The organism is Pseudomonas sp. GW821-FHT07F01 (assembly GCF_059418825.1).
Map to the genome: position 1 here is coordinate 610,207 of NZ_JBWKQO010000005.1, position 42,288 is coordinate 652,494.

Consider the following 42,288-nt stretch of genomic DNA (forward strand, 5'->3'; position numbering starts at 1 on the left):
GGTGTCGATGACCGGGTATCTTCACACCCGACAGGACTCACACCATGGCCAGCATCACTTCCATCGCGATCAACCAGACCCAGGTCAGCCCGAGCAAGACCCGCATCGCCGGCAGTTCGGACAGCGACACTTCAGCGACCTCCACCGCCAGTACCACTGCTGCCAGCGACGCGACCAAGGCGCCGGCCACGGGTGCTGGCGCGGCCGGCGGCAGTTCCAGCAGCGATGATTCCAGCAGCGACTCGGTCAAGCAGTTGCGCAAGCAGATCGCTGAACTGCAAAAGCAATTGCAGGAGCAACAGCAGCAGTTGCAGGCCGCGCAGAGCCAGCAGGAAAGTGCCGATGCCAAGGCCGCGCAAGTAGCGGCAGCCCAGGCTCAGGTGGCCAGCACCAGCGCTTCGTTGCAGACCGCCACCGCGGCCTTGTTCCAGGCCCTGCAGCAATCCCAGAGCAGTACTGCGGGCTCCCTGGTCAGCACCAGTGCCTGACTGATCCGCACGCCCCAACGCACAAGGCCGCGCTCCCGAAGCGGGGCGCGGCCTTGTAGGGGCGGGGGGTTACTTGTCTTGCTTGTTGCTCAGGACCTTGCCGGTCTTGGCATCCAGGTCCACGTCCCACTCGATGCCTTTGCTGTCGCGCAGTTCCACCTGGTAGACGTAGGCGCCAGTGGCGGTCTGCTCGAGCTCGGTGTCGGTGATGCTGGCGGCGGTGGTGCCCGGGTGCTGGGCGAGGGCGGCCTGGTTGAGTTTTTCCAGGTCCATGATGGCGCCGGACTTGAGCAGGCCGGGGATCAGGTCCGGGCGCACATCGGCTTGGGCCAGGCCAGCGGTCAGGGTCAGGGCGGCGGCTGCGAACAGGGCGGAGAACTTGGTCATGGGTTGATTCCTTGGGGTGATGGGTTTCGATGGGCACAGGTTAGCCAACGCAACTTAATTCACCCTTAATTCAGGTCACTCTTTGCGTCGTTTGTTCAAGCCGCGCCCCGGCATCGGGTCGCAAGCTGCGGTTTTCCCTACAGGAGCTGCAGCAAATGAAACGAATGCTTGCATGGTTGTACGCACCCTTGGTGTTTGCCGGGTTCATCGGCGCCGGGGTGTGGTGGATGAGTGCTGGGCCGGCGTCTGCCAGCGGGTTGTTGGGGGTGTTCGGGGCTGCGCTGGGGGTGTCGTTCCTGGCGGAATGGTGCTTGCCCTATGAGCCTGGCTGGAACCGTTCCCAAGGCGACCGGCTGCGCGACAGCCTGCATGCCCTGGTCAATGAAAGCCTCAATGCGCTGGGGCTGCTGGCGTTGCCCGGGCTGGTTGCGCTGCTGGCCCATGATGGGCTCTGGCCCCAGGGCTGGCCGCTCTGGGGGCAGTTGCTGCTGGCCATCGTGATCGCCGATTGCGGCATTACCCTGGCCCACTACGCCAGCCACCGCCTGGCCTGGCTCTGGCGTTTGCATGCGGTGCATCACAGTGTGCAGCGCATGTACGGTTTCAATGGCTTGCTCAAGCATCCCCTGCACCAGTTGATCGAAGCTTCGGCCGGGCTGCTGCCGCTGGTGTTGCTGGGCATCCCGCTGCCGGTGGCGCAGTTGCTGGCCCTGGCCATTGCCGTCCAGCTGCTGTTGCAGCATTCCAATGTCGACATGCGTCTGGGGCCTTTGCGCTGGATCTTCGCCTGGGCGCCGGTGCATCGCTTTCACCACATGAAGTACGGACGCGCCGGGGATGTGAACTTCGGGCTGTTCTTCAATCTCTGGGACTGGCTGCTGGGCACCGCGTTTTATCGCGATGACTATTGCATGCGCCAGGGCGACCTGGGGATTGGCAGCCGTGCCGACTACCCGGTGGATTACTGGCCGCAGTTGCTGGAGCCGTTCAAGGCACAGCGCTATGGGGCAGAACCCGTGGTGCCCGAGCAGTTGCGCCGGCGCGTCAGACCAGCAAGCGGGGCTTGAGGTGCTTGAGGGCCTGGCTGGCGGTGACGCCGAACAGGCTCTTCAGGGTGCGGGAGAAGTGCGCGCTGTCGGCGAACCCGGCGCCGTGTGCCGCGCCAGTGTGGGTCTGGCCCTCCAGCACCAGGGCCATGGCCAGGCGCAGGCGGCGCCAGAGCACCAGGCGCCTTACCGGCAGGCCGACGTCACGGGCGAACAGACGCTCCAGCTGGCTCAGGGATACATGGGCCCGGGCCGCCAGTTGCGCGGCGGCGACCTTGCCCTCCAGGGCGGCATCCACGGCGTGCAGTGCCCGCGCTACACGTGGGTCGGCAACGGGCTGGCGCGGGCAACGGCGCAGCGCCGCTTCCAGGCCGGGCAGTGAGGGGGCGGCGCCACTGACGCATGCTTGCAGGTCTTCGACGGCGATCAGCAGCGGCTCGGCGTACACCGTGAAGGCCTGCTCGGGAGCCTGAACGATGGCGTGGCGCTGCAAGGCCGGGATCAACAGGTAATGAGCGCTCTGCAGCCCGCCCGCGAGCGCCACCGTGACCGGTTGCCCGGGGGCGATGATCAGCTGATGGGCATAGTGGGCATGGGGCTCGGTTGGCCCCATCGCCCCGTGGATCAGGCCGAAATCCCGGCCCAGCCAGAGCTCGCCGTGCCAGTGCGAAACCGTCATTCAGTAACCGCTGGCGTCCAGCAATTGCGCCACGCTGGCACTGGCCGGCCGCTTGAAGTACTTGAGCAGTTCGGCACTGCGGTTGGTGAAGATGCCATCGACCCCGGCATCCATGACCTTCTTGAAGTCCACCGGCTCGTCGATGGTATAGACGTGCACCAGCAGGCCCTGGTCGTGGGTGTACTGGTTCATCCAGGGTTGCACCAGGTCCGAGTAGCTCTGCTCGCCACCGCCGGTCAGGGCCGCGGAAGGGCCGGTGCCGATGGCACCCTGGGCCTTGGCGAAATCCACCCAGCGCTTGAACTCGGCCTGGTCCTTGGGCTGCTGCCGGGCATAGAACGCGGCCTTGTCGGTTTCGCCGCTGCTGGCGAAGCTCTGGCCGGACGCGGGTTCGATACTACCGGGCGCGACCCAAAGCAACAGTACTTTCGGCACGTTGGGCATTGCCTGGTGCAGCAGTTCCAGGCTGTGCTTGTCGAAGGTCTGCAGTACCACCTTGCCCTTGCCCTGGCCCACCGCCAGTTCGCTTTTCGCCAGCTTGGAACCGGCCGGGCTCAGCCAGCCACGGTCCTGGAGTTTTTCCTTGAGGTCGTGCTCGATACCGGGGAACAGCTGGGGTTCCTTGGTCTCGATATACAGCCCGGGCTTGTGCTGCGCATTGCCCTGGGCGATGTCGATGATTTCATCCAGGGTGAGGATCTTCAGCCCGGCAAAGCCCGGCCGCGCCCGCTCCGGGTGGGCCTGGTTGAACCAGCTGCCGGCGTCGAGGGTTTTCAGTTCCGCCATGGTGAAGGCGTTGGCCGGGCTGTCCTTGCGTTCGGGGAATTTCTGCGCCACGTCGGTGGTGCGTTGCAGGTTGTTGTCGTGCAGGGCGAAGAGCACGCCATCCTTGCTGCGTTGCAGGTCCATTTCCAGGTAGTCGGCGCCCAGGTCCCGGGCCAGCGTGTAGGAAGCCGCGGTGGATTCGGGGGCATCGAAAGAGGCGCCGCGGTGGGCGATCACCGCTGGTTGTGGAATCCCCTGGCGAGCGGCCAGGGCGTCCGGGCCAGGCTGTTCAGAGGCCTGGGCCAGTCCGCAAGCGAGCATCAGGCCCAGCATCAGGGCACAAGGGGTGAAGGTCGCGGGCATGCTCGAAATCCTTTCGTGGGGGCGTGTTCAAGGGGATATCTTTTAACAACTCGATGACGCTTGTGCTATCTCCAGAGCGACATAAATCCCTCTCATTTGCATTTTTCAGCGCTTTTTTCCGGCGCTTTGCAGTACTCTTGGGCGCTGCAGTTTCCCCATCAGAGGGAGGCCCTGAAAACTCCGCTGTACCTTGCCTCGCGTGTAGACCATTGATCACCTGTCCTGCGGGACTCTAGTGAGGTTTACCATGAGCATCACCTCCGAACTCATCTGTCAGGCTGCCGACCAGCTCAAGGGCTTTGTCGGCTTCAATCGCAAGACCGGTCGCTATATCGTGCGCTTCAGCGAAGACTCCTTTGGCATGGACGTGGCCGACGACGCCATAGTGCCGGCCCACGAGTTTGTCTGGGCGCCGGTGTCGGACCAGGCCATGAGCCTCAAGCGCGAGCAGATCCAGCTGCTGCTGGATCAGAACATCGACGACCGGATCAATATCAGCGAGCCGCTGCGGGTATACATGCGCCGCAGCGACTTGCCGGAAATCCAGGCGGTGCGCAGCCTGCTGTCGACCACGCAGGGCTGATGCGTGCCCCCGAGCCGTCACCCGGGCGGCTCGGGAATCCGTGCCTGAAGCGGGCTCAGCCTGGAAAGCCGTAAGCCCGTTGGACCTTGCTCACCCGGGTGCTGAACTGGCGATACCACTGTGCCCGACCGCGCTCGCGGATCGCGCTGTGTTCGGGGTGCTGCTTCCAGGCCAGGATCGCCGCTTCGCTGCTCCAGTACGACACGGTGATGCCGAAGCCGTCCTCACCTCGTGCCGATTCGACCCCGAGAAACCCCGGCTGCTGGCGCGCCAGTTCGAGCATGCGTTCGGCTGCCTGTTCATAGGCGGGGTCGGCCTCACCGCGCTGGGAACTGAAAATCACGGCGTAGTAGGGCGGTGCGGGAGTCCGGTCAGTCATGCTTGGCACTCCCGGCAGGCCGTGAGCAAGGCCCTGACCAGAGGCGGTGTGCGGTCCTGGAGGGCCGCGCGCTCGGGTTGGAACAGGGTGGCGACGAAGAACGGATGCTCGTCCAGTTCCAGGCTGCGCAGGTCGCCGGCGCTGTCATGGCCAGTGGGGAGCAAGGTGCCGCTGAGCAGGGCGCCAGCGAAGTCCGGATTGACGCCATAGCGGCAGCGATAACCTTCCTCGATGCAGGTTGTGCCGTAGGCCCTGGCGATGCGGCTGTTGGCGCGCAACTGAATTGAGTCCCGGGCTTCCACCAGGGCGCAACTCAAGGGCGTGAGCAGCACGCGCTCGGCGTCGGGCGCGGTTTCGCCGTGTTCAGCATCGGCCCAGCCCAGCACATTGCGGGCGTATTCCAGGACCGCGTGCTGAAAGCCGCCACAGGTACCGAGAAATGGCCGCTGCTGTTCACGCGCCACGCGGATCGCCAGCAGGGCACCCTCGATGTTGCGGTAGGGGCTGCCGGGGACACACCAGATACCGTGGAAGCCCTCCAGGTCTTTCTCCTGGTGCAGATCGGCGGTTGCCAGCCACTGGTATTCCACTGGGCCGGCACCCTCCTGCGCTGCCCGTTCCAGGGCCAGGGGGATGGCCTGGTGCGCGGTGATCTGTGGGTCGTAATCCCCCACCAGGGCGATACGAATGGTCGGTGCTGGTACCTGTGGATGCATGGAACTCTCCGGTTGTGACCCTGACTTGTCGATGGCCTGGGCCCACTATAAATTGGCGCCTACGCAATCAATATTGGCGTTTACCCAAATGATCATTGCACCAGCGCACTATCAGTTGGACTATCCCGATCTCTCATTGATCCTGGCCCTGGTTCGCGGCGGCTCCCTGGCGCGTGCTGCGGCCCTGCTCAAGGTCGATGTCTCGACGGTGTTTCGCGCCGTGCGCCGGCTGGAGGCCGGGCTGGGCCAGCAGTTGTTCGACAAGAGCCGCGCCGGCTACTTGCCCACCAGCCTGGCCCAGGCCCTGGCGCAGCAGGCCGAACACGCGGAACAGGCCCTGGAAGCGGCGCGTATCGGCGTGGCCCGGGGCGGCGAAGTGGTCAGCGGCACGGTACGCCTGACTTGTACCGATTCGGTGTTGCAAGGCCTGTTGCTGCCGGCCCTGGCGCAGTTCATGGCGAACTACCCGGCACTGGTCATCGAGCTGTGCACGTCCAATGATTTCGCCAATCTCAACCGGCGTGATGCGGATATTGCCGTGCGCCTGACCGCCAGGCCTCCAGAGCACCTGGTGGGGCGCTGCCTGGGGGCGGTGTCCTACCGGGTATGCGCCAGCCCGGCCTATCGGCAACGGGTCGACTGCACTGATCTGTCGCGGCTGGCCTGGATCGCCCCGGACGATTTCCTGCCCGATCACCCCACCGTGGTCTGGCGTCGCCAGCAATGGCCCGGCGTACAGCCCAGTTACCGCTGCAACAGCATGCTTTCGGTTACCGAGCTGGTGCGCGCTGGCCTGGGCGTGGCCGCGCTGCCGGATTTCCTGGTGGGCAGCGCCGGGCTGGAGGCGTTGAGTGAACCCCTGGGCCAGGAAACCGCCCTGTGGCTGTTGACCCGCCCGGACTGTCGGGCCTTGCGTTCGGTGGTGACACTGTTCGACGAGTTGGCGCGACACCTGCGCTGGCCCTGAGGCCTTCAGGCCTTGGGTTGATCCTTGCGCACGAAATGCTCATGCATCTCACTGGTGAGATTCTCGATGCGCTCGGTCAGTTGCTTGGTCATTTCGGTCAGGCGGGTGTTCTGTTCCAGCAGCTCCATCAGTTGCGTGGTGGTCTGTGCGGCCTGGGCCTGGCGTTCGCTGTTGGCAACGGCCAGGGCTTCGCGGTGCTGCGCATCGGCATCCGCCTGGGCCTTGTCCCGCGCGGCCTGGCGGGTCTGTGCGAGGAGAATCAGCGGGGCGGCATAGGCCGATTGTAGGCTGAAGGCCAGGTTCAGCAGGATGAAGGGATAGACGTCGAAATGGGTGACGCCGGTCAGGTTCAGGGCCACCCAGACCAGCACCACCAGGGTTTGTGCGCCGAGGAAGGTCGGGGTGCCGAAGAACCGGGCGAAGGCTTCGGCCTTCAAGGCGAAGTTATCGGTGCCGAAGGTCGGCGCCAGGTGGGCATGGGCGCGATGAAAGCGCAGGTGGTCGATGACCGGAGTGGGTTTCTTCGGGGTGTCGCTGGAACTCATGATGGCCTCCGCCAGGCACTGGGACGTCAGGCCACTATAGCCTCCCGGGCCAGGCCCGACGTCGCTCTCGACGCCGGGAAAGCCTGCCCTCAGGGGGCGCCGCGTTCGTTGGCGAACATGCTCACGGCCTCTACCGCCTCGCTGGCACCGTCGCGAATCTGCAGGATCACCGTGCCCGCCTGATCCGCCAGTTGCACGCCCTTGGCCGCCCGCTCCCGGGTACCGTCCATGCTCTTGATGGCTTGCTGCGTTTCGTTCTGGATCATGTCGATCATGCTGGAGATTTCCGCCGTCGAGCCGCTGGTGCGCGCCGCCAATTGCCGGACTTCATCGGCCACCACGGCAAAACCACGGCCCTGGTCCCCGGCCCTGGCCGCTTCGATGGCGGCGTTCAGAGCCAGCAGGTTGGTCTGGTCGGCAATGGCGCGGATGGTGTTGACGATGGCGGTGATCTGCTCGGAGCGTTCGCCCAGGCGCGCGATCAGCGATGAAGATCCCTCGATGTTCTCGGCGATCTGGCGCATTTCGCTGGCGGCTTGCTGGATCACTCCGGTGCCTTGTTCGGCGACTTTTCGGGTCTGCACCGAGATGTGATAAGCCTGGCTCGCGCTCTGGGCATCCTGTTCGTGTTTTTCCACCTGCTGGGTGACGTCGGCGGCGTACTTGACCACTTTGCACAGGCGCCCGCTGGCGTCGTAGACCGGGTTGTAGTTGGCTTCCAGCCACAGCGTACGTCCGTGCCTGTCGATCCGCTCGAACTGACCGTTGAAGAACTCACCCCGGTTCAGGCGGTTCCAGAAGTCCTGGTAGGCGCTGCTGTTGATCAGCTCGGGTTTGCAGAACATGCGGTGATGCTTGCCCTTGATCTCGGCCAGGCTGTAGCCCATGCGGCTGAGGAAATTGCTGTTGGCACCGATGATGCTGCCGTCGAGGTTGAACTCGATCACCGCCATGGCCCGGTCGATGGCGTCCAGCTTGTTTCGCGCCTCCACCTCTTCCTGCACTCGGGCGGTGACATCCAGGGCGTACTTGACCACTTTGTACACTGCGCCGGATGCGTCGCGGATGGGGTTGTAGCTGGCTTCCAGCCACAGGCTCTGGCCGTTGCTGGCCACCCGTTCGAAGGTGCCGGATTCGAACTGGCCGCTTCTGAGGCGGTTCCACAATTGCTGGTAGTCGCTGCTGCGAACGTACTCCGGGGTGCAGAACAGGCGGTGCGGCTGGCCTGTCACCTGGTCTTCGCGATAGCCCAGGGTCTGGAGAAAGTTGGCATTGGCTCGCAGGACGTTGCCCTGCAGGTCGAATTCGATCACCGCCATGGAGCGATCGATGGCTTCCAGCAGTCGGGATTGTTCGGCAATGGTTTGCTGCAGGGAATCGATGGTCTTGTTGTGGCGGTTGAATAGCATGGTAGCTGGTGCTCTGTGGGAGAAACGTCGCGTCGATCCCTATTGAGTTCGCCGGTATGCCGAATGCTCCCCAGCGTTCGGCATTATCTGCTCAATGCCAGCGTTCCATGACTGACAGATAAATTCGCAGCGATGACGCGGGCGACGTTGCTGGCGTGCATCGTTGGCCGCATCAAGAGGAGACGTAGTGGCTGCGAATCGATTTAGTTGGATTGATGGGCTACGGCATTTGTCCCCGAATGGAGGTCCTGTGCGGTAGCGAAGTGGCGGCATTATGATGGCAATTGCCGGGATAAATCCAAATAAAGTTGTACAAAAATGTTTTTTACTTCCTTTTTGTATAAGTTTTTTGGGTTTTTATGCCATTTGTGTTTGCCGGGAATGAGCCTCGTCGTCATTGCTGGCAATTCGATTGCGGCCACTGTTTTTCGCCAGGTACAGGGCCTTGTCGGCGGCGTTGAGCCAACTTGAAGGGTCCTGGAATTCGCGGTCGAAGGCGGCCAGGCCGATGCTCAGGCTGACTTTCAGTTCAGCCACTTGCGGATGCCGGTACTGGCTGAAGACCTGGCGCAGGCGTTCCATGACCTCCAGTGCCTGCTGGCGGTCCATGCGCGGCAGGATCACGCAGAACTCGTCACCGCCGTAGCGGCCGGCGAGGTCGTCGTGACGCAGGTTGCGCCGCAGTTCGTTGCTCAGATGGCGCAGCACCGTATCGCCGATGATGTGTCCGTAGGTGTCGTTGATCGCCTTGAAGTGGTCGATGTCGATCAGGGCGATGCTGGCATCGATCTGTTGCTGCTGGCATTTGTGGAACTTGATATGCAGCAGGTCTTTCCAGGAGCCGTGGTTGAGCAGACCGGTGAGGCTGTCGGTGCGGCTCAGGGCGCTCAGGGCGCGCTTGTGCTCGGACAGCTTGATCGCCAGCCGGTAGCAGACCATGCCCACGGCCAGCGGATAGAGCGTGAGCATCGGCAGGCAGGTATAGATCTGCAGCGGGCTGATCCGGGTATTGAAGCTGGCGCCGAACAGCGACCAGGACAACAGGACCCCGATGCCCTGGGCCAGAGCGCCACGGATGAACAGACGCACCCCCCCGGCGGCCACATTGTTCATGGCCATCATCGACAGGATGGTGACGGCGGGCAGGGGATTGAACTGCATGGTGGCAGCCCAGAAACCGCCCAGCATCGAGTCGTACAGCAGGTTGCGACGTTCTGCCTGGTAGGGAAAGGCAGAGCGGGTGGAGAGTTGATAGGCCAGGTGAGGCCAGAGCAGGCCGTGGAACAGGAGCAGGGCCCAGATCCAACCGGGCAGTGCAAGGGGGTAGAGGGTGGTGAATACACTGATACCGCCGATACCCAGACCGATGATCCTTGGCCGATAGATGCGCCGGGCAAATGACAGCCCCTTGCCGCGTTGGTTTTCCATAAATTCCTGCACCAGGTTCTGTACTGAAACACCTTGTGGTGTTTTTTCGGCTTAGCCGTTTATCGGATCAGTCTGGTGAATATTGTCATTTATTCCAGTGAGAATAATCAGTGTCCTTCCAAGCCATTTCACAGTGGTGGCGACCGCCGGCTGCGGTTCGGCGCGCACAGGTGCCCCGGGAATTCAGGCCTGGTAGTGGCCCAGGAACATGTCCAGCGCCGATTCGACGACCTGATTTTGCATGCCTGTTGCCAGTGGCGCCTGGCCCATGGTGATCTGCGGCCAGAAGGCGAAGCTCTTGAGCAGGCCGTGCATCTGGGTCGCGGCGAATTCCGGGTCTACCGGCTTGAGGCGACCGTCGGCCAGGGCGCCGCGAATCCACAGGGTCAGGCCTTCTTCCCGTTCGCCAAGCCGCGCCACCATGTTCTGCGCCCGTTCCGGCGAGTGAATGGCTGCGGCGATGGCCACTCGGGCCAGATCGAGAAAGTTGTCGTCCGCCAGCAGTTGCAGCTTGGCCCGCACGACCTTTTCCAACTGCTCGCGCAGGGGCAGGTCGCTGCGGTAGATGATTTCCGATTGCGCGCTGATGCTGGCCCAGAGCTGGTGCAGGATCTCGGCGAACAGTTCCTCCTTGCTGGGGAAGTGGTTGTACACCGTGCGCTTGGACACCCCAGCCGTAGCGGCAATCTTGTCCATGCTGGTGATCTCGAAACCGCTGGTGCGAAATTCACTGATCGCCGCCTGGACGATGGCACTGCGTTTGAGGTCGGTGAGGCGCTTCGGGGCTGTCATAAGTTGGGTTCGGTCAGGGTGGTCGGTAAAAACACTCGGCAGTCTACTTCGTCTGTTTCCTGTTGCAATGTAGAAACTACACTGTGTAGTGTAGTTCATCTTTGAAACGATGATTGGCGGCTGATGCTTGCGTGCCTTGGCCAGTAGATCGTCCCGCAATACCACGTCGCAACCTTGCTGCGTTCCATGGAGTCATTTCAATCATGGCCACTGTCTCGTCAAGCATCACCCGTGCTCCCCGCGAGGAAACCTCGCGCCAGGAGCAGGGGGCTTTTCGCAACCATGCGCCGGTGCGTCGTGCCGGCTTTGGCAAGACCCTGCAGATCTTCTGGAACATGTTGTTCCACAAGCCGCGCAATACCCGCCCGGCCGGAGCCATTCCGGTGCAGCCGCTGACCCGCGAGCAGTTGCTGGCGGCGCCCGATCACAGCGTTTACCGCCTGGGGCATTCCACCGTGCTGCTGAAGATGCGCGGCAAGTTCTGGATCACCGATCCGGTGTTTGCCGAGCGCGCGTCACCCGTGCAATGGGCCGGGCCGAAGCGCTTTCACCAGCCGCCGATCAGCCTGGAGCAATTGCCCGATATCGAGGCGGTGATCCTGTCTCATGATCATTACGATCACCTTGATCACAAGACCGTGCTGGTCCTGGCGGACAAGACTCGGCATTTCCTCACCCCGCTGGGGGTGGGCGATACCCTGATCAAGTGGGGCGTGCCTGCGGCCAAGGTCCGGCAACTGGATTGGTGGCAGGGCTGTGAGGTCGCTGGCGTCCGTTTCGTTGCCACCCCATCGCAGCACTTTTCCGGGCGTGGTCTGTTCGATGGCAACCGGACCTTGTGGGCCTCCTGGGTGATGATCGATGGCCCCACGCGGATCTTCTTCAGCGGCGATACCGGTTATTTCGACGGTTTCAAGCGTATCGGCCAGCAGTACGGCCCATTCGACCTGACACTGATGGAAACAGGGGCCTACAACGTCGAATGGCCCCATGTGCACATGCAGCCCGAGCAGACTCTGCAGGCCCACATCGACCTGCAAGGTCGTTGGCTGCTACCGATCCACAACGGCACCTTCGACCTGGCGATGCACGCCTGGCACGAACCCTTCGACCGCATCCTGGCCCTGGCCTGGGAGCGCAGTACCAACATCACCACGCCGCAAATGGGCGAAGCCTTCAACCTGGCGCAGCCGCAGCGGGGAGCCGCCTGGTGGCTGGAGGTGGAAGGTGCACTGGAGCAGGCGGGCGTCGAATCCGCCTGACCCAGGCCTTCTTCGCCCGGGCGGCGGGTTATGAGGATGGTGACCATGGCATCCGCCGTTTGCGGCGCCATGAGGCCCGGATCAAAACCCTGGGCTGCCCGCCGGTTCGTCCGGGCTCGACCCCTCTGCCAGTACCGGCCTTGTGCGAGCACTTGCCCAGGCGGCTGGATCATTCGATCAGGGCGTAGTCGGGCCGCTCCATCGGGTTGGGAGTGGCTCCCTTGATGTTCATGCCGCGGCCCGGGGTGAAGCCCGGGAAGAACACCAGGCCCTGGGCCTCAAGGCAGAACGCCAGGGCCAGGCGGGTCACGTCACGGACCTCGTAGCCCGCTTCGAAGCGCTGGATGGCTTGCACCGAGACCGCGGACTCGCGGGACAGCTGATCCATGTCCCAGCCCAGCATGTCCCGGGCCTGGGCACAGTGTTGTGGGGTGAATTGATAGAGAGCGATACGTTCCAGGGTGATTTTCATCGCGAGAGAGGCCATGGTTTTCTCCGGGAGGTTAGGCAGTGCGTTGGCTTTGTACTGGATATTTGTACAGTTGTTTTGCGTCCGGATCAAACTCAATTTCTGCCACTGCGCCAGCCTTTGGTCACAAGGCTTTTCCAGGGGCTGGATGCTCTTGATTCAGGTAGGTGCTGGGGGATTGCCCCAGCACCCGACGGAACATGGTGGAGAACGCGCCAGGGCTGTCATAACCCAGGTCCAGGGCGATTCGGGTTACCGGCTCCGCGGCCGCCAGCCGGGCCAGGGCCTGGATCACGCAGGCCCGTTGCCGCCACTGCACGAAGCTCATATCGGTCTCCTGGCGAAACCAGCGATTGAAGGTACGCAGGCTGACATGCAGTCGGTCTGCCCAGTGCAGGGGGGATTGATGGACATCGGGCCGGGCGAGAAAAGCCCGGCACAGCTCCAGCAGTGGGCCGCCGGCCGGCAAGGGAATGTGCAGCGGCAGGCCAGGGCAACGCTGGATTTCGTGCAGCAGCAGGTTGATCAGCAGCCCGTCGCGCCCGTCCAGGTCGTATTCCAGGGGCATGTCCACTGCTTCCAGCAGTAGCTGGCGCAGCAGTGGCGAGATGCCGATGACCCGGCAGCCGCTGCTGTCCAGTGGCGCCGCGGCCGGCTCGATATACAGGCTGCGAGTGCTGACCCCAAGCATCAGCACCTCATGTTCCACCCCCGGTGGAATCCACACCGCCCGCTGCGGTGGCACCACCCAGTTGCCCTGATCGGTACTGACCTGCATCACTCCGGTGGCGCCATAGAGCAGTTGCGCCCGCCGATGCCGATGGCGCGGCAGGCGTTGCCCGTCTGGGTAGTCGGTGCCAATGGCGAGCACGGGACGTGGGGTCTGATCCAGTTGGTCGATGGAGATATTGCGCATGCCGACAGAGTCCTGTATTTGGCGTAAACGCAAACATTATTGGCCAGTTTACTGAAGCCGGCCAAGCGCTGGGGTTCTATCTTCCAGGGCGTCTACCTGAATGGAAACGCCTTGATGTTCTATCTACTGTTGGCACTTTTTGGTTGCATGACGGGCATCAGCGCCGTGCTGTTCGGCTTTGGTGGCGGGTTTGTGGTGGTACCGCTGCTGTACTGGATGTTGCTCGGCAGCCAGGGCGCCGATTCGGCGGTGGGGCAGGCGGCGATGCATGTCGCGGTAGCCACTTCGACCTGCGTGATGATCGTCAACGCCCTGGTTGCCACCGGCAGGCACCAGCGCGCAGGCAATCTTGTCCGCCGCTATCTGTGGCCCCTGGGTGGCTATATCGGGCTGGGGGCGATAGGTGGCGCGGCGGGGGCCATGTGGGTGAGTGGCGAAGTGATCCGCTATGCCTTTATTGCCTACCTGGGCCTGACCATTGCCGACTGCCTGCTGCGCCGGGGGTTTCTTGAACAGTCGGTAGGGCAGAAAACCCGTGACCTGGGATCAGGCGAAACGCTCTTTGGCGGTGTAGGAATAGGCGTCATTGCTACCTTCCTCGGAGTGGGCGGCAGTGTCATGACTGTTCCCCTGCTACGTCGCTGCGGCCTGAGCATGACCCAGGCCACCTCCATGGCCAATCCGCTGAGTGTCCCCGTGGCGCTGGCGGGTACTGCGACCTATATGGCGCTGGCAGGCTATAGCCGCTTCGATCTGGGCCCCTGGTTTGTCGGTTATGTCGACCTGCTGGCGTTTTTTGTCCTCACCCTGGGTTCGTTGCTGGGTATTCGTCTGGCCGCGCCCTGGATCGGCAGGATCCCTGACCGGGTACATGCGAGGGTTTACATCGGTCTGTTGTTTCTGGTGCTGCTGAGCATGTGCCTGAAGTGATAGAAGCGTCACGCTTGGCCGCTCGATTGTCCTGGGGCGCCGGTCCATAATTGCTCGTCGCTTACCACAGGCCCAGGCGCTGCTGACGACGCTGGCGGCCTTTTCATGCAAGGGAGTTTCCATGTTCAACGGATTGATGCGCCAGATCCTCGGTGCCCTGTTGCTGTGTATCTACCTTCAGGGTCTGCAGGCCTCGCCCTCTCGACAGGTTCTCAGCGGCACTCTGGGCAAGATGCCGATTGTGCTGGAAATCAATACCGGCGATCCCAAGGACGTCACAGGGCGATATTTCTATCAGAAGTATCACCATGATCTGGCACTCAACGGCACGCTTGTCGGGCAGGCGCTGGAGCTGCGGGAGGGAGGAGGCCGCCCTGACGATGAGCAGGCGGCCCTGCCCACCTTCAAGTTGCAACAAACTGCCGATGGCTGGCAGGGGCAGTGGCAGGACTCCAAGGGCAAGACTCTCGATGTGCAGTTGTCCACGGCCAAGGCTGAGGCGCCCAAGCCGGATGCGTTGCCCTATCTGGCGCAGCTTTATCCGAATGACCTGTACGAATACCTGCGCCTGCAGGGCCTGGCCCTCAAGCAGGGCAAGCAGCAGAGCTTCATGGGTTACACCCTGCAATGGTGGAGCGAGCCAGGGTCGAAGCTGTCGATGTTCAAGGTGGTCGGCGGTTACCCGGAAGCTCAGCAACAGCGTCTCAATCAGTTGTTGATGGAGCGTCTGTGGCGCGAGGTGAGCGCCTACCACGAGTGCCTGCTGGGAGCCGGCTCCCAGGGGGGCGAATTCATGCAGACGGTAAAACCACAGTTCTTCTCACCGGCGGTACTGAGCGTGAATATCTCCACCAGCTATTCCTGCGGCGGTGCTCACCCGGACTTTGGCGACTCCCCCATGAATATCGACGTGAACAGTGGCCACCCGTTGTCACTGTCCGATGTGCTCTGGGTGGGGCAAGGCAAACCGCTATTGCACAGCGACCGCAATGGCAAAGGGGACACTCGTCTCACCGAAGCTGAGCGCACAGGCCTCTACGAATACACCCAGGAAAAACTGGCACCCTGGCTGGTCCAGCAGTTTCGCGCCTTGTACCCCGGCAAGATGCGCGAGCCGACCGACCCCGACGAGGGCTGCAACTACAGCGACGAGAGCGTCTGGGGCGATAACAGTTGGTACTTCACTCCCAAGGGGCTGTTCCTCAAGGCCTACTTTCCTCGGGTAGCGCGGGCCTGTGACGGGCCTGAGTGGTCGGTGCTGCCGTATGCGGTGGTCAGGAAGCACCCCGGGGCCGTCGCTCTGGAGCTGCCCAAGCATTGAAACCGAAGGAGGTTATTTTGCCTCCAGCCCCGGCGCCTCGCGGATCACGAAGTGATCCAGGTTCTCGATATTGGCGCTGAAGACCCCGAAGGTCGACTCGGGGTCTTTCTTGCTCGGCACCTGCTTGAGTGCCGGCGTCACGCCATAGAAGAAACAGTACAGCTCCCGCTGGCTGTCGGCGGCGCCCTTGATCTCCTCGAGGAAGGCTTTGCGCTTGCGGTAGCTGTCGATCAGCTTCTTGCTCAGGTAGACATTGACCGAGTAGGGCTTCTTCTTGGTTTCGCCCTCGGCCTTGAACCAGACTTTCTGCTCGAAATCGATGCGAAAGCTTTGGGTGTAATCCTTGATCTCCTTGATCTTGCCCCAGTAGATCAGCCCCTTGTTGTCCAGCAGGTACTCGATCTTCTTGAAGAATGAGGCGTAGCTGGCCGTGTGTTCGCCGACCTTCAGCGGCATGCGCTTGAGCAGTTCCTTGTCGTCGATGTTCGACACAAAGCACTCCACTGGGTGGGCGAAGACGCTGGTCTTGTCCGGGGTAGTGTCGCGCCCGGCATGGGGCTTGTGCGAACTGGCCTTAGCGGCTGGCGGAGTGTCCTGTGGGGCATCCACTGCCGCTTGCGGGCTGGCCGGCTTGCGCACGTATTCACGGCGGCTTAAGAGCAGCTCCGAGGGGAAATGCTCCTCGCGTTCCTCTTCGGTCGCGGTGCCTTCCACGCTACCGGCGCTTTTGCTGACCCCATAAGGGCATCCTTCTATATGAAGCGTGGCGGGCAGGTTCTTGAAATGCGGCGTGCGGATGTAGTTGACGTTCTTGGCGTTGAAAGTGCCCAGTTGATTAGTGCTATCGAACGCTGCGCGGCATTCATCGTTGGGGCACTGGAAACTTTCCCTGGCCGAATCGAAGACCAGGGTTTCATCGAAATTCAGATCACGCACGTCATAGATCGACAACTTGTCGTCGAGGCTGATGCAGTACGCGGTATCGAATTTCATGGGCGCTTTGATCCTTAAGCGGAAGAGGGTTCTTTATAGCGGCAGGTCATGCAGCCTGCACGTACTTTGATGAACCAGTCCCTGTGTAGATTGGTGCGGCCAATAAAAAAGCCCTGACCAAGTCAGGGCTTCTTGTTTGTGTCATTGATCCGGAAATCAATCCCAGCTCAAGGCGCCGCCAGTCTGATACTCGATCACGCGGGTCTCGAAGAAGTTCTTCTCTTTCTTCAAGTCCATGATCTCGCTCATCCATGGGAACGGGTTGGTGGTACCTGGGTACTCTTCCTTCAGGCCGATCTGCGACAGGCGACGGTTGGCGATGAACTTGAGGTAGTCCTCCATCATCGCGGCGTTCATGCCCAGTACACCGCGCGGCATGGTGTCGCGAGCGTATTCGATCTCCAGTTGGGTGCCCTGGAGGATCATCTGGGTCGCTTCTTCCTTCATCTCGGCATCCCACAGGTGCGGGTTTTCGATCTTGATCTGGTTGATCACGTCGATGCCGAAGTTCAGGTGCATGGATTCGTCGCGCAGGATGTACTGGAACTGCTCGGCGACACCGGTCATTTTGTTGCGACGGCCCATGGACAGGATCTGGGTGAAGCCGCAATAGAAGAAGATGCCTTCCAGAACGCAGTAGTAGGCGATCAGGTTGCGCAGCAGTTCCTTGTCGGTGTCGACGGTGCCGGTTTCGAACTTCGGATCGGAGATCGAACGGGTGTACTTCAGGCCCCAGGCGGCTTTCTTCGCGACCGATGGAATCTCGTGGTACATGTTGAAGATCTCGCCTTCATCCATGGCCAGCGATTCGATGCAGTACTGGTAGGCGTGGGTGTGGATCGCCTCTTCGAACGCCTGGCGCAGGATGTACTGGCGGCATTCCGGGTTGGTGATCAGGCGGTACACGGCCAGTACCAGGTTGTTGGCAACCAGGGAGTCGGCGGTGGAGAAGAAGCCCAGGTTGCGCATGACGATGCGACGCTCGTCGTCGGTCAGGCCTTCCGGGTTTTTCCACAGGGCGATGTCGGCGGTCATGTTGACCTCTTGCGGCATCCAGTGGTTGGCGCAGCCGTCGAGGTACTTCTGCCAGGCCCAGTCATACTTGAACGGCACCAGTTGGTTGAGGTCGGCGCGGCAGTTGATCATGCGCTTCTCGTCAACCGCGACACGGGCGGAAGAGCCTTCCAGCTCGGCCAGGCCTTCGGCGATGTCGAGCTGATCCAGAGACGCCTTGGCGCGGGCTACGGCAGCGGAGTCGCTGGCAGTCACGGCACGGGCTTCGAGAGCGGCGGCGCCACCGGCGCTGTCGAGGCGGTCCATGTTGGCTTCAGTAGCGTGGCCGGCGTTGGCGCCTTTGACCGCAACTTCACCTTCTTCTTTGTCGAATTCGTCCCAGCTCAGCATGACGTGTCGTCTCCTGCTCGAGGGCCAGATGCCCGTGTGAAAACAAAAGGGGTGGTTTTTCACACGGCACGCTGGCCGCGTTAAATCATTGGAAATCGTTTGTTGCAGCAGTGAACGCAGGCAATAAACAGAAATACGTGTCCGGGTGCCTGGTGACCGCTGTCGGGCGGAGCTTGGCGTGCCAGCTCCTGCGCAGGATTCAGCAGGTCGTTTTCATCCGGTAAGGGAATGTTGCAGGCCCGTTTTGAGGACGCATTATAAGGATATTTTCGGGGGCGTGGGGCGACCGATGGGCGCAGGCGAGCCCGAGAAGGGGGGGGACTTGGAGCAGAGCGCGGGTTTACAAGGCTTTGGCGGTTGAAGATTTTTTTTCACGCTTGAAAAAAATAGCTGGAAATGGCCAAAAAATAGCCAATTTTACTAGATGTTGTGTTTTTGCAAGCCTTTTTGAGGTTTTGAACACAACTCGAATCGCTCGGTCTTGCCTTGGGAAATCTCCTGGAGCAGGTCTTCAGGGGGTGGCCGGATTTCCTCCGTCGAAGCCGTCGCTGGAGTTGCTCGCAAGGTCGTGGCGGTGCCATGAGGAGGCCATCAACCTCAGGAGGAAAGGTGCGTGCGATTGCCGGGCTCGCACGTCGTCAGGCTGAGGCCTTTTACTGCCCATGGGTGGGTAGTCACCAGGCATCTGTGCCGCAAGAGGGATTTCTTGCGGCCGGCAGTCATCAAGGTATGTGCAATGAACTTTGCTATTAGCCGTTAGAGCAACCGTTGCCCATTACGCGATATTGAAGAATATGCCGCTGGCCGTGGGAGTCTTCATATTCCATGCGGGCTGGTACAACTTCGCATACTTCTGGAACTTCGCTCATGGAGATAACTTTGGCGATATCCAGATCAGTCGAGTAAGTGTATTCCTCTACCGGTACTTGCTGGTTGGCGACATCAGTCGGGATCTCATCAGCCATCGCGGTTACGCACAGACTGCTGAGGGCCAGAACTAATAAAGCTTTCATTTGCGTTTTACCTTTCTAAGGTCGTGTGAGGTCACGCAGCCTTTATGGGGCTGCGTGTGGAACTTGAGTAGAAGTTTGATTAACTGCCTTCGTGGGGGCTGCAACTTGGTTAATCAGATTGCCTGTTGGGCGAGGCAGATTTTAGGCGCGGGGGCCGCAGTCATATAGGCGTACTTTTGATAAACACCTTTGACAGTTTTTGTAACAATCGCCGAAAAAGGGCTGTTTGGCAGCTGGCTGGAACTTTTTTGGGTAGGGTGGATATCGCTGTAAGGCGCATTCTTGAAGGGGTTTGGCAAATGAAGGGGTATTTCGCAGGGGGTTGTTACTACCATCGTCGAATGGTTCTATAGACGCCCCCCGGCTACAACGGGGTCATACAAAAACAACTATGTCACCGAGGTAAGAAAGATGAGTGCGGCTTCTCTGTATCCCGTTCGTCCCGAGGTTTTGGCCAATACGCTGACTGACGAGGCGACCTACAAGGCCATGTACCAGCAGTCGGTCGTGAACCCGGACGGTTTCTGGCGCGAACAGGCCAAGCGTCTCGACTGGATCAAGCCTTTTACCACGGTGAAGCAGACCTCCTTCGACGATCACCATGTCGATATCAAGTGGTTCGCCGACGGCACCCTGAACGTCTCCTACAACTGCCTGGATCGCCATCTCGCCGAGCGCGGTGATCAGATCGCGATCATCTGGGAAGGCGACGATCCTTCCGAAAGCCGCAACATCACCTACCGCGAACTGCATGAGGAAGTCTGCAAGTTCGCCAACGCCCTGCGTGGCCAGGACGTGCACCGCGGCGACGTGGTGACTATCTATATGCCGATGATTCCCGAGGCGGTGGTGGCCATGCTGGCCTGTACCCGCATTGGCGCGATCCACTCGGTGGTGTTCGGCGGCTTCTCCCCTGAAGCCTTGGCCGGACGCATCATCGACTGCCGCTCCAAGGTGGTGATCACTGCCGACGAAGGTATCCGTGCCGGCAAGAAAGTGCCGCTCAAGGCCAATGTCGACGATGCCCTGACCAATCCGGAAACCAGCAGCATTCAGAAGGTCATCGTGTGCAAGCGCACCGGTGGCAACATCAAGTGGAACCAGCACCGCGACATCTGGTACGAAGACTTGATGAAAGTCGCCGGCAGCGTCTGCGCGCCGAAAGAGATGGGCGCCGAAGAAGCGCTGTTCATCCTCTATACCTCCGGTTCCACCGGCAAGCCCAAGGGCGTGCAGCACACCACCGGCGGCTACCTGCTGTATGCGTCGCTGACCCATGAGCGGGTGTTCGACTACCGCCCGGGCGAAGTCTACTGGTGCACCGCCGACGTCGGCTGGGTCACCGGCCACACCTATATTGTCTACGGCCCGCTGGCCAACGGCGCCACCACCGTGCTGTTCGAGGGGGTGCCGAACTACCCGGATGTCACTCGGGTGGCGAAGATCGTCGACAAGCACAAGGTCAACATCCTCTACACCGCACCGACCGCAATCCGCGCCATGATGGCTTCGGGCACCGCTGCCTGCGAAGGCGCCGATGGCAGCAGCCTGCGCCTGCTGGGCTCGGTGGGCGAGCCGATCAACCCGGAAGCCTGGGACTGGTACTACAAGAACGTCGGTCAGTCCCGCTGCCCGATCGTCGACACCTGGTGGCAGACCGAAACCGGCGCCACCCTCATGAGCCCGCTGCCGGGGGCGCATGCCTTGAAGCCGGGTTCCGCAGCGCGTCCGTTCTTCGGCGTGGTGCCGGCCCTGGTGGATAACCTGGGCAACATCATCGAGGGCGCGGCCGAGGGCAACCTGGTGATTCTCGATTCGTGGCCAGGCCAGGCACGGACCCTGTACCGCGACCACGATCGTTTCGTCGATACCTACTTCAAGACGTTCCGTGGCATGTACTTCACCGGTGACGGCGCCCGTCGCGACGAAGATGGCTACTACTGGATCACCGGTCGGGTGGACGATGTGCTCAACGTCTCCGGGCACCGCATGGGTACCGCTGAAATCGAAAGTGCCATGGTTGCGCACCCGAAGGTCGCCGAAGCGGCGGTGGTGGGTGTGCCTCACGACATCAAGGGGCAGGGCATCTACGTCTATGTGACCCTCAATGGTGGCGAAGAGCCGAACGAAGCCCTGCGCCTGGAATTGAAGAACTGGGTGCGCAAGGAAATCGGGCCGATCGCCTCGCCGGACGTCATCCAATGGGCGCCGGGCCTGCCGAAAACTCGTTCCGGGAAGATCATGCGGCGGATTCTGCGCAAGATCGCCACGGCGGAGTACGACGGTCTGGGCGATATCTCGACCCTGGCTGACCCGAGTGTGGTGCAGCACCTGATCGATACCCACAAGACCATGAACGTCGCCTGAGGCGGTTTTCGAGTCACCCAGCCCCGCCCGGCCCTGTGCCGGGCGGGGCTTTTTTGTGCGGTGGCGATGGGCCGCAAAGCCCTCTGCGTGGCTGTTGCAGGTGCCGGCTTGCCCGCGAGGAAGGGGCGAATAAATATCGGATTTATCCCTTCGGTGTATCCGAATGTTACCGGTACGGCCGAAGATGTAACCTCGCGCCTACTTTCGGGGCAATGGGAAACGCCGGGCCCCATTTCAGGGCCTTTTATACCCTTATAAAAAATAAGTCATCACGCTGCGCTTGCCGGAATAGAAGGCTTTGCCAATAATAGGCCCGCAATTTGCAGCATAGATCGGTTCCTCGTCTTTCGCTCTTGCATAGAATTGAAGAGCTGTCAATGCGCTGGCCAGGCATTCTCGATGCTTCTGTAATTTGTTGTCGCATTGAGGAAATATCGGCTTCCAGCCTGTCGTTAGAATGCCGGTCACTCGCTCGTCGTTGCCTGTGTGTGAGCCCCTTGCGGGCTGCCCGGGCCGCAGCGCCGCTATTTGCTGTTTCACCCATTCGCATATTGGGCTGTCGCTCACTCTGCCGTTTTCGCCCTTTACCGATGGAGTTCTAAGATGAAGAAACTCGTGCTTCTTGGCGCCCTGGCACTGTCCGTGCTCTCCCTGCCGACTTTTGCCGATGAAAAGCCCCTGAAAATTGGTATCGAAGCGGCTTACCCTCCGTTTGCCTCCAAGGCGCCGGACGGCAGCATCGTCGGTTTCGACTACGACATCGGCAACGCCCTGTGCGAAGAGATGAAGGTCAAGTGTGTCTGGGTCGAGCAAGAGTTCGACGGCCTGATCCCGGCACTGAAGGTTCGCAAGATCGACGCCATCCTCTCATCCATGTCGATCACTGACGATCGCAAGAAATCCGTGGACTTCACCAACAAGTACTACAACACCCCGGCGCGTCTGGTGATGAAGGCCGGTACCCAGATCAGCGACGGCCTGGCCGAGCTCAAGGGCAAGAACATCGGCGTGCAGCGCGGTTCGATCCACGAGCGTTTCGCCCGTGAAGTGCTGGCTCCCCTGGGTGCGCAGATCAAGCCTTACGGCTCGCAGAACGAAATCTACCTGGATGTGGCCGCCGGTCGCCTCGACGGCACCGTGGCGGACGCTACCCTGTTGAATGACGGCTTCCTGAAGACCGACGCTGGCAAGGGCTTCGCCTTCGTCGGTCCGGCCTTCACCGACGTCAAATACTTCGGCGACGGCGTAGGCATCGCCGTGCGCAAGGGCGACAAGGCCGATCTGGACAAGATCAACGCCGCCATCGCTGCCATTCGTGAGAACGGCAAGTACAAGCAAATCCAGGACAAGTACTTCGACTTCGACATCTACGGCAAGTAAGACCGTCGAATCAGTCAGTCCGAGATGGCGCAAGCAGCAGAATCTCTGAAGTTTGCGCCATTTTTTCATCCCAATTTTCGAGGACCTGAATCATGTTGAAAGGCTACGGGGCTGTCATCCTCGATGGCGCTTGGCTGACGCTTCAGCTCGCCTTGTCGTCCATGGCCCTGGCCATTGTTCTGGGTCTGATCGGGGTTGCGCTGCGCCTCTCGCCGGTGCGCTGGCTGGCCTGGCTGGGCGACCTGTACTCCACGGTAATCCGCGGTATTCCCGACCTGGTGCTGATCCTGCTGATCTTCTACGGCGGCCAGGATCTGCTCAACCGGGTGGCGCCGCTGCTGGGTTATGACGATTACATCGACCTCAATCCGCTGGCGGCCGGTATCGGCACCCTGGGCTTCATCTTCGGTGCCTACCTCTCCGAAACCTTCCGTGGCGCCTTCATGGCGATCCCCAAGGGGCAGGCGGAAGCCGGCATGGCCTACGGCATGAGCAGCTTCCAGGTGTTCTTCCGGGTGATGGTGCCGCAGATGATTCGCCTGGCGATTCCCGGCTTCACCAACAACTGGCTGGTACTGACCAAGGCGACCGCGCTGATTTCCGTGGTGGGCCTGCAAGACATGATGTTCAAGGCCAAGCAGGCGGCGGATGCCACTCGCGAGCCATTCACCTTCTTCCTTGCAGTGGCGGCGATGTACCTGGTGATCACCAGTGTCTCGTTGCTGGCACTGCGTTACCTTGAGAAGCGCTACTCGGTAGGCGTAAGGGCGGCTGATCTATGATCTTCGACTACAACGTCATCTATGAGGCCCTGCCGCTGTACTTCGGCGGCCTGCTGACCACCCTGAAACTGCTGGCGCTGTCGCTGTTCTTCGGTTTGCTGGTGGCGCTGCCCCTGGGGCTGATGCGGGTGTCCAAGCAGCCGCTGGTGAACATGACAGCCTGGCTCTACACCTATGTGATCCGCGGCACGCCGATGCTGGTGCAGCTGTTCCTGATCTACTACGGCCTGGCTCAGTTCGAAGCGGTGCGCGAGAGTTTCCTCTGGCCCTGGCTGTCCAGCGCGACCTTCTGCGCCTGCCTGGCCTTTGCCATCAACACCAGCGCCTACACCGCGGAAATCATCGCCGGCAGCCTCAAGGCCACGCCCAATGGCGAGATCGAGGCGGCCAAGGCGATGGGCATGTCGCGCTACAAGATGTACCGCCGCATTCTCTTGCCGTCGGCTCTGCGCCGGGCGCTGCCGCAGTACAGCAACGAAGTGATCATGATGCTGCAGACCACCAGTCTGGCGTCCATCGTGACCCTGATCGACATCACCGGCGCGGCGCGGACGGTCAACGCGCAGTACTACCTGCCGTTCGAGGCCTACATCACCGCCGGCGTGTTCTACCTGTGCCTGACCTTTATCCTGGTGCGCCTGTTCAAGCTGGCCGAAGGCCGCTGGCTGCGCTACCTGGCGCCGCGGAAGCACTGATATGGAACGCATCGATCATCCATTGCCCTGGAATCACCTGGGTAGCGAGCGGCATATCTCGGTGTTCCGTTTCGGCAGCGGCGAGCGCAAGGCCTATATCCAGGCCAGCCTGCATGCTGACGAGTTGCCGGGCATGCGTACTGCCTGGGAGCTGAAGAAGCGCCTCGGCGAACTGGAAGCCCAGGGGGCTCTCAACGGCGTCATCGAGCTGGTGCCGGTGGCCAACCCGCTGGGCCTGGGCCAGTTGCTGCAAGGCAATCACCAGGGGCGTTTCGAGGCCGGCAGCGGCAAGAACTTCAACCGTGATTTCGTCGAGTTGAGCGAGCCGGTCGGCCAGCGCCTGCAAGGGCGCCTGGGGGATGATCCGCACGCCAATGTGCGCCTGATTCGCCAGGCCATGGCCGAGGTGCTGGCTGAGCTACCGCCGGCGTCCAGCCAGTTGCAGGGCATGCAGCGGGTGCTCCTGAGCCATGCCAGCTGCGCTGATGTGGTGCTGGACCTGCATTGCGATGCCGAGGCGGCGCTGCACATGTATGCATTGCCGCAGCATTGGCCGCAGTGGCGCTCCCTGGCCGCGCACCTGGATGTGAAGGTCGGCCTGCTGGCGGAAGATTCCGGTGGCAGTTCGTTCGACGAAGCCTGCTCGTTGCCCTGGTTGCGCCTGTCGCGGCAGTTCCCTGAAGCGCAGATCCCCTTGGCTTGCCTGGCAACCACCCTCGAGCTGGGCGGCCAGGCCGACACCGGGCGGCCTCAGGCCCAAGCGCACGCCGAAGGCATCCTGGCGTTTCTTGCCGAGCAGGGGTTGATTGCCGGTGATTGGCCGGCCCCCGGGCGCGAAGCCTGCGAGGCCATGCCTTTCGAAGGCACCCAGCTGCTGTATGCGCCGCACCCCGGCGTGGTGAGCTTTCTGCGTCCGGCCGGTAGCTGGGTGGAGGCGGGCGAGCCGGTTTTTGAAGTGATTGATCCCCTATCCGATCGGGTCAGCACGGTGTGTGCTGGCACCAGCGGCGTGCTGTTCGCCGTTGAGCGGCTGCGTTATGCCCAACCCGGTTTCTGGCTGGCCAAGGTGGCGGGGCGCGAAGCGCTGCGTCACGGGCGCTTGCTCAACGACTGACTGTTTTTGTGAGAACCGACCGCATGTACAAACTTGAAGTCCAAGACCTGCATAAGCGCTATGGCAGTCACGAAGTGCTCAAGGGCGTGTCCCTGAAGGCCGCAGCTGGCGATGTAATCAGCATCATCGGCTCCAGTGGCTCGGGCAAGAGTACATTCCTGCGCTGCATCAACCTGCTGGAGCAGCCCCATGCGGGCAAGATCCTGCTGAACAACGAAGAGCTGAAGCTGGTAGCCAACAAGGACGGCGCCTTGAAGGCCGCCGATCCCAAGCAGCTGCAGCGCATGCGCTCGCGCCTGTCGATGGTGTTCCAGCATTTCAACCTGTGGTCGCACATGACCGCGATTGAAAACATCATGGAAGCGCCGGTGCATGTGCTGGGTGTGTCCAAGGCCGAGGCTCGCGAGAAGGCCGAGCACTACCTGGCCAAGGTCGGTGTGGCGCACCGCAAGGATGCCTATCCGGGGCACATGTCCGGTGGCGAGCAGCAACGGGTGGCGATTGCCCGGGCCCTGGCGATGGAACCGGAAGTCATGCTGTTCGACGAGCCGACCTCGGCCCTGGACCCGGAACTGGTGGGCGACGTCCTGAAGGTCATGCAGGCCCTGGCCCAGGAAGGTCGGACCATGGTGGTGGTGACCCACGAAATGGGCTTTGCCCGTGAGGTGTCCAACCAGCTGGTGTTCCTGCACAAGGGTGTGGTGGAAGAGAGCGGCAACCCGCGTGAAGTGCTGGTGAACCCGCAATCAGAACGTTTGCAACAATTCCTCTCGGGCAGCCTCAAGTAATAGCTGCCGTTGTGCACCAAATTAGGTCATGCTGCGCACCGCGCGCCAGATGGTCTAACTTGGTGCTGCCGCCCTTGGCTTCTCACCTTGTTTTCGTTTCGGATTGCCCGCCATGACTGCCCATCGAATTGGTTTCCTGATTTGGCCCAGCACTAAAGCCTTGACGCTGGCGCTGGCTGAGGAGGCCTTGCGTGTTGCCCAGCGGGTGCACCCGGAAGTGGTCTATGAGCTGGCTTTCCTGCAGGCTGAGGCCCCGGCCGAAGGCGCCTGGCAACTGCCGGGCGAGCCTTGGGCGGGCAAGCTGGAAGGTTGTCAGAAACTGTTCCTGCTGGCGGACGAGCCGCCGGCGCCGATGAGTTCCGGCTTGAGCAGTGCCCTCAAGCAGCTGGTGCGTGCAGGCTGTGTGATTGGTGGGCTGTCAGCCGGGGTTTACCCCTTGGCACAACTGGGGTTGCTCGATGGTTATCGGGCAGCGGTGCACTGGCGCTGGCAGGATGATTTCGCCGAGCGTTTTCCCAAGGTCATCGCCACCAGCCATCTGTTCGACTGGGACCGTGATCGCCTGACCGCGTGCGGTGGCATGTCGGTGCTGGACCTGCTGCTGGCGGTGCTGGCCCGGGATCATGGCGCCGAGCTGGCCGGTGCGGTGTCCGAGGAACTGGTGGTGGAGCGCATTCGTGAAGGCGGCGAGCGCCAGCGTATCCCGCTGCAAAATCGCCTGGGCTCCAGCCATCCGAAGCTGACCCAGGCAGTGCTGCTGATGGAGGCCAATATCGAGGAGCCGCTGACCACCGACGAGATTGCCCAGCACGTCTGTGTTTCCCGTCGTCAGTTGGAGCGGATCTTCAAGCAGTACCTGAACCGCGTGCCCAGCCAGTATTACCTGGAGCTGCGCCTGAACAAGGCCCGGCAGATGCTGATGCAGACCAGCAAGTCGATCATTCAGATCGGCCTGTCCTGTGGTTTTTCTTCCGGCCCGCACTTCTCCAGCGCTTATCGCAACTTCTTTGGCGCCACCCCGCGTGAAGATCGCAATCAGCGGCGCAGCAGCAGCCCGTTCGAACTCTCCTCCGTGCCTTCCGAGCGCGGTTGACCCCGTATTGTAGGAGCCGGCTTGCCGGCGAATCCCACAGGCCACCCGCTCGCCCGCAAAATCCCGTTCGACGTCCTCTTGTCGTAACGTCGATAACCTTTTCGAGATTTGGGGCTGCCCGCCACATAACTACCTGGGTAATTACCTTGGGCAAATTGCCCGGCAAATCTGCCGCTGAGGCTGTGCGCAGTTTAAACTGCGCCTTTGCGACGCTATTTGTCGCATTGCCATAAACCCGCTTAAAACCTGGGTTGGCGCTATAAGAAGTTGTCGCTTGGCGACAAGGCCGGGCACAAAACTGTCCTTACAATCCCTCCATCGCTCGCCAGTTTCAGGCGGGTGTTCCTCTTCAGGAGACTCCGATGTCCGTTGAGCAAGCTCCGGTGCAACGCGCCGATTTCGACCAGGTGATGGTTCCCAACTACGCACCTGCGGCCTTCATTCCTGTGCGTGGCGCGGGGTCCCGAGTATGGGATCAGTCGGGTCGGGAACTGATCGACTTCGCCGGCGGCATCGCGGTCAACGTACTGGGCCACGCCCATCCGGCCCTGGTAGGCGCACTGACCGAGCAAGCGGGCAAGCTGTGGCATGTGTCCAACGTCTTCACCAACGAGCCGGCCCTGCGCCTGGCCCACAAGCTGATCGACGCCACCTTCGCCGAGCGCGTGTTCTTCTGCAACTCCGGCGCAGAAGCCAACGAGGCCGCCTTCAAGCTGGCCCGTCGCGTGGCTCACGATCGTTTCGGCGCAGAGAAGTACGAAATCATCGCCGCCCTGAACAGCTTCCACGGCCGTACCCTGTTCACCGTGAACGTGGGTGGCCAGTCCAAGTACTCCGATGGCTTCGGTCCGAAGATCACCGGCATCACCCATGTGCCGTACAACGATCTGGCCGCCCTGAAAGCCGCGGTTTCCGACAAGACCTGCGCCGTGGTGCTGGAGCCGATCCAGGGCGAGGGCGGCGTGCTGCCGGCCGAGCTGGCCTACCTGCAAGGCGCCCGCGAGCTGTGCGACCAGCACAACGCGCTGCTGGTGTTCGACGAAGTGCAGACCGGCATGGGCCGCAGCGGCGAGCTGTTCGCCTATCAGCATTACGGCGTGACCCCGGACATCCTCACCAGCGCCAAGAGCCTGGGCGGCGGTTTCCCGATCGCGGCGATGCTGACCACCGAAGCGCTGGCCAAGCACCTGGTAGTCGGCACCCACGGCACCACCTACGGCGGCAATCCGCTGGCGTGTGCGGTGGCCGAGGCGGTGATCGACGTGATCAACACCCCACAGGTGCTCAATGGTGTGAAAGCCAAGCACGACCGCTTCAAGACCCGTCTGTTGCAGATCGGCGAGAAGTACGGCCTGTTCACTGAAGTCCGCGGCCTGGGCCTGTTGCTCGGCTGCGTGCTCAGCGAGGCCTGGAAGGGCAAGGCCAAGGACGTGTTCAACGCGGCCGAGAAAGAAGGCTTGATGATCCTGCAAGCCGGCCCTGACGTGGTGCGCTTCGCGCCGAGCCTGGTGGTCGAGGATGCCGATATCGACCAGGGCCTGGACCGCTTCGAGCGCGCCGTGGCGAAATTGACTCAAGCCTGATCCAGGGCGGCGGTGCTTCTCGGCGCCGGCCTTTGCGGCCGGCGTCGAGCCTAATTCCTGTGCCGGGCTATCCCGGCATTTTTTTCCCTGAGTCGGACGGTTTCCGACCTGTTTTAGAGTAAGGAGTGACACCATGCTGGTGATGCGCCCCGCGCAAATGGCTGATCTGGGCGAGGTACAGCGTCTGGCTGCAGACAGCCCGATTGGTGTCACCTCCTTGCCGGATGATGTGGATCGCCTGAGCGACAAGATCGCCGCAAGCGAGGCTTCGTTCGCCGCTGAAGTGAGCTTCAACGGTGAAGAGAGCTACTTTTTCGTCCTGGAAGACACCGACAGCGGCAAGCTGGTGGGCTGCTCGGCGATTGTCGCCTCGGCCGGCTACTCCGAGCCGTTCTACAGCTTTCGCAACGAAACCTTCGTCCACGCCTCCCGCGAGCTGAAGATCCACAACAAGATCCACGTCCTGTCCCAGTGCCACGACCTCACCGGCAACAGCCTGCTGACCAGTTTCTACGTGGTCCCGGAGCTGGTGGGCTCGGCCTGGTCGGAGCTCAACTCCCGCGGCCGCCTGTTGTTCGTCGCCAGCCACCCGGAGCGCTTCGCCGATTCGGTGGTGACCGAGATCGTCGGCTACAGCGATGAGCATGGCGACTCGCCGTTCTGGGATGCCATCGGGCGCAACTTCTTCGACCTCAACTACGCCGAGGCCGAGCGCCTGTGCGGCCTGAAAAGCCGGACCTTCCTCGCCGAGCTGATGCCCCATTACCCGATCTACGTGCCGCTGCTGCCGGATGCGGCCCAGGAAGCCATGGGCCAGGTGCACCCGCGGGCACAGATCACCTTCGACATCCTGATGCGCGAAGGTTTTGAAACCGATCACTACATCGACATCTTCGACGGTGGCCCGACCTTGCATGCGCGGGTCTCGGGTATCCGCTCGATTGCCCAGAGCCGCGTGGTGCCGGTGAAGATCGGTGAAGCAGCCAAGGGCGGCGGCCGCCAGTACTTGGTCTCCAACGGCCAGTTGCAGGATTACCGCGCGGTGTTGCTGGAGCTGGATTACGCCCCGGGCAAACCGGTGACCCTGGACCTGCAAGCCGCCGAAGCCCTGGGCGTCGGCGAAGGCGCCAGCGTGCGCCTGGTGGCGGTTTAACGCCTGCTTTCACTACCTGGAAAGCAAGCCTAGAAGCAGCGAGTTTCGCGCAGGCCGCCAGCGGCCTGCGTCTGAGGAGATAGCATGATCGTTCGTCCCGTACGCAGCAGCGATTTACCCGCGCTGATCGACCTGGCCCGCAGCACCGGCACTGGCCTCACCACCTTGCCGGCCAACGAAGAGCGCCTGACCCACCGGGTCGGCTGGGCGGAAAAGACCTTTCGCGGTGAAGCCGAGCGCGGCGATGCGGACTACCTGTTCGTGCTGGAAGACGACAACGGCCGGGTGGTGGGCATTTCCGCCATCGCCGGCGCCGTCGGCCTGCGCGAGCCCTGGTACAACTTCCGGGTCGGCCTGACGGTCAGCGCCTCCCAGGAGCTGAACATCTACCGCGAGATCCCCACGCTGTTCCTGGCCAATGACCTGACCGGCAACTCCGAGCTGTGCTCGCTGTTCCTGCATGCCGACTACCGCACCGGCCTCAACGGCCGCATGCTGGCCAAGGCGCGGATGCTGTTCATCGCCGAGTTCCCGCAGCTGTTCGGCAACAAGATCATTGCCGAGATGAGGGGTATGTCCGACGAGAATGGCCGCTCGCCGTTCTGGGAAAGCCTGGGCCGGCACTTCTTCAAGATGGAGTTCAGCCAGGCCGACTACCTGACCGGTGTCGGCAACAAGGCCTTCATCGCCGAGCTGATGCCCAAGTTCCCGCTCTATACCTGTTTCCTGTCCGAAGATGCGCGCAACGTCATCGCCAAGGTCCACACCGACACCGAGCCGGCGCTGGCCATGCTCAAGAGCGAAGGCTTCAGCTACCAGGGCTATGTCGACATCTTCGACGCCGGCCCGGCGGTGGAGTGCGAGACCAGCAAGATCCGCGCAGTGCGTGACAGTCAGGCGCTGGTGCTGGCCATCGGCACCCCGGGCGACGACGCCACGCCGTTCCTGATCCACAACCGCAAGCGCGAGGACTGCCGCATCACCGCGGCACCGGCGCGCTTTGCCGCCGGCACCCTGGTGGTCGATCCCCTGACCGCCAAGCGCCTGCAACTCAACGCCGGCGACCAGGTCCGCGCGGTTCCGCTGTCTGCTTCTCGGGAGTCGAAACAATGAGCACGCTGTACATTGCCGGCCAATGGCTGGCCGGTCAGGGCGAGGCCTTCACCTCGGTCAATCCGGTGACCCAGGCGGTCATCTGGTCGGGTAATGGTGCCACTGCCGCACAAGTGGAGAGCGCCGTGCAGGCTGCCCGCCAGGCGTTTCCGGCCTGGGCAAAGCGTTCCCTGGAAGAGCGCATCAGCGTGCTCGAAGCCTTTGCCGCCAGCCTGAAGAGCCGTGCCGACGAACTGGCCCGCTGCATTGGCGAGGAAACCGGCAAGCCGCTGTGGGAAGCTGCCACCGAAGTCACCAGCATGGTCAACAAGATCGCCATCTCGGTGCAGAGCTACCGCGAGCGTACCGGCGAGAAGAGCGGCCCGCTGGGCGACGCCACCGCCGTGCTGCGGCACAAGCCCCACGGTGTGGTGGCGGTGTTCGGCCCCTACAACTTCCCTGGCCACCTGCCTAACGGGCACATCGTTCCCGCTTTGCTGGCCGGTAACAGCGTGCTGTTCAAACCCAGCGAGCTGACGCCGAAAGTCGCCGAGCTGACGGTGCAGTGCTGGATCGAAGCCGGCCTGCCGGCCGGTGTGCTGAACCTGCTGCAAGGCGCTCGGGAAACCGGCATCGCCCTGGCGGCCAATCCGGGTATCGATGGGTTGTTCTTCACCGGTTCCAGCCGTACCGGCAATCACCTGCACCAGCAGTTCGCCGGGCGCCCGGACAAGATCCTGGCCCTGGAAATGGGCGGCAACAACCCCCTGGTGGTGGAGCAGGTCGCCGACCTGGACGCTGCGGTGTACACCATCATCCAGTCGGCCTTTATCTCGGCTGGCCAGCGTTGCACCTGCGCGCGGCGCTTGCTGGTGCCGCAAGGCGCCTGGGGTGACACGTTGCTGGCGCGCCTGGTGGCGGTCAGCGCAACCATCGAGGTCGGCGCGTTTGACCAGCAGCCTGCGCCGTTCATGGGCTCGGTGATCTCCCTGGGCGCCGCCCGCGCACTGATGGATGCGCAGCAGCAGCTGTTGGCCAACGGCGCCGTAGCCTTGCTGGAAATGACCCAGCCCCAGGCCCAGGCTGCCTTGCTGACCCCGGGCATCCTGGACGTTAGCGCCGTGGCCGAGCGCCCTGATGAGGAGCTGTTCGGGCCGTTGCTGCAAGTGATCCGCTACGCTGATTTCGATGACGCGATCGCCGAGGCCAACAACACTCAGTACGGCCTGGCGGCCGGTCTGTTGTCGGACTCCGCCGAGCGCTACCAGCAGTTCTGGCTGGAAAGTCGAGCAGGTATCGTCAACTGGAACAAGCAGTTGACCGGCGCCGCCAGCAGCGCGCCATTCGGTGGCGTGGGGGCCTCGGGCAACCATCGGGCCAGTGCCTATTACGCGGCGGACTACTGCGCGTACCCGGTGGCTTCCCTGGAAACCCCGAGCCTGGTGCTGCCGAGCGCGTTGACGCCGGGTGTGCGCCTGTCCTGATTGGCGTGGCCTTTTCGCCGGCAAGCCGGCTCCTGCAGATCTGTGCAGGAGCCGACTTGCCGGCGAACGAGCGCACCGCGTTCGCCATGTGTAGATATCGATTGCCTATAACAAACAGATTCGTGGAGCCTCGCTGATGAAATCCTATGAAGTCAATTTTGACGGGCTAGTGGGGCCGACCCATAACTACGGCGGCCTGTCCTACGGCAACGTTGCCTCCCAGAGCAACAGCCAGCAGGGCTCCAATCCCAGGGAAGCGGCGCTGCAAGGCCTGGCGAAAATGAAAGCGCTGATGGAAATGGGCTTTCAGCAAGGCGTGCTCGCCCCGCAAGAGCGCCCGGACGTGGCCGCCCTGCGCAACCTGGGTTTTGCCGGAACAGACGCCCAAGTCATCCAGCAGGCCGCCAAGCAGGCGATGCCATTGCTGGTCGCCAGTTGCTCGGCATCGAGCATGTGGGTGGCCAACGCCGCCACGGTCAGCCCCAGTGCCGACACCGCCGATGGCCGTGTGCACTTCACTGCCGCCAACCTCAACTGCAAATACCACCGCAGCATCGAGCACCCCACCACCAGCCGCGTGCTGGGGGCCATGTTCGCCGACCAGAAGCATTTCGCTCATCACGCGGCCCTGCCGGCGGTAGCGCAGTTCGGCGACGAAGGCGCCGCCAACCACACGCGCTTCTGCCGTGACTATGGGCAGGCCGGCGTGGAGTTCTTCGTCTTCGGTCGCAGTGCTTTCGATACTCGCTACCCGGCACCGCAGAAGTACCCGGCGCGCCAGACCCTGGAAGCTTCCCAGGCCGTCGCCAGGTTGCATGGCCTGAGCGAGGAAGGGGTGGTCTATGCCCAGCAGAACCCTTCGGTGATCGACCAGGGCGTGTTCCACAACGACGTGATCGCGGTGGGCAATGGCGAGGTGTTGTTCTATCACGAGGACGCCTTCCTCGAGACCGATAAGATGCTCGCCGAGTTGCAGGGCAAGCTGGGCAAGCGCGGCGGCAACTTCCAGTCGATCTGCGTGCCGCGTTCGCAGGTGACGGTGGAAGATGCCGTGCGCTCCTACCTGTTCAACAGCCAGTTGCTGTCACGCGCCGACGGCTCGATGCTGCTGATCGTGCCCGAGGAATGCCGCGGCAACGAGCGAGTCTGGCAGTACCTGCAAAGCCTCACCAGCTCTGGCGGGCTGATTCGTGAAGTGAAGGTCTTCGACCTCAAGCAGAGCATGCAGAACGGCGGTGGCCCGGCGTGCCTGCGCTTGCGCGTAGCGCTCAAGGAAACCGAGCTGGCGGCGGTCAATCCTGGGGTTATCATGACCGCGCCGTTGTACGACACCCTGACCCAATGGGTCGGCAAGCACTATCGCGACCGCCTGAGCGAAAGCGACCTGGCGGACCCGCAACTGCTGCTTGAGTGCCGGACGGCACTGGATGAACTGACGCAAATCCTTAAACTGGGCGCGGTTTATCCCTTCCAGATCAATTGAAAGCCAGTACCCGGCGATCCCGGGCGCGCAGCTTTACCCCAGATGAGAACTGACCCATGAGCGATACCCTGCAGCTGATCCTTGAAGACACCGACGGCACTCAGCTGGAAACGTCCTGCACCCGTTTCGCCGTGCTGTGGCAGGGCAAGGAAGTGTGGATCCAGCAGGACGGCCGCGGCCAGCTGCTGATCGGCGTGGATGTGGAAGAAGGCGATGCGGAATACGCCAGCCTGCTGCTGCGCCCACTGGCGACCAACCTGGTCAGCCTGCAACTGGAAATGGAGCCGGCCGACGCCGGTGACGATGATCACGTGCACGGCCCTGACTGCGGCCACGCTCACTAAGGAAGTCCGCTCTATGCTCGCCCTCGGCAAACTGCTTGAACTGACCCTCGCCGGCCGTGAACCGGCGGAGAAGACTCAACTGACTGTCGACGGCGTGCGCATGCGCTGGCTGAGCGAGGGGGCTCTGGAAGTGCGGCCGCCCGAGGCTCGCGATAACGGCCTGGACCTGCTGCTGTCAGCGGGAATCCATGGCAACGAGACGGCTCCCATCGAGCTGCTCGACCGCCTGTTGCATGACATCGCCCGGGGCGATCTGAAGCCCCGCGCACGTATCCTGTTCCTGTTCGGCAACCCCGAGGCCATGCGCCGCGGCGAGCGTTTTGTCGAACAGGACGTCAACCGGCTGTTCAATGGCCGGCATGAATCGAGCAGTGGTTTCGAAGCCCTGCGCGCTTGTGAACTGGAGCGACTGGCGGCGAGCTTCTTCAGCCAGCCCGATCGCCAGCGCCTGCACTACGACCTGCACACGGCAATCCGCGGCTCGAAGATCGAGCAGTTTGCCCTGTACCCATGGAAGGACGGGCGTCAGCATTCACGCCGTGAGCTGGCACGCCTGCGGGCTGCCGGTATGGAAGCGGTGCTGTTGCAGAATAAGTCTTCCATCGTCTTCAGTGCCTACACCTACGATCAGCTGGGGGCCGAGTCCTTCACCCTGGAGTTGGGCAAGGCACGGCCATTCGGGCAGAACCAGGGGATCAATGTCGAACGCCTGGAAACCCGGCTCAAGCAGATCATCGACGGTAGCGAACCACCTGCGGAGCAGGACAGCCTCGACGGGTTGCAGTTGTTCAGCGTGGCTCGGGAAGTCATCAAGCACAGCGACAGCTTCCACCTGCATCTGCCGGCAGACATCGAGAACTTTTCCGAACTGGAAGTGGGTTACCTGCTGGCCGAGGATATCGCCCAGACCCGCTGGGTCATCGAGGAGACGGGGGCACGGATCATTTTTCCCAATCCCAAGGTGAAGAACGGCTTGCGCGCAGGGATTCTGATTGTGCCGGCCACGGCCGACGGCCTGGCCTGAGGTTCGCCGGCGAGCCGGGCCCCCGCAGGAGCCGGCTTGCCGGCGATACCGCTACCGCTTAAACCGCTACCGCACGCTGCTCGTTACGGCGCAGGGCGCGGACCTTCTGCAGGGTGTCGGCACAGGTTCTCGCCGCTTCCTGGCCTTTGTGCACGAAGTGCTCGAAGAAGAACTTCTGATGCTCTTCACCCGCATGGAAATGATGCGGGGTCAGCACCACCGAAAAGATAGGCACTTCGGTTTCCAGTTGCACTTGCATCAGGCCGCTGATGACCGACTGGGCGACGAACTCGTGACGGTAGATGCCACCGTCCACCACCAGGCCGGCAGCAACGATCCCGGTATAACGACCAGATTTGGCCAGCAGTTTGGCGTGCAGCGGGATTTCGAAGGCGCCGCCGACTTCGAAGAAGTCGATATCGGATTCCTGATAGCCCTGGGCGAGCATTTCAGTGACGAAGCCCTGACGGCTCTGATCGACGATTTCCTTGTGCCAGCAGGCCTGGATAAAGGCGACGCGCTCGTTGGGGTGGTGTTTGCTTTTGCTATCGATTGCAGTGGGTTGCATCTGTTCTGACTCCTGTTTGTGTGAAAAACAGGGCATATATGAATCGAATGGGATTTAAGGGTGCGCGCAGAACGGTCGTGGATTTCCCACGAACTGCCCGGCAACGGCCCTTTGGCGCCAATCCCGTTCTCTCTTCATCCGGACTATGACCGTCGGCCCCGGAATCACACCGGGTCTGCTGACCTTGTCGTCACCTGTGGCCAAGCCACCGGTCTCGCCAAGCGCTCGCGGGCTATGCGCATTGCACGCAATTACCGCCGGTGGGGAATTGCACCCCGCCCTGAGAACGTTTGCCCGCAATTTTTCGCGGGCGGTGAGTTTTTAACACAGATCCTCTCGAGACGCATCGCACCTTTTGGATAATTCTCATCGGATTTTTCAACGCCAGACTCAGGCTTTTCTACAGTTGTTGCTTGATTATTGCCGGCCATGGCCGCAGTTTCGTTTCGAAAGGGAGTTCCCCCTGTTCAAGAGCGGACCTTGCAGGTCCCACAGCCGAGGCCAGATGTGATGAGCGTGATCGATCTTCGTAGTGACACCGTGACCCAGCCGACCCCTGGCATGCTCGATGCCATGGCCAGTGCGCCCACCGGGGATGATGTGTACGGCGAAGATCCGACAGTCAATCGGTTGGAAGGTGAATTGGCGCGGCGCCTGGGTTTTGCTGCGGCGCTGTTCGTGCCCTCGGGCACCATGAGCAACCTGCTGGCCTTGATGGCTCACTGTGAGCGGGGCGACGAGTACATCGTCGGGCAACAGGCCCATACCTATAAATATGAAGGCGGGGGCGCGGCGGTACTCGGCTCTATCCAGCCCCAGCCACTGGAATTGCAGGCTGACGGTTCGCTGGACCTTGTCCAGGTGGCTGCGGCCATCAAGCCCGATGACTTTCATTTTGCCCGCACCCGCCTGCTGGCCCTGGAAAACACCATGCAGGGCAAGGTGCTGCCCTTGGCCTACCTGGCCCAGGCGCGGGCCTTTACCCGGGAACACGGGCTGGCCCTGCATCTGGATGGCGCGCGGCTGTACAACGCAGCGGTCAAGCTCGGGGTGGATGCACGGGTGATTGCCGAGCATTTCGATTCGGTGTCGGTGTGCCTGTCCAAAGGTCTAGGTGCGCCGGTGGGCTCGGTGCTGTGTGGCTCGGTGGAACTGATCGCCAAGGCCCGGCGCCTGCGCAAGATGGTCGGTGGCGGCATGCGCCAGGCAGGCGGTTTGGCGGCAGCGGGGCTGTATGCCCTGGACCATCAGGTACAGCGTCTGGCCGACGACCACGCCCATGCACAATTGCTGGCCGATGGCTTGCGGCGGGTGGGCTACAGTGTCGAGCCGGTGCAGACCAACATGGTGTATGTAGAGATGGGGGATCGGGCCGAGGCGCTCAAGGCGTTCGCCGCCGAGCGCGGGATCAAGCTCAGCGCCGCATCACGGTTGCGTCTGGTCACTCATCTGGACGTCAGCGCCGGGCAAATCGAGCACGTGCTGAGCACTTTTGCCGAGTTTTCCCGTAACTGACAGTGTTCTCCGTCCAATTGACTGTTTGTATCGTACAAACACGCTGTACCTAGTGATTAACGCCGATATAATGCGGCCCTTTGCCGTCGTTTCGTCTGTTGACGTTGCGCACAGGCCTTTGGCCGCAGTCTCCGTGGAAGAACCTAATGAAAAGCGCAGAAATCCGTGAAGCCTTCCTCCGCTTCTTCGAAGAGCAAGGCCACACCCGTGTAGCCTCCAGCTCCTTGATCCCAGGCAACGACCCCACCCTGCTGTTCACCAACGCGGGGATGAACCAGTTCAAGGATTGCTTCCTGGGGCAGGAAAAGCGCGCCTATACCCGCGCTGTCAGCAGCCAGAAGTGCGTCCGCGCCGGCGGCAAGCACAACGACCTGGAAAACGTCGGTTACACCGCTCGTCACCACACCTTCTTCGAAATGCTGGGCAACTTCAGCTTCGGTGACTACTTCAAGCGTGATGCGATCACCTTCGCCTGGACCTTCCTGACCTCCGACAAGTGGCTCAACCTGCCCAAGGAAAAGCTCTGGGTCACGGTGTATGCCACCGACGACGAGGCCTACGACATCTGGACCAAGGAAGTCGGCGTACCCGCCGAGCGCATGGTGCGTATCGGCGACAACAAGGGTGCGCCTTACGCGTCCGACAACTTCTGGACCATGGGCGATACCGGCCCGTGCGGCCCTTGCACCGAGATTTTCTACGATCACGGCGCCGATATCTGGGGCGGCCCGCCCGGCTCGCCGGAAGAGGACGGCGACCGTTACATCGAAATCTGGAACAACGTGTTCATGCAGTTCAACCGCACCGCCGATGGCGTGTTGCACCCGCTGCCCGCGCCGTCGGTGGACACCGGCATGGGCCTGGAGCGGATCAGCGCGGTGCTGCAGCACGTGCACTCGAACTATGAGATCGACCTGTTCCAGAGCTTGCTGGATGCGGCAGCCAAGGCCATCGGCTGCACCAACGATGCCCAGGCTTCGCTGAAAGTGGTGGCGGACCATATTCGTTCCTGCGGCTTCCTGATTGCCGACGGCGTACTGCCGTCCAACGAAGGCCGTGGCTATGTGCTGCGCCGTATCATTCGCCGCGCTTGCCGTCACGGCAACAAACTGGGCGCCAAGGGCAGTTTCTTCTATCAGATCGTTGCCGCCCTGGTTGCCGAGATGGGCGAAGCCTTCCCGGAGCTGAAGTCCCAGCAGGCGCACATCGAGCGTGTGCTCAAAGCCGAAGAAGAGCAGTTCGCCAAGACCCTGGAGCAGGGCTTGAAGATCCTCGAGCAGGACCTGGCCGAGCTCAAGGGCTCGGTGGTGCCGGGCGACGTGGTGTTCAAGCTGTACGACACCTACGGTTTCCCGATGGACCTGACTGGCGATATCGCCCGCGAGCGCAACCTGACTCTCGACGAGGAAGGCTTCGAGCGCGAAATGGAAGCCCAGCGTGTGCGTGCCCGCTCCGCCAGTTCTTTCGGCATGGACTACAACAGCCTGGTCAAGGTCGACGTGGCCACCGAGTTCACCGGTTACCACGCCACCAGCGGTTCGGCGAAAGTGGTTGCTCTTTATAAGGAAGGGCAATCGGTCGACGTGCTGAGCGAAGGCGAAGACGGTGTGGTGGTTCTTGACCAGACCCCGTTCTATGCCGAATCCGGCGGCCAGATCGGTGACTGCGGTTATCTTCAGGCTGGCAACGCGCGTTTCGACGTGCGCGACACCACCAAGACCGGCGGTGCCTTCCTGCACCATGGCGTGCTGGCCAAGGGTAGCCTGACTGTTGGTGCGCCGGTTGAAACCCAGGTCGACGCGCAAGTGCGCCACGCGACCTCGCTGAACCACTCGGCCACCCACTTGCTGCACGCTGCGCTGCGCCAGGTATTGGGCGAACACGTACAGCAGAAGGGCTCGCTGGTGGACAGCCAGCGCCTGCGTTTCGACTTCAGCCACTTCGAGGCGATCAAGCCCGAGCAGATCAAGGCGCTGGAAGACATCGTCAACGCCGAGATTCGCAAGAACACCCCGGTGGAAACCGAAGAAACTGATATCGATACCGCCAAGAAGAAGGGCGCCATGGCGCTGTTCGGCGAGAAGTACGGCGACAGCGTGCGCGTACTGAGCATGGGCGGCGACTTCTCGGTAGAGCTGTGTGGCGGTATCCACGCCAACCGTACCGGCGATATCGGCTTGCTGAAAATCACCAGCGAAGGCGGTGTGGCTTCCGGCGTGCGTCGTATCGAGGCAGTGACTGGTGCTGCGGCCCTGGCGTACCTGAATGCGGCGGAAGAACAACTCAAGGAAGCGGCGACCCTGGTCAAGGGCAGCCGCGACAACCTGATCGACAAGCTGTCGGCAGTGCTGGAACGCAACCGCTTGCTGGAGAAGCAACTCGAGCAGTTGCAGGCCAAGGCTGCAAGCGCCGCGGGCGATGATCTGTCCGCTCAGGCGGCAGACGTCAAGGGCGTGAAAGTGCTGGCTGCGCGTCTCGACGGCCAGGATGGCAAGGCGCTGCTGGCGCTGGTGGATCAGTTGAAAAACAAACTCGGCCGCGCAGTGATCCTGCTCGGCAGTGTCCATGAGGAAAAGGTCGTACTGGTTGCCGGTGTAACCAAGGACCTGACTGGCCAACTCAAAGCCGGTGATTTGATGAAGCAAGCCGCTGCGGCAGTGGGCGGGAAGGGCGGTGGTCGTCCAGACATGGCGCAGGGCGGCGGTGTTGATGCCGCTGCACTGGATGCCGCGCTGGCCCTGACCGTGCCATTTGTCGAGCAGGGTATTTAAGGCGCCGAGCCGGGCCCGTCGTCTAGTGGCGGGTCCTTGCGCTGTGCAGTTTGATTGTTTAACGGGCGCCCCTTTACGGGCTGAGGCGGCTTAGAAAATGGCTTTGATCGTACAGAAATTTGGAGGCACTTCGGTCGGCTCTGTCGAGCGGATCGAGCAGGTCGCCGACAAGGTGAAGAAGTTCCGCGAAGCCGGCGATGACCTGGTGATCGTGCTGTCGGCGATGAGTGGCGAAACCAACCGCCTGATCGATCTGGCCAAGCAGATCAGTGGCGAAGCCAAACCGGTTCCCCGTGAGCTGGATGTGATCGTCTCCACCGGCGAGCAAGTGACTATCGCGTTGCTGGCCATGGCGTTGATCAAGCGCGGTGTTCCGGCGGTGTCCTATACCGGTAACCAGGTGCGCATCCTCACCGACAGCGCTCACAATAAAGCGCGAATCCTGCAGATTGATGATCAGAAGATTCGTGGCGATCTGAAAGCCGGTCGTGTGGTAGTGGTTGCCGGTTTCCAGGGCGTTGACGAGCACGGCAACATCACCACCCTGGGTCGTGGTGGTTCCGACACCACCGGTGTGGCGCTGGCGGCAGCTCTGAAGGCCGATGAGTGCCAGATCTATACCGATGTGGACGGCGTCTACACCACCGATCCGCGGGTTGTGCCCAAGGCTCAGCGCCTGGACAAGATCACCTTCGAAGAGATGCTGGAAATGGCCAGTCTCGGTTCCAAGGTGCTGCAGATCCGTGCGGTCGAGTTTGCTGGCAAGTACAACGTTCCGCTGCGCGTTCTGCACAGCTTTCAGGAGGGTCCGGGCACCCTCATTACTATTGATGAAGAGGAATCCATGGAACAGCCGATCATTTCCGGCATCGCTTTCAACCGCGATGAAGCCAAGCTGACTATCCGTGGCGTGCCAGACAATCCTGGCGTGGCCTTCAAGATCCTTGGCCCGATCAGCGCGGCGAACATTGAAGTCGACATGATCGTGCAGAACGTTTCGCACGATAACACCACCGACTTCACCTTCACCGTGCACCGCAATGACTACCTGGCGGCCCAGACCGTGCTGGAAAACACCGCACGTGAAATCGGTGCCCGCGAAGTGGTAGGCGACACAGACATTGCCAAGGTATCGATCGTTGGTGTCGGCATGCGCTCCCACGCGGGCGTTGCCAGCCGCATGTTCGAGGCCCTGGCTAAAGAGAGCATCAACATCCAGATGATCTCCACTTCTGAAATCAAGGTTTCGGTGGTGATCGAGGAGAAGTACCTGGAGTTGGCGGTACGTGCGCTGCACACCGCTTTCGAGCTCGACGCTCCGGCCCGACAGGGCGAGTGATGCGTGTTTGAAAGGGCGCGGTCTGACCGCGCCCTTTGTGTTTTTGATCGGCACGGGAGAAAACTGTTCTTTTGCCCGTGCTAGTCAATACTTAGGCGTGTAGGACTGCAGCCGACCCGGTTGTAGGCCAACACCCTTTTTTTTGCAGACTGTAGTCCCTGAAAATGTAATGCGTGAGGAGAAAGGTATGCTGATTCTGACTCGTCGGTGCGCAGAAAGCCTGATCATTGGTGATGGCGAGATCACTGTGACCGTGCTCGGCGTCAAAGGTAATCAAGTGCGTATTGGTGTCAACGCCCCCAAAGAAGTGGCGGTTCACCGTGAGGAAATTTACCTGCGGATTAAGAAAGAGAAGGACGAAGAACCAAGCCATTAATTTTTATCGTTTTTTTTGTTTGCAAACGGGGAGAAAGCTGGTTAATATACGCCCCGTGTTGCGGAGAGCTGGCCGAGTGGCCGAAGGCGCTCCCCTGCTAAGGGAGTACACCTCAAAAGGGTGTCGGGGGTTCGAATCCCCCGTTCTCCGCCATTATTTGCTTAGTACGTTGTAATCTGGCTTCTTCTGTAAGTTGTTGAAATTACTAGAAAAAGTGCTTTACAAAAAGATTTAACGGCCTATAATGCGCGGCAACAAATGCACTCGTAGCTCAGCTGGATAGAGTACTCGGCTACGAACCGAGCGGTCACAGGTTCGAATCCTGTCGAGTGCACCATTTAAGAGTTAGTTACAGTTATGTAGTTAACTTGGCTTCAACCAGTTGTGGTCTGGTCTAAAAACACAAAATGCACTCGTAGCTCAGCTGGATAGAGTACTCGGCTACGAACCGAGCGGTCACAGGTTCGAATCCTGTCGAGTGC

41 protein-coding genes, 3 tRNA genes, 1 pseudogene and 1 riboswitch are annotated in these 42,288 nt (G+C 61.7%); of the genes and pseudogenes, 28 read left to right on the plus strand and 17 right to left on the minus strand.

Annotated features, from left to right (window positions below; genetic code table 11):
* The first annotated feature begins 44 nt into the window (after nt 1-44).
* The gene (locus AC07R1_RS21205; RefSeq protein WP_072450729.1) at nt 45-488 is read left to right on the plus strand and encodes a hypothetical protein; all 444 of its coding nucleotides are present in this window, start codon (nt 45-47) and stop codon (nt 486-488) included.
* Between the two features lie 69 nt (nt 489-557).
* Here the strand turns inward: AC07R1_RS21205 and AC07R1_RS21210 are convergent, their stop codons facing one another.
* The gene (locus AC07R1_RS21210; RefSeq protein ID WP_011062798.1) at nt 558-875 is read right to left on the minus strand and encodes a PepSY domain-containing protein; all 318 of its coding nucleotides are present in this window, start codon (nt 873-875) and stop codon (nt 558-560) included.
* 155 nt (nt 876-1,030) lie between these two features.
* On the opposite strand from AC07R1_RS21210, the gene AC07R1_RS21215 reads away from it, so the two are divergent.
* Nucleotides 1,031-1,942 (plus strand): sterol desaturase family protein, encoded by a 912-nt coding sequence (locus tag AC07R1_RS21215; RefSeq protein WP_019096096.1) that lies wholly within the window; start codon nt 1,031-1,033, stop codon nt 1,940-1,942.
* Here AC07R1_RS21215 and AC07R1_RS21220 read toward each other — a convergent pair.
* Together AC07R1_RS21220 and AC07R1_RS21225 are read right to left on the minus strand one after the other, a co-directional pair.
* Entirely contained in the window at nt 1,920-2,600 is a 681-nt protein-coding gene (locus AC07R1_RS21220; protein WP_015636695.1) for a helix-turn-helix domain-containing protein, read from the minus strand. The two genes, AC07R1_RS21215 and AC07R1_RS21220, sit on opposite strands and share 23 nt — an antisense overlap.
* Nucleotides 2,601-3,728, minus strand: coding sequence for a glycerophosphodiester phosphodiesterase (locus AC07R1_RS21225; protein WP_019093601.1), 1,128 nt, complete (start codon nt 3,726-3,728; stop codon nt 2,601-2,603).
* Between the two features lie 247 nt (nt 3,729-3,975).
* Between AC07R1_RS21225 and AC07R1_RS21230 the strand changes: the two genes are divergently transcribed.
* Nucleotides 3,976-4,311, plus strand: a complete 336-nt coding sequence (locus AC07R1_RS21230; RefSeq protein ID WP_011062794.1) for a DUF2025 family protein — start codon at nt 3,976-3,978, stop codon at nt 4,309-4,311.
* 55 nt (nt 4,312-4,366) lie between these two features.
* Here the strand turns inward: AC07R1_RS21230 and AC07R1_RS21235 are convergent, their stop codons facing one another.
* Nucleotides 4,367-4,690 (minus strand): antibiotic biosynthesis monooxygenase family protein, encoded by a 324-nt coding sequence (locus AC07R1_RS21235; protein WP_011062793.1) that lies wholly within the window; start codon nt 4,688-4,690, stop codon nt 4,367-4,369.
* Nucleotides 4,687-5,406, minus strand: a complete 720-nt coding sequence (locus AC07R1_RS21240; RefSeq protein ID WP_123472884.1) for a CTP synthase C-terminal region-related (seleno)protein — start codon at nt 5,404-5,406, stop codon at nt 4,687-4,689. The genes AC07R1_RS21235 and AC07R1_RS21240 overlap by 4 nt, the downstream gene beginning before the upstream one ends.
* Before the next feature lie 88 nt (nt 5,407-5,494).
* On the opposite strand from AC07R1_RS21240, the gene AC07R1_RS21245 reads away from it, so the two are divergent.
* A complete protein-coding gene (locus tag AC07R1_RS21245; RefSeq protein ID WP_011062791.1) occupies nt 5,495-6,373 on the plus strand; it encodes a LysR family transcriptional regulator in 879 nt (292 codons plus the stop codon).
* 5 nt (nt 6,374-6,378) lie between these two features.
* Here AC07R1_RS21245 and AC07R1_RS21250 read toward each other — a convergent pair whose 3' ends face one another.
* The 5 genes and pseudogenes from AC07R1_RS21250 to AC07R1_RS21270 form a co-directional block, all read right to left on the minus strand.
* Complete coding sequence (locus AC07R1_RS21250; protein ID WP_041119556.1) at nt 6,379-6,918, minus strand: DUF1003 domain-containing protein; 540 nt, start codon at nt 6,916-6,918, stop codon at nt 6,379-6,381.
* 89 nt (nt 6,919-7,007) lie between these two features.
* Nucleotides 7,008-7,556: a methyl-accepting chemotaxis protein gene (locus tag AC07R1_RS21255; RefSeq protein ID WP_370508327.1), complete on the minus strand. Its 549-nt coding sequence runs from the start codon at nt 7,554-7,556 to the stop codon at nt 7,008-7,010.
* Nucleotides 7,554-8,327: pseudogene (locus tag AC07R1_RS21260) on the minus strand (PAS domain-containing protein); the annotation flags it as partial. The gene AC07R1_RS21255 and the pseudogene AC07R1_RS21260, both read right to left, overlap by 3 nt.
* Before the next feature lie 357 nt (nt 8,328-8,684).
* Nucleotides 8,685-9,755, minus strand: coding sequence for a diguanylate cyclase (locus AC07R1_RS21265; RefSeq protein WP_495110913.1), 1,071 nt, complete (start codon nt 9,753-9,755; stop codon nt 8,685-8,687).
* Nucleotides 9,756-9,938: 183 nt separating this feature from the next.
* Complete coding sequence (locus AC07R1_RS21270; protein WP_011062787.1) at nt 9,939-10,547, minus strand: TetR/AcrR family transcriptional regulator; 609 nt, start codon at nt 10,545-10,547, stop codon at nt 9,939-9,941.
* A 203-nt stretch (nt 10,548-10,750) separates the two neighbouring features.
* Between AC07R1_RS21270 and AC07R1_RS21275 the strand changes: the two genes are divergently transcribed.
* Nucleotides 10,751-11,809 carry an MBL fold metallo-hydrolase gene (locus AC07R1_RS21275; RefSeq protein ID WP_015636688.1) on the plus strand — a complete coding sequence of 353 codons (1,059 nt, stop codon included), beginning with the start codon at nt 10,751-10,753 and terminating at the stop codon, nt 11,807-11,809.
* A gap of 169 nt (nt 11,810-11,978) precedes the next feature.
* On the opposite strand, the gene AC07R1_RS21280 is transcribed toward AC07R1_RS21275, so the two are convergent.
* Both AC07R1_RS21280 and AC07R1_RS21285 read right to left on the minus strand, forming a co-directional pair.
* The gene (locus tag AC07R1_RS21280; RefSeq protein WP_026020019.1) at nt 11,979-12,296 is read right to left on the minus strand and encodes an XRE family transcriptional regulator; all 318 of its coding nucleotides are present in this window, start codon (nt 12,294-12,296) and stop codon (nt 11,979-11,981) included.
* Nucleotides 12,297-12,402: 106 nt separating this feature from the next.
* Nucleotides 12,403-13,194 (minus strand): AraC family transcriptional regulator, encoded by a 792-nt coding sequence (locus tag AC07R1_RS21285; RefSeq protein WP_011062784.1) that lies wholly within the window; start codon nt 13,192-13,194, stop codon nt 12,403-12,405.
* 114 nt (nt 13,195-13,308) lie between these two features.
* On the opposite strand from AC07R1_RS21285, the gene AC07R1_RS21290 reads away from it, so the two are divergent.
* Both AC07R1_RS21290 and AC07R1_RS21295 read left to right on the plus strand, forming a co-directional pair.
* A complete protein-coding gene (locus tag AC07R1_RS21290; RefSeq protein ID WP_258611970.1) occupies nt 13,309-14,124 on the plus strand; it encodes a sulfite exporter TauE/SafE family protein in 816 nt (271 codons plus the stop codon).
* Nucleotides 14,125-14,245: 121 nt separating this feature from the next.
* Nucleotides 14,246-15,445, plus strand: coding sequence for a hypothetical protein (locus tag AC07R1_RS21295; protein WP_011062782.1), 1,200 nt, complete (start codon nt 14,246-14,248; stop codon nt 15,443-15,445).
* A gap of 12 nt (nt 15,446-15,457) precedes the next feature.
* Here the strand turns inward: AC07R1_RS21295 and AC07R1_RS21300 are convergent, their stop codons facing one another.
* The 3 genes from AC07R1_RS21300 to AC07R1_RS21310 all read right to left on the minus strand — a co-directional run bounded on the left by AC07R1_RS21300 (nt 15,458) and on the right by AC07R1_RS21310 (nt 18,855).
* Nucleotides 15,458-16,438 carry a hypothetical protein gene (locus AC07R1_RS21300; protein WP_404673776.1) on the minus strand — a complete coding sequence of 327 codons (981 nt, stop codon included), beginning with the start codon at nt 16,436-16,438 and terminating at the stop codon, nt 15,458-15,460.
* A gap of 156 nt (nt 16,439-16,594) precedes the next feature.
* Nucleotides 16,595-17,842, minus strand: a complete 1,248-nt coding sequence (locus tag AC07R1_RS21305) for a ribonucleotide-diphosphate reductase subunit beta (protein ID WP_011062780.1) — start codon at nt 17,840-17,842, stop codon at nt 16,595-16,597.
* 749 nt (nt 17,843-18,591) lie between these two features.
* Nucleotides 18,592-18,855 carry a DUF2790 domain-containing protein gene (locus AC07R1_RS21310; protein ID WP_011062779.1) on the minus strand — a complete coding sequence of 88 codons (264 nt, stop codon included), beginning with the start codon at nt 18,853-18,855 and terminating at the stop codon, nt 18,592-18,594.
* Between the two features lie 411 nt (nt 18,856-19,266).
* Between AC07R1_RS21310 and acs the strand changes: the two genes are divergently transcribed.
* The gene (gene acs, locus AC07R1_RS21315; RefSeq protein WP_011062778.1) at nt 19,267-21,222 is read left to right on the plus strand and encodes an acetate--CoA ligase; all 1,956 of its coding nucleotides are present in this window, start codon (nt 19,267-19,269) and stop codon (nt 21,220-21,222) included.
* A 252-nt stretch (nt 21,223-21,474) separates the two neighbouring features.
* On the opposite strand, the gene AC07R1_RS21320 is transcribed toward acs, so the two are convergent.
* A complete protein-coding gene (locus AC07R1_RS21320; RefSeq protein ID WP_495110914.1) occupies nt 21,475-21,690 on the minus strand; it encodes a hypothetical protein in 216 nt (71 codons plus the stop codon).
* 135 nt (nt 21,691-21,825) lie between these two features.
* On the opposite strand from AC07R1_RS21320, the gene AC07R1_RS21325 reads away from it, so the two are divergent.
* From AC07R1_RS21325 to astE, 13 genes are all read left to right on the plus strand, one after another.
* Nucleotides 21,826-22,602 (plus strand): ABC transporter substrate-binding protein, encoded by a 777-nt coding sequence (locus tag AC07R1_RS21325; protein ID WP_011062777.1) that lies wholly within the window; start codon nt 21,826-21,828, stop codon nt 22,600-22,602.
* A gap of 92 nt (nt 22,603-22,694) precedes the next feature.
* A complete protein-coding gene (locus AC07R1_RS21330; RefSeq protein ID WP_011062776.1) occupies nt 22,695-23,384 on the plus strand; it encodes an ABC transporter permease in 690 nt (229 codons plus the stop codon).
* Complete coding sequence (locus tag AC07R1_RS21335; RefSeq protein ID WP_011062775.1) at nt 23,381-24,079, plus strand: ABC transporter permease; 699 nt, start codon at nt 23,381-23,383, stop codon at nt 24,077-24,079. The genes AC07R1_RS21330 and AC07R1_RS21335 overlap by 4 nt, the downstream gene beginning before the upstream one ends.
* 1 nt (nt 24,080) lies before the next feature.
* Nucleotides 24,081-25,193 (plus strand): succinylglutamate desuccinylase/aspartoacylase family protein, encoded by a 1,113-nt coding sequence (locus AC07R1_RS21340; protein ID WP_342400617.1) that lies wholly within the window; start codon nt 24,081-24,083, stop codon nt 25,191-25,193.
* A 23-nt stretch (nt 25,194-25,216) separates the two neighbouring features.
* Nucleotides 25,217-25,981, plus strand: a complete 765-nt coding sequence (locus AC07R1_RS21345) for an ABC transporter ATP-binding protein (RefSeq protein WP_011062773.1) — start codon at nt 25,217-25,219, stop codon at nt 25,979-25,981.
* Between the two features lie 112 nt (nt 25,982-26,093).
* A complete protein-coding gene (argR, locus tag AC07R1_RS21350; protein ID WP_011062772.1) occupies nt 26,094-27,074 on the plus strand; it encodes a transcriptional regulator ArgR in 981 nt (326 codons plus the stop codon).
* Between the two features lie 362 nt (nt 27,075-27,436).
* Nucleotides 27,437-28,657 (plus strand): aspartate aminotransferase family protein, encoded by a 1,221-nt coding sequence (locus AC07R1_RS21355; RefSeq protein WP_011062771.1) that lies wholly within the window; start codon nt 27,437-27,439, stop codon nt 28,655-28,657.
* Nucleotides 28,658-28,790: 133 nt separating this feature from the next.
* Complete coding sequence (aruF, locus tag AC07R1_RS21360) at nt 28,791-29,810, plus strand: arginine/ornithine succinyltransferase subunit alpha (protein ID WP_011062770.1); 1,020 nt, start codon at nt 28,791-28,793, stop codon at nt 29,808-29,810.
* An 84-nt stretch (nt 29,811-29,894) separates the two neighbouring features.
* On the plus strand, nt 29,895-30,923 hold the full coding sequence (gene astA / locus AC07R1_RS21365) for an arginine N-succinyltransferase (RefSeq protein WP_011062769.1): 1,029 nt from the start codon (nt 29,895-29,897) through the stop codon (nt 30,921-30,923).
* A complete protein-coding gene (astD, locus tag AC07R1_RS21370) occupies nt 30,920-32,386 on the plus strand; it encodes a succinylglutamate-semialdehyde dehydrogenase (protein WP_011062768.1) in 1,467 nt (488 codons plus the stop codon). Before astA ends, astD begins: the two co-directional genes overlap by 4 nt.
* A 136-nt stretch (nt 32,387-32,522) precedes the next feature.
* On the plus strand, nt 32,523-33,869 hold the full coding sequence (gene astB, locus AC07R1_RS21375) for an N-succinylarginine dihydrolase (protein ID WP_011062767.1): 1,347 nt from the start codon (nt 32,523-32,525) through the stop codon (nt 33,867-33,869).
* 56 nt (nt 33,870-33,925) lie between these two features.
* Nucleotides 33,926-34,213: a hypothetical protein gene (locus AC07R1_RS21380; protein WP_011062766.1), complete on the plus strand. Its 288-nt coding sequence runs from the start codon at nt 33,926-33,928 to the stop codon at nt 34,211-34,213.
* Nucleotides 34,214-34,226: 13 nt separating this feature from the next.
* On the plus strand, nt 34,227-35,237 hold the full coding sequence (astE, locus tag AC07R1_RS21385; protein ID WP_495110915.1) for a succinylglutamate desuccinylase: 1,011 nt from the start codon (nt 34,227-34,229) through the stop codon (nt 35,235-35,237).
* Between the two features lie 58 nt (nt 35,238-35,295).
* Here astE and AC07R1_RS21390 read toward each other — a convergent pair whose 3' ends face one another.
* Entirely contained in the window at nt 35,296-35,805 is a 510-nt protein-coding gene (locus AC07R1_RS21390) for a 6,7-dimethyl-8-ribityllumazine synthase (protein ID WP_495110916.1), read from the minus strand.
* Nucleotides 35,806-35,926: 121 nt separating this feature from the next.
* Nucleotides 35,927-36,097: riboswitch (FMN riboswitch) on the minus strand.
* Between the two features lie 218 nt (nt 36,098-36,315).
* On the opposite strand from AC07R1_RS21390, the gene ltaE reads away from it, so the two are divergent.
* The 7 genes from ltaE (at nt 36,316) to AC07R1_RS21425 (ending at nt 42,288) form a co-directional block, all read left to right on the plus strand.
* The gene (gene ltaE / locus AC07R1_RS21395) at nt 36,316-37,320 is read left to right on the plus strand and encodes a low-specificity L-threonine aldolase (protein ID WP_011062763.1); all 1,005 of its coding nucleotides are present in this window, start codon (nt 36,316-36,318) and stop codon (nt 37,318-37,320) included.
* 146 nt (nt 37,321-37,466) lie between these two features.
* Nucleotides 37,467-40,091 carry an alanine--tRNA ligase gene (gene alaS / locus AC07R1_RS21400; RefSeq protein ID WP_495110917.1) on the plus strand — a complete coding sequence of 875 codons (2,625 nt, stop codon included), beginning with the start codon at nt 37,467-37,469 and terminating at the stop codon, nt 40,089-40,091.
* Nucleotides 40,092-40,188: 97 nt separating this feature from the next.
* A complete protein-coding gene (locus tag AC07R1_RS21405; protein ID WP_011062761.1) occupies nt 40,189-41,430 on the plus strand; it encodes an aspartate kinase in 1,242 nt (413 codons plus the stop codon).
* Between the two features lie 187 nt (nt 41,431-41,617).
* Nucleotides 41,618-41,806, plus strand: coding sequence for a carbon storage regulator CsrA (gene csrA / locus AC07R1_RS21410; RefSeq protein ID WP_002554426.1), 189 nt, complete (start codon nt 41,618-41,620; stop codon nt 41,804-41,806).
* A 62-nt stretch (nt 41,807-41,868) separates the two neighbouring features.
* Nucleotides 41,869-41,959: transfer RNA gene (locus tag AC07R1_RS21415), tRNA-Ser, on the plus strand.
* A gap of 107 nt (nt 41,960-42,066) precedes the next feature.
* Nucleotides 42,067-42,143: transfer RNA gene (locus tag AC07R1_RS21420), tRNA-Arg, on the plus strand.
* Nucleotides 42,144-42,215: 72 nt separating this feature from the next.
* Nucleotides 42,216-42,288: transfer RNA gene (locus tag AC07R1_RS21425), tRNA-Arg, on the plus strand.

Coding starts and splice junctions, on each gene's coding strand:
- AC07R1_RS21205 (WP_072450729.1), top strand. CDS start 45: ATGGCCAGCATCACTTCCATCGCGATCAACCAGACCCAGGTCAGCCCG.
- AC07R1_RS21210 (WP_011062798.1), bottom strand. CDS start 875: ATGACCAAGTTCTCCGCCCTGTTCGCAGCCGCCGCCCTGACCCTGACC.
- AC07R1_RS21215 (WP_019096096.1), top strand. CDS start 1,031: ATGAAACGAATGCTTGCATGGTTGTACGCACCCTTGGTGTTTGCCGGG.
- AC07R1_RS21220 (WP_015636695.1), bottom strand. CDS start 2,600: ATGACGGTTTCGCACTGGCACGGCGAGCTCTGGCTGGGCCGGGATTTC.
- AC07R1_RS21225 (WP_019093601.1), bottom strand. CDS start 3,728: ATGCCCGCGACCTTCACCCCTTGTGCCCTGATGCTGGGCCTGATGCTC.
- AC07R1_RS21230 (WP_011062794.1), top strand. CDS start 3,976: ATGAGCATCACCTCCGAACTCATCTGTCAGGCTGCCGACCAGCTCAAG.
- AC07R1_RS21235 (WP_011062793.1), bottom strand. CDS start 4,690: ATGACTGACCGGACTCCCGCACCGCCCTACTACGCCGTGATTTTCAGT.
- AC07R1_RS21240 (WP_123472884.1), bottom strand. CDS start 5,406: ATGCATCCACAGGTACCAGCACCGACCATTCGTATCGCCCTGGTGGGG.
- AC07R1_RS21245 (WP_011062791.1), top strand. CDS start 5,495: ATGATCATTGCACCAGCGCACTATCAGTTGGACTATCCCGATCTCTCA.
- AC07R1_RS21250 (WP_041119556.1), bottom strand. CDS start 6,918: ATGAGTTCCAGCGACACCCCGAAGAAACCCACTCCGGTCATCGACCAC.
- AC07R1_RS21265 (WP_495110913.1), bottom strand. CDS start 9,755: ATGGAAAACCAACGCGGCAAGGGGCTGTCATTTGCCCGGCGCATCTAT.
- AC07R1_RS21270 (WP_011062787.1), bottom strand. CDS start 10,547: ATGACAGCCCCGAAGCGCCTCACCGACCTCAAACGCAGTGCCATCGTC.
- AC07R1_RS21275 (WP_015636688.1), top strand. CDS start 10,751: ATGGCCACTGTCTCGTCAAGCATCACCCGTGCTCCCCGCGAGGAAACC.
- AC07R1_RS21280 (WP_026020019.1), bottom strand. CDS start 12,296: ATGGCCTCTCTCGCGATGAAAATCACCCTGGAACGTATCGCTCTCTAT.
- AC07R1_RS21285 (WP_011062784.1), bottom strand. CDS start 13,194: ATGCGCAATATCTCCATCGACCAACTGGATCAGACCCCACGTCCCGTG.
- AC07R1_RS21290 (WP_258611970.1), top strand. CDS start 13,309: ATGTTCTATCTACTGTTGGCACTTTTTGGTTGCATGACGGGCATCAGC.
- AC07R1_RS21295 (WP_011062782.1), top strand. CDS start 14,246: ATGTTCAACGGATTGATGCGCCAGATCCTCGGTGCCCTGTTGCTGTGT.
- AC07R1_RS21300 (WP_404673776.1), bottom strand. CDS start 16,438: ATGAAATTCGATACCGCGTACTGCATCAGCCTCGACGACAAGTTGTCG.
- AC07R1_RS21305 (WP_011062780.1), bottom strand. CDS start 17,842: ATGCTGAGCTGGGACGAATTCGACAAAGAAGAAGGTGAAGTTGCGGTC.
- AC07R1_RS21310 (WP_011062779.1), bottom strand. CDS start 18,855: ATGAAAGCTTTATTAGTTCTGGCCCTCAGCAGTCTGTGCGTAACCGCG.
- acs (WP_011062778.1), top strand. CDS start 19,267: ATGAGTGCGGCTTCTCTGTATCCCGTTCGTCCCGAGGTTTTGGCCAAT.
- AC07R1_RS21325 (WP_011062777.1), top strand. CDS start 21,826: ATGAAGAAACTCGTGCTTCTTGGCGCCCTGGCACTGTCCGTGCTCTCC.
- AC07R1_RS21330 (WP_011062776.1), top strand. CDS start 22,695: ATGTTGAAAGGCTACGGGGCTGTCATCCTCGATGGCGCTTGGCTGACG.
- AC07R1_RS21335 (WP_011062775.1), top strand. CDS start 23,381: ATGATCTTCGACTACAACGTCATCTATGAGGCCCTGCCGCTGTACTTC.
- AC07R1_RS21340 (WP_342400617.1), top strand. CDS start 24,081: ATGGAACGCATCGATCATCCATTGCCCTGGAATCACCTGGGTAGCGAG.
- AC07R1_RS21345 (WP_011062773.1), top strand. CDS start 25,217: ATGTACAAACTTGAAGTCCAAGACCTGCATAAGCGCTATGGCAGTCAC.
- argR (WP_011062772.1), top strand. CDS start 26,094: ATGACTGCCCATCGAATTGGTTTCCTGATTTGGCCCAGCACTAAAGCC.
- AC07R1_RS21355 (WP_011062771.1), top strand. CDS start 27,437: ATGTCCGTTGAGCAAGCTCCGGTGCAACGCGCCGATTTCGACCAGGTG.
- aruF (WP_011062770.1), top strand. CDS start 28,791: ATGCTGGTGATGCGCCCCGCGCAAATGGCTGATCTGGGCGAGGTACAG.
- astA (WP_011062769.1), top strand. CDS start 29,895: ATGATCGTTCGTCCCGTACGCAGCAGCGATTTACCCGCGCTGATCGAC.
- astD (WP_011062768.1), top strand. CDS start 30,920: ATGAGCACGCTGTACATTGCCGGCCAATGGCTGGCCGGTCAGGGCGAG.
- astB (WP_011062767.1), top strand. CDS start 32,523: ATGAAATCCTATGAAGTCAATTTTGACGGGCTAGTGGGGCCGACCCAT.
- AC07R1_RS21380 (WP_011062766.1), top strand. CDS start 33,926: ATGAGCGATACCCTGCAGCTGATCCTTGAAGACACCGACGGCACTCAG.
- astE (WP_495110915.1), top strand. CDS start 34,227: ATGCTCGCCCTCGGCAAACTGCTTGAACTGACCCTCGCCGGCCGTGAA.
- AC07R1_RS21390 (WP_495110916.1), bottom strand. CDS start 35,805: ATGCAACCCACTGCAATCGATAGCAAAAGCAAACACCACCCCAACGAG.
- ltaE (WP_011062763.1), top strand. CDS start 36,316: ATGAGCGTGATCGATCTTCGTAGTGACACCGTGACCCAGCCGACCCCT.
- alaS (WP_495110917.1), top strand. CDS start 37,467: ATGAAAAGCGCAGAAATCCGTGAAGCCTTCCTCCGCTTCTTCGAAGAG.
- AC07R1_RS21405 (WP_011062761.1), top strand. CDS start 40,189: ATGGCTTTGATCGTACAGAAATTTGGAGGCACTTCGGTCGGCTCTGTC.
- csrA (WP_002554426.1), top strand. CDS start 41,618: ATGCTGATTCTGACTCGTCGGTGCGCAGAAAGCCTGATCATTGGTGAT.